The sequence below is a fragment of the Pedobacter sp. genome (genome assembly GCF_039594775.1).
In the GTDB taxonomy this organism is placed as follows: Bacteria; Bacteroidota; Bacteroidia; order Sphingobacteriales; family Sphingobacteriaceae; genus Pedobacter.
In genome coordinates this window covers 1-57,671 of the sequence record NZ_JBCNMT010000001.1, presented here as the reverse complement: position 1 = coordinate 57,671, position 57,671 = coordinate 1, and the positions used below count along the sequence as shown (strand labels likewise).

At 39.8% G+C, this 57,671-nt stretch carries 36 protein-coding genes and 1 pseudogene (1 of these 37 running past the window's edge); 22 read left to right on the top strand and 15 right to left on the bottom strand.

The genetic code is table 11. The features are described 5' to 3' along the window. The 18 genes from ABDV71_RS00185 to ABDV71_RS00100 all read left to right on the top strand — a co-directional run. Nucleotides 1-1,397 carry the 3' portion of a polysaccharide biosynthesis C-terminal domain-containing protein gene (locus ABDV71_RS00185; protein WP_343530369.1) on the top strand. It extends 115 nt beyond the left edge of the window, so only the last 1,397 of its 1,512 coding nucleotides appear in the window; its start codon lies off the left edge, out of view; the stop codon is at nucleotides 1,395-1,397. Nucleotides 1,398-1,462: 65 nt separating this feature from the next. After that, on the top strand, nucleotides 1,463-1,897 hold the full coding sequence (dut, locus tag ABDV71_RS00180; RefSeq protein ID WP_343530368.1) for a dUTP diphosphatase: 435 nt from the start codon (nucleotides 1,463-1,465) through the stop codon (nucleotides 1,895-1,897). Nucleotides 1,898-1,900: 3 nt separating this feature from the next. Beyond that, a complete protein-coding gene (locus ABDV71_RS00175; protein ID WP_343530367.1) occupies nucleotides 1,901-3,589 on the top strand; it encodes a tetratricopeptide repeat protein in 1,689 nt (562 codons plus the stop codon). Then, a complete protein-coding gene (locus ABDV71_RS00170; RefSeq protein WP_343530366.1) occupies nucleotides 3,567-4,358 on the top strand; it encodes a DUF4292 domain-containing protein in 792 nt (263 codons plus the stop codon). Before ABDV71_RS00175 ends, ABDV71_RS00170 begins: the two co-directional genes overlap by 23 nt. A 20-nt stretch (nucleotides 4,359-4,378) precedes the next feature. Next, nucleotides 4,379-5,653: a peptidoglycan DD-metalloendopeptidase family protein gene (locus tag ABDV71_RS00165; protein ID WP_343530365.1), complete on the top strand. Its 1,275-nt coding sequence runs from the start codon at nucleotides 4,379-4,381 to the stop codon at nucleotides 5,651-5,653. Nucleotides 5,654-5,703: 50 nt separating this feature from the next. After that, nucleotides 5,704-6,072, top strand: coding sequence for a twin-arginine translocase TatA/TatE family subunit (locus ABDV71_RS00160; protein WP_343530364.1), 369 nt, complete (start codon nucleotides 5,704-5,706; stop codon nucleotides 6,070-6,072). A gap of 26 nt (nucleotides 6,073-6,098) precedes the next feature. After that, nucleotides 6,099-6,296 carry a twin-arginine translocase TatA/TatE family subunit gene (locus ABDV71_RS00155; protein ID WP_343530363.1) on the top strand — a complete coding sequence of 66 codons (198 nt, stop codon included), beginning with the start codon at nucleotides 6,099-6,101 and terminating at the stop codon, nucleotides 6,294-6,296. 29 nt (nucleotides 6,297-6,325) lie between these two features. Beyond that, entirely contained in the window at nucleotides 6,326-7,750 is a 1,425-nt protein-coding gene (gene gatA / locus ABDV71_RS00150; RefSeq protein ID WP_343530362.1) for an Asp-tRNA(Asn)/Glu-tRNA(Gln) amidotransferase subunit GatA, read from the top strand. Between the two features lie 30 nt (nucleotides 7,751-7,780). Beyond that, nucleotides 7,781-9,184: a transglycosylase SLT domain-containing protein gene (locus ABDV71_RS00145; RefSeq protein WP_343530361.1), complete on the top strand. Its 1,404-nt coding sequence runs from the start codon at nucleotides 7,781-7,783 to the stop codon at nucleotides 9,182-9,184. A gap of 165 nt (nucleotides 9,185-9,349) precedes the next feature. Beyond that, a complete protein-coding gene (locus ABDV71_RS00140) occupies nucleotides 9,350-11,653 on the top strand; it encodes an NADP-dependent malic enzyme (protein ID WP_343530360.1) in 2,304 nt (767 codons plus the stop codon). Between the two features lie 95 nt (nucleotides 11,654-11,748). After that, nucleotides 11,749-12,333, top strand: a complete 585-nt coding sequence (gene ruvA, locus ABDV71_RS00135) for a Holliday junction branch migration protein RuvA (protein WP_343530359.1) — start codon at nucleotides 11,749-11,751, stop codon at nucleotides 12,331-12,333. Nucleotides 12,334-12,343: 10 nt separating this feature from the next. Beyond that, entirely contained in the window at nucleotides 12,344-19,513 is a 7,170-nt protein-coding gene (sprA, locus tag ABDV71_RS00130) for a cell surface protein SprA (protein ID WP_343530358.1), read from the top strand. Between the two features lie 79 nt (nucleotides 19,514-19,592). Continuing rightward, complete coding sequence (gene gcvH / locus ABDV71_RS00125; protein ID WP_343530357.1) at nucleotides 19,593-19,973, top strand: glycine cleavage system protein GcvH; 381 nt, start codon at nucleotides 19,593-19,595, stop codon at nucleotides 19,971-19,973. 1 nt (nucleotide 19,974) lies between these two features. Next, nucleotides 19,975-20,424, top strand: coding sequence for a VanZ family protein (locus ABDV71_RS00120; protein ID WP_343530356.1), 450 nt, complete (start codon nucleotides 19,975-19,977; stop codon nucleotides 20,422-20,424). Nucleotides 20,425-20,747: 323 nt separating this feature from the next. Then, on the top strand, nucleotides 20,748-23,540 hold the full coding sequence (locus ABDV71_RS00115; protein WP_343530355.1) for an outer membrane beta-barrel family protein: 2,793 nt from the start codon (nucleotides 20,748-20,750) through the stop codon (nucleotides 23,538-23,540). 198 nt (nucleotides 23,541-23,738) lie between these two features. Beyond that, nucleotides 23,739-23,954, top strand: coding sequence for a FeoA family protein (locus ABDV71_RS00110; protein WP_343530354.1), 216 nt, complete (start codon nucleotides 23,739-23,741; stop codon nucleotides 23,952-23,954). Nucleotide 23,955: 1 nt separating this feature from the next. Next, the gene (gene feoB / locus ABDV71_RS00105; protein WP_343531551.1) at nucleotides 23,956-26,082 is read left to right on the top strand and encodes a ferrous iron transport protein B; all 2,127 of its coding nucleotides are present in this window, start codon (nucleotides 23,956-23,958) and stop codon (nucleotides 26,080-26,082) included. A gap of 36 nt (nucleotides 26,083-26,118) precedes the next feature. Next, the gene (locus ABDV71_RS00100; protein ID WP_343530353.1) at nucleotides 26,119-26,721 is read left to right on the top strand and encodes a SprT-like domain-containing protein; all 603 of its coding nucleotides are present in this window, start codon (nucleotides 26,119-26,121) and stop codon (nucleotides 26,719-26,721) included. Here the strand turns inward: ABDV71_RS00100 and ABDV71_RS00095 are convergent. From ABDV71_RS00095 to ABDV71_RS00035, 13 genes are all read right to left on the bottom strand, one after another. Continuing rightward, nucleotides 26,709-27,005 carry a helix-turn-helix transcriptional regulator gene (locus ABDV71_RS00095; RefSeq protein ID WP_343530352.1) on the bottom strand — a complete coding sequence of 99 codons (297 nt, stop codon included), beginning with the start codon at nucleotides 27,003-27,005 and terminating at the stop codon, nucleotides 26,709-26,711. The genes ABDV71_RS00100 and ABDV71_RS00095 overlap by 13 nt on opposite strands. Before the next feature lie 257 nt (nucleotides 27,006-27,262). Continuing rightward, nucleotides 27,263-29,239 (bottom strand): dehydrogenase E1 component subunit alpha/beta, encoded by a 1,977-nt coding sequence (locus ABDV71_RS00090; protein WP_343530351.1) that lies wholly within the window; start codon nucleotides 29,237-29,239, stop codon nucleotides 27,263-27,265. 209 nt (nucleotides 29,240-29,448) lie between these two features. Continuing rightward, the gene (locus ABDV71_RS00085) at nucleotides 29,449-30,840 is read right to left on the bottom strand and encodes a LutB/LldF family L-lactate oxidation iron-sulfur protein (protein WP_343531550.1); all 1,392 of its coding nucleotides are present in this window, start codon (nucleotides 30,838-30,840) and stop codon (nucleotides 29,449-29,451) included. A gap of 273 nt (nucleotides 30,841-31,113) precedes the next feature. Then, entirely contained in the window at nucleotides 31,114-31,659 is a 546-nt protein-coding gene (locus ABDV71_RS00080; RefSeq protein ID WP_343530350.1) for a hypothetical protein, read from the bottom strand. A gap of 98 nt (nucleotides 31,660-31,757) precedes the next feature. Beyond that, a complete protein-coding gene (locus ABDV71_RS00075; protein ID WP_343530349.1) occupies nucleotides 31,758-33,377 on the bottom strand; it encodes a M28 family peptidase in 1,620 nt (539 codons plus the stop codon). Nucleotides 33,378-33,406: 29 nt separating this feature from the next. Beyond that, entirely contained in the window at nucleotides 33,407-33,847 is a 441-nt protein-coding gene (gene rpiB / locus ABDV71_RS00070) for a ribose 5-phosphate isomerase B (protein WP_343530348.1), read from the bottom strand. 104 nt (nucleotides 33,848-33,951) lie between these two features. After that, a complete protein-coding gene (gene tatC, locus ABDV71_RS00065; RefSeq protein ID WP_343530347.1) occupies nucleotides 33,952-34,836 on the bottom strand; it encodes a twin-arginine translocase subunit TatC in 885 nt (294 codons plus the stop codon). 79 nt (nucleotides 34,837-34,915) lie between these two features. Continuing rightward, nucleotides 34,916-37,204: a glycoside hydrolase family 3 N-terminal domain-containing protein gene (locus ABDV71_RS00060; protein WP_343530346.1), complete on the bottom strand. Its 2,289-nt coding sequence runs from the start codon at nucleotides 37,202-37,204 to the stop codon at nucleotides 34,916-34,918. 498 nt (nucleotides 37,205-37,702) lie between these two features. Further along, the gene (locus tag ABDV71_RS00055) at nucleotides 37,703-38,245 is read right to left on the bottom strand and encodes a dihydrofolate reductase family protein (RefSeq protein WP_343530345.1); all 543 of its coding nucleotides are present in this window, start codon (nucleotides 38,243-38,245) and stop codon (nucleotides 37,703-37,705) included. Between the two features lie 63 nt (nucleotides 38,246-38,308). Beyond that, nucleotides 38,309-39,091 carry a helix-turn-helix domain-containing protein gene (locus tag ABDV71_RS00050; protein ID WP_343530344.1) on the bottom strand — a complete coding sequence of 261 codons (783 nt, stop codon included), beginning with the start codon at nucleotides 39,089-39,091 and terminating at the stop codon, nucleotides 38,309-38,311. A 247-nt stretch (nucleotides 39,092-39,338) separates the two neighbouring features. Further along, on the bottom strand, nucleotides 39,339-39,530 hold the full coding sequence (locus ABDV71_RS00045; protein ID WP_343530343.1) for a cold shock domain-containing protein: 192 nt from the start codon (nucleotides 39,528-39,530) through the stop codon (nucleotides 39,339-39,341). Nucleotides 39,531-39,547: 17 nt separating this feature from the next. Then, entirely contained in the window at nucleotides 39,548-39,991 is a 444-nt protein-coding gene (locus ABDV71_RS00040; RefSeq protein ID WP_343530342.1) for a cold shock domain-containing protein, read from the bottom strand. Nucleotides 39,992-40,397: 406 nt separating this feature from the next. Continuing rightward, a complete protein-coding gene (locus ABDV71_RS00035) occupies nucleotides 40,398-41,024 on the bottom strand; it encodes a TetR/AcrR family transcriptional regulator (protein WP_343530341.1) in 627 nt (208 codons plus the stop codon). Between the two features lie 199 nt (nucleotides 41,025-41,223). Between ABDV71_RS00035 and ABDV71_RS00030 the strand changes: the two genes are divergently transcribed. From ABDV71_RS00030 to ABDV71_RS00020, 3 genes are all read left to right on the top strand, one after another. Next, complete coding sequence (locus ABDV71_RS00030; RefSeq protein ID WP_343530340.1) at nucleotides 41,224-41,952, top strand: YARHG domain-containing protein; 729 nt, start codon at nucleotides 41,224-41,226, stop codon at nucleotides 41,950-41,952. A 434-nt stretch (nucleotides 41,953-42,386) separates the two neighbouring features. Then, nucleotides 42,387-50,174: an FG-GAP-like repeat-containing protein gene (locus tag ABDV71_RS00025; protein WP_343530339.1), complete on the top strand. Its 7,788-nt coding sequence runs from the start codon at nucleotides 42,387-42,389 to the stop codon at nucleotides 50,172-50,174. A 46-nt stretch (nucleotides 50,175-50,220) separates the two neighbouring features. Next, a complete protein-coding gene (locus ABDV71_RS00020) occupies nucleotides 50,221-51,123 on the top strand; it encodes a PorP/SprF family type IX secretion system membrane protein (RefSeq protein WP_343530338.1) in 903 nt (300 codons plus the stop codon). Nucleotides 51,124-51,269: 146 nt separating this feature from the next. Here the strand turns inward: ABDV71_RS00020 and ABDV71_RS00015 are convergent, their stop codons facing one another. Both ABDV71_RS00015 and ABDV71_RS00010 read right to left on the bottom strand, forming a co-directional pair. Then, nucleotides 51,270-52,889, bottom strand: a complete 1,620-nt coding sequence (locus tag ABDV71_RS00015) for a beta-N-acetylhexosaminidase (RefSeq protein WP_343530337.1) — start codon at nucleotides 52,887-52,889, stop codon at nucleotides 51,270-51,272. A 31-nt stretch (nucleotides 52,890-52,920) separates the two neighbouring features. Next, the gene (locus tag ABDV71_RS00010; protein WP_343530336.1) at nucleotides 52,921-56,976 is read right to left on the bottom strand and encodes a two-component regulator propeller domain-containing protein; all 4,056 of its coding nucleotides are present in this window, start codon (nucleotides 56,974-56,976) and stop codon (nucleotides 52,921-52,923) included. A gap of 234 nt (nucleotides 56,977-57,210) precedes the next feature. Here ABDV71_RS00010 and ABDV71_RS00005 point away from each other — a divergent pair. After that, nucleotides 57,211-57,671: pseudogene (locus ABDV71_RS00005) on the top strand (hypothetical protein); the annotation flags it as partial.

The window sequence follows — 57,671 nt, the reverse complement described above, 5'->3', positions numbered from 1 at the left end:
GAGTGTACGGTATTTTTACCAATATGTATGCCAATGCCTCTATCATCAATGCAATATTGGCCTTTGGTATGGAGAGTACTTTTTTCCGGTACCTTAACAAACACGAAGACAGAAAGCAGGAAGTGTACAATAACACATTTTTTTGTGTTGCCTTTATCGGAATTCTATTTTTAGTAACTGGGCTTACATTTAATACTCAAATCGCACAATACTTTGCTGCTAACGCTAGTCAAGTAGCAGACTACAAATGGTATGTGAAATTCTTTGTGTGGATATTATTTATCGATGCCATTTGCGTAATCCCTTTTGCAAAAATAAGAGCCGACGAAAGGCCAATTAGATATAGTGTTGCCAAGTTCTTAAATATTGGTTTGTTTGTTGGCCTTAACCTAGTGTTTATCTTACTTATTCCTGCTATCATTAAGCATCAATGGATAGGTGCTGAGTGGTTAGCTTCATGGTACCGTAAACAATGGGTAGGTTATGTATTCATTTCAAATTTGGTGGCAAGTGCCGCTACTTTGTTATATCTTCTGCCCGAGTTTTTAAAGCTCCAGCTTAGGTATGATCGAGCTTTGCTTAGCAATATGTTGGGTTATAGCTGGCCAATTTTGGTAGCTAACCTATCATTTATTATTAATGAAAACTTGGATAAGATCGTGCTTAAAAAACTACTTCCTCCAGAAATAGCAGATGGTGAAGTAGGTGTTTATGGTGCAGTGTGTAAAATAGCTGTTTTCTTAAGTATCTTCAATACTGCATTTCGTTTAGGGGCCGAACCCTTTTTCTTCAGCTTTGCCAAAAATAAAAATGCGAAGCAGACCTATGCTATTATCTTACATTATTTTGTAATTGCGCTGGTGGTTATTTTTATCGGCTTAGTGGCCAATATCGAAATTTTGAAATATTTCATCAGTAGGGATAAAGCACATCTTGCTGATTATTGGGCTGGATTACCGGCCGTTCCTTACCTATTGCTAGGGTATGTTTGTTTAGGAATCTACATGAACCTTTCCATTTGGTACCGTCTTTCAGATCAAACCCGTTTTGGACTTTACATTTCTGTATTTGGAGCGGTCATTACCATTGTGCTCAACTTGGTGCTTATTCCAAAGTATAGCTACATGGGCTCTGCATGGGTAAGTATGATTGCTTATTTTGTAATGATGGTTATCTCTTACGTACTAGGCCAAAAGTATTATCCAATTCCTTATAACTTAAAGCGGATTGCACTATATTTCGTTTCCTCAACGATAATTGTATTTGTCTCGTTTTTTGTATTCAATAGAAATATATTTATCGGTAATGGTTTGTTGATCTTGTTTCTGGGAGTGGTATATTTCTTGGAAAAGGACGAGCTGAAAAGATTCTTCAAAAAAGGCGAAGCAAAAGCATAAAATTAAAAGGATTGCTATTAAACACCAAGTCTAAATACTAACTACTAATATCTGAATACTAGCTAATGGAAATCAAGATCATTAATAAATCAAACCATACCTTGCCTGCATATGAAACAGCGCATGCTGCGGGAATGGATTTAAGAGCTTCTTTAACAGAAGAAATCATAATTAAACCTTTACAGCGTTTTTTAATTCCAACGGGTTTGTTTATCGAGCTTCCCGTGGGCTATGAGGCACAGATTAGACCAAGAAGCGGATTAGCCTATAAACATGGGATTACGGTGCTTAACTCGCCAGGAACCATTGATGCCGATTACCGTGGCGAAATAAAAGTATTGTTGGTAAATTTGTCTGATACCGAGTTCAAGGTGAGTAACGGCGAGCGCATTGCCCAAATGGTGATCGCCAAGCACGAAACGGTAGATTGGCAATTAGTCAATGAACTAAGCGTAACCGATAGAGGTGAAGGTGGTTATGGACACACTGGAAAAAAATAAAGAATGAAGAGAATCCTTTTAATAGCATTGATAATAATTGCTTGCTTTAGTTTTGCATTGGCACAGCAAAATATGGTTGCAGTAAAGGATAGCAACGCAATAAAGGAACTTTTCTTTGCTGGTCTGAAAGATAAACTGAATGATAATTATGTTAGCGCCAGTAACAATTTTTCAAAGGTTTTAGTAATCGACCCGAATAACGATGCAGCCTATTTTGAACTCGCTAACATGCAGATTCGTCAAAACAAGTTGTTGGACGCAGAGGTATCCATAAAAAAAGCACTTGCCGTACAGCCTAATAATGTCTGGTATCTGAAACTACAAACAGAAGTCTATAAGCGTAACGGTAACATGGATGCGTTGGTACAAACTTTCGATAAGCTGATACAATTGGATTCGGAAACAGAAAGCTTCCATTTTGATAGGGCAAATGCGTTATATATTGCAGGAAAGATAGAGGAGTCGCAAAAGGCTTATGACTTGTTGGAGCAGAAATTTGGGGTGTCTAAAGCCTCAACAGCTGCCAAAAAGCGTTTTAAAACTCAAACTTCTACCAGTAGCGATTTAAATAAGCTCATTAGTGATAATCCTAATGATGTCAAAAATTATCTTGAGCTAAGCGGCGTGCTTTTGGAGAAAAACCAAAGCAATGAAGCTTTAACTACCTTACTGAAAGCAAAGGCCATCGCATCCGATAATTACGAAGTCAATTTAGCCTTAGCCGATGTTTATCACTCCCTAAAAAAAACAGACGAAGCCTTAGCCTCATTAAAGGAAGCATTTGAAAGCGCAGAAATGCCTCTACCCGTTAAGCTGAAAATTTTGAGCCAAATGCTACCTCGATTTAACAATCCGCAAGTGGCGAAAAGCGCAGTACAACTTGGAGCCATTACCTTGGAAGATCATAAGGATGACCCCAAAGTAAAGCTGCTTTATGGCGATATTCTTTACCAACAGGGAAATTTGCAAGGTGCAAAAGAGCAATACCAAGGCACCGTAAAAATCACGGAGCAACTTTATATTGCTTGGGAAAAATTACTTGGCGTGCAAACCTTGATGGGCAATTATGAAGAAGCCATTAAAACAGGAGAAGATGCCCTGTCGATTTATCCCAATCAGGCAATTTTATATTATTATCGTGCATTTGCTTTACACAGAAACGGACAAAACGCCGAAGCTGGTTTCGAACTTAAAAATGCGCTACAATTAGAACCAGAAGATGTTAATTTAAAGGCCATGATTTTGGCATTGCAAGCCGAAGTATTGATTGACCAGGGCAAGTTAAAAGAGGCAGATGCAGCTTTTGACAAAGCGGTAGGTTTAGCCCCAAACAATTATTTGACCTTAAGCAATTACGCCTATTATTTAGCTTTGCGTAATCACGATTTGCCAAAGGCAGAAAAACTGGCCTCGAAAGCAGCGCTGGCCATGCCTCAAAATTCATCTATTCTTGATACTTATGCCATTGTGTTGTTTAAACTTAATAAGTTAGATGATGCACTGAAATACATAGAAAAAGCGTTACAAAACAACGAAGGGGGAAATCCCGTTTATTTAGAGCATTACGGTGATATTTTGTTTTTAAAAGGTGATAAGGAAAATGCCCTTGTTCAATGGCAAAAAGCGAAAGTTGCAGGAAATCAGTCCGAGAAGTTAAACAGAAAGATAAATGAGAAAAAATATATTAAATAGCTTTTTTTTAATTACCTGCACAATATTGGCAGTAAGTTGTGCGCCCAAGAAAGAAATTATAAAAGCTCCGCCACCCGCAGAAACGACTACCGTTGCCGATAAAAAATCAGAAAACCTGGCGACGCTGTTAACAAAAGAACTTCAATACAATACCCTGTCATTAAAAGGTAAGGCCGAGCTAGATATTAATGGCGATGCCAATAATGTTACACTAAATATACGTATCAAAAAAAACGAGACCATCTGGTTTAACGTTACTGCCTTGGGCGGGGCTATTGAAGCTGCACGTGGTATCATTACACCCGACAGCTTGTTATTGATGAACAGGTTGCAGAAAACTATTCTGAGAAAGCCTTTATCTTACATTCACGATTACACTAACCAACAGGTAAATTTTGGTTGGTTGCAGTCTATTATTGTGGGCAATACCATCCCTGAGTTTATGGTAGAAAAATCGGACTTGAAACAAGACGGGGGCGTGTGGATCTTAAGTGGTACAGCACAAGGCTTGGCTTACCGAACGTTGTTCAATACCTTGTTAAAAGCGGCCGAGCTAAACTTGAATGATGCAGAAGCGGGACAAGCACTTAAGGTCGTATATGATAAATATACTCCGATAAACAAAGGGCTGTTCCCCTCAAATTTAAAAATAACCTCTGCTGTAGGCAATAAAAAAATAAGTGTAGCCGTTGAGTTTACAAAAATTGATGCCAATGTTCCTGTAGAGTTCCCTTTTTCAGTTCCAAAGAGTTTTCAACTAATCAATTAATTTTTTTATACTTTTGGTTAATGAAGTTAAACAAAGCCCTACTTTTAGTTGTATCCCTGTTTTTTTGTGTAAATGCTTTTGCACAATCCAGTAAAGAGCTAAAGCGTAAAAAAGAAGCTTTACAAAGAGAGATTGAGCTGGCCCAAAGAAATCTGAACAAAGCATCAAGCGGTAAGAAATTGACCCTCGGCCAAATCAACGCCATTAAAGCTCAAATTAGGCTAAGACAAGAAAAGATTTCTACAATCAATTCGGAGATGAAAAGCCTTGATCATCAAATTTCTGAAAACACCAATAAGGTGCATAATTTGAAAGGCCGTTTAGCCGATTTAAAGAAAGAATATGCCGGAATGATTCGCTTTGCGCAACGCAATAAGAACTCCTACGATAAAATGATGTTCATTTTTGCTGCGAAGGATTTTAACCAAGCCTATAAGCGAATTAAATATCTACAGCAATTTGGGCAATACCGTAAAAAACAAGCCGCATACATTCAGGGTACAGAAAGACAGTTGAGCAATCAAATTGTGGTGCTGGATAAGGACCTTAAGAATAAAGGTAGCTTGTTAAAAGAGCAAGAGAGCGAGAAAAATAAGCTTGATAAAAATAGAAGTGAGCAAACGGTTGTATTAAATAAGTTAAGCAAGCAAGAAAAACAGTTCCAGCAAGATATCAACAAAAAAAGACAGCAACAAGCTTCTATTGACAGACAAATTAGTGCTGCCATTGCTAGGGAAATTGCTGCGGCCAGAAAAAAGGCAGAAGAGGAAGCGAGAGAACGGGAGAGACTGGCAGAGGCTAAGGCTAAAGCAGAAAATAAACCTTCTCCAACTGCTAATGCTTCAAAACCGAAAACAGCTAGCGAAGCATTAAGGGCAACACCGGAGGCCGCTAAACTGTCTGATGCCTTTGAAGCCAATAGGGGGAGTTTGCCTTCGCCTGTGGCAAATGGCTATATTACAGGAAGGTTCGGCGCTTATAAAGTTGACCAAGCTACCGCGATGCGTAATGGCGTGGTGTTTCAAACCAGCGAGGGGGCTGCCGTTAGAGCTGTCTTCAATGGAACGGTAAGTTCAGTTTTTCAGCAATTTGGTAAGTTTTATATTGTAATTATTCACGGAGAGTATTTTACCGTTTATGAAGGATTGCAAAGTGTGAGTGTAAGTAAAGGACAGAAGGTTACTACTAAGCAAACCATAGGTACAGCAGGAACAAGCGATGGCGTGCCGGAGCTGGGATTCCAGATTCACAGAGGCGCTACCGCACAAAATCCAGAAAGCTGGCTGGCTAGATAATATGAAATTTTGCTTAAAATTACCCTATATTTGTATAAAATCGTTTTAAAATGTACAACACGCCGTTATTAGAGTTTTTGAATATGGGAGGGGGCGAGATGATTCTCATCGTAATTGCGATACTTTTGTTATTTGGAGGTAAAAAATTACCAGAATTAGCGAGAGGATTGGGCAAAGGGATTAGAGAATTTAAGGATGCCTCCGAAGGAGTAAAAAGAGAAATTCACCGTAATATTAATGCGGTTGATATAGATGAGGAGGACAGAAAAGCTGAGGAAAACCGTAGATATCGTGAACCGGAAGTAGACAACTCGCACTCTATCCACGAAGAAGAAACTACGGTAGCTACAGAAAACCAAAGCGAAGCCCAGCCCGTAAATAGTGTAGAAGAAAATAAGGAGCCAAAAAGTTCCGTTTAAAAAATTGAATATATAAAACAATAGTCATGTTACAAACACCAATGCTAGCAGCGCTAGGTACAACCGAAATCATCTTAATTATCGTGGCAATCCTATTGCTTTTTGGAGGTAAAAAAATTCCAGAACTAATGAGAGGTTTAGGTAGAGGCGTAAAAGAATTTAAAGATGGTAAAGATGGTGTAGACGCTCAAGGTGGCGATAACAGCACCAACAAACCTCAATAATTCAGTTACAACGCTTTTAAATTTAGATTTTGAAGAAATATACCTCTCTTACAGAGATACAAGGAAAACTCGCGCAAAAGCAACTAACTTTAAAAGAACTCCTTGCTTATTATTTTAAGCAAATAGAAAAGCATCAACACCTCAATGCGTTCAATGAGGTGTTTTTTGATTCTGCTAATAAACAGGCTGAAGTTATCCAACAGAAGTTAGAACAAGGCGCAGCAGGAAAGTTGGCGGGGATGGTCATCGGTATTAAGGATAATATCTGTTATCAAGATCATCAGGTTACTGCCTCATCTAAAATGCTCGATGGCTTTGTTGCTCCCTATTCTGCAACCGTGGTTGAACGCCTCTTGGCTGAAGATGCCATCATTATCGGACGTTTAAACTGTGATGAATTTGCCATGGGCGGCTCCAATGAGACTTCCTATTTTGGTACGGTTAAAAATGCCGCGGATGAAGAACGCGTGGCGGGCGGCTCGTCAGGAGGTTCCGCAGTAGCGGTACAGGCTGATATGTGCTTGGCTGCGTTAGGAACCGATACCGGAGGCTCTGTACGTCAACCAGCAGCATTTTGTGGTAACATTGGCTTCAAACCAACCTACGGGCGAATTTCCCGTTATGGTGTCATTGCTTATGCCTCTTCTTTTGATCAAGTGGGGACTTTAACCTCTTCTGTTTCAGATGCCGCTTTGTTGTTGGAAGTATTGGCTGGTGCTGATGAAAATGACAGCACGGTTTCTACTTTGCCAGTACCTAACTATTCGAAAAACCTATCTTCTGCAACAAAAAAGAAAATTGCTGTTTTAAGGGAGACACTGGACAGTAACGCATTAGATCCTGAAACAAAAGTGGCTATTCTAGATGCCATTGAAAAATTTAAGGCCGAAGGGCACGAGGTTACAGAAGTATCTTTTGATTTGTTGGAATATTTGGTGCCTACCTATTATATTTTAACAACTGCCGAAGCATCTTCCAACTTATCTCGATATGATGGCGTTCATTATGGCTATCGTAATATGCAGGCACAAAGTCTCAACCAACTTTATAAAACTTCTAGGGCCGAAGGCTTTGGAGAGGAAGTGAAACGACGTATCATGTTAGGTACATTTGTGCTTAGTGCGGGTTACTATGATGCTTATTATCAGAAAGCGCAAAAGGTTCGCCGACTGATTCGTGAAAAGATAGAAATACTACTGCAAACCTATGACATATTGGTAAGCCCCGTAGCTCCAACACCAGCATTTAAGATCGGCGAAAATGTGCAGGACCCTTTGGTAATGTATATGGCCGATATTTATACTGTACTGGCTTCTTTAGCGGGAATACCTGCAATAGCTTTGCCTTTGGGCAATAATAACCAAGGTTTGCCGTTAAGTATCCAGTTAATGACCAAACATTTTAATGAGCAACAACTGCTCAATTTATCACATAGTTTTTTAGAAAAGGCCTAAAATAGTATCGCTATTGGCCGCTTTTAGCCTATGAGGAAATTGTTACTTACTTTTTTGGGATTGGTATTTTCAATCGGTGTACAAGCGCAAATCCCAACAAAAGTTATCCAAGGAGATACTATTTTAAAAAGACTGACTACAGCACCAGCTACGGATACTGTTGCAGTGCCTTTAATTAATCAGCCTATGCTGTTTGGGCAAAACTTGTTATACAAGTTAAGGCTCGATTCCATTAAGCAAACCGTTCCTCTGGATTATAATGAATATGTACAAAGCTATATCGACATTTATGTAAAGCGGAAAAACATGTATGCCGATATGTTGGGGCTATCTTCCTACTATTTCCCAATCTTCGAAAAGGCACTAAAGTCATATAATATCCCTACTGAAATTAAATATCTTTCTATCGTCGAATCATCCTTAAATCCACACGCAGTTTCAAGGGTTGGCGCTACTGGGCTATGGCAGTTTATGTTTGGTACTGCAAAGGCTTATGGCCTAAATATGGACAACTTTGTTGACGAGCGTAAGGATCCTATACAAGCCAGCTACGCAGCAGCGGCATATTTTAAGGATGCTTACGAAGAATTGGGAGATTGGCTTTTGGCCATCGCTGCTTACAATTGTGGTAAAGGAAATGTAAATAGAGCCATAGACAAGGCCGGTTCACGTGATTTTTGGGAGATAAGAAGATTTTTGCCTGCCGAAACCCGTAATTACGTGCCCGCTTTTATTGCGGCGGTTTATGTGATGAAATATGCCAAAACGCATCAGATACAAGCTAAAGCAACTCCTTTTGTTTTTAAGACCGACACTATACAGGTAAGGAATTTTGTAGCACTATCAGATGTAGCTAATGCCATTAACCATACCGAGGAAACCCTCTTCGCGTTAAATCCAAGCTATAAAAAGAAGATTGTCAACGGAACCGAAGTTTCTCCGAAACGTGTGGTGATTCCTAGCCCAGAACATCAGTATTACGAGCGATTATTTGAAGTGTTAAACAATGATGTTGATACGAATAAAGAAATTATTCTGGCTTCTACTGACGATGCGAGGGAACTAAGGAAGAAAGCTCAGCCTAAAAAGACAGAAAAATCATCGGGCATTCTCGTTCATAAGGTATTGCCAGGTCAAAATCTTACCATCATTGCCAATAAATACGGCGTTGAAGTTCAGGATTTGAAGGTTTGGAATAAATTAAATGCCCTAACCATCGTTCCGGGGCAAAAGTTAAAAATTTATAAAGATGGTGCACCCCAAAAAATGGTGCCTAAAGCCAAGGCGGCCTTTGTAAGTTATAAGGTAAAACAGGGTGATACTCTTTCAAGTATTGCGGAGAAATTTGACGGTATTACCGTAGCAAGTTTAAAGCAGGCTAATGGCTTGAAATCTGCGAAAATTGCAGAAGGCATGACCTTAAAGATTATGTAAAAACTGAACATTTAAGATTTAAAAGGGACTTTTCGGTCCCTTTTTGCTTTTATATAGACTATTTCATGGCCTTGTACAAGTTATTGCCCTTCAACGACGAATGACAAAAAACAGGTTGTATCCTAAAAAAAGATTGTAACTTTGGCCGCTACAAATGATTAAAGAATGAGCAAGATTAATAGAAAACAAGACGCTTTAGATTATCACTCACAAGGGAGGCCTGGAAAAATTGAGGTAATACCAACTAAACCTTACTCTTCACAAAGAGACTTAACATTGGCCTATTCCCCAGGTGTAGCAGAACCTTGTTTAAAAATTGCAGAAAACAAAGAAGACGTATATAAATACACTGCGAAAGGAAACTTAGTGGCCGTAATTAGTAACGGTACTGCGGTGTTAGGTTTAGGCGATATTGGTGCGGAAGCTGGAAAACCTGTAATGGAAGGTAAAGGCCTTTTATTTAAAATTTTTGCAGACATTGATGTTTTTGACCTTGAATTGGATACCAAAAATGTAGATGAATTTGTAAATATCGTGAAAGCCCTAGAGCCAACTTTTGGTGGTGTTAACCTTGAAGATATTAAAGCTCCAGAGTGTTTCGAAATTGAGCGTAGACTTAAAGAAGAAATGAACATTCCGGTAATGCACGATGACCAACATGGTACAGCAATCATTTCGGCGGCGGCGTTGATCAATGCCTGTGAGTTGCAGAAAAAGAAGCTGGATAAAATTAAAATCGTGGTAAACGGTGCAGGAGCTGCAGCCATTTCATGTTCTAGACTTTATGAGGCGATTGGTGCCAAAAAAGAGAACATTGTAATGTGCGACAGAAGTGGGGTAATTCGTGCAGATAGGCAAAACCTTGATGCCATTAAGGCCGAGTTTGCAACTACCCGTAACCTTAATACCTTGGAAGAAGCAATGAAAGATTCAGATGTGTTCATCGGACTTTCATCTGCAGATTGCGTTTCGGTAGATATGCTAAAATCAATGGCTAAAAACCCTATCGTAATGGCAATGGCCAATCCAAATCCGGAAATTGCTTACGATTTGGCCATTAATTCACGTAAGGATATCATTATGGCAACAGGCCGTTCCGATTATCCTAACCAAGTGAACAACGTATTAGGATTCCCTTATATTTTTAGAGGTGCCTTAGACGTTAGAGCAACCGCTATTAATGAGGAAATGAAAATTGCAGCCGTTCGTGCCATTGCCGAACTAGCTAAAAAATCTGTTCCAGAGGCGGTTAACATGGCCTACAATGCCAAAAACCTAAAATTCGGAAAAGATTATATCATTCCTAAACCAATGGACTTCCGTTTAATGACCAACGTTTCTATGGCGGTGGCAAAAGCGGCTATTGAAAGCGGTGTTGCTCGTAAGGTCATTACCGATTGGGATGCTTATGCGGAGGAATTAAAACAACGTTTGGGCACCGATGATGCCATTATGCGTGCCATCACCAATAAAGCAAAATCAGACCCTAAACGCGTAGTTTTCGCAGAAGCCGATAACTATAAAATTTTGAAGGCTGCCCAAATCGTAAAAGACGATAACATTGCTATTCCAATTTTATTGGGTAATAAAGAGAAAATCCAAGCCATTATTGAAGAAAATGCTTTGGAATTGGAAGGTGTTCAAATTATTGACCCAGCTTTAGAGCCTGAAAGAACTAAGAAATATGCACAGTCATTATACGAGAAAAGACAAAGAAGAGGAGTAACCTTGACTGAGGCCGTAAAAATGATGCGTGACAGAAACTATTTTGGATCATCAATGGTAGAGTTTGGAGAAGCAGATGCGATGATTTCGGGTTTAACTAAAAACTACGCAACTACTATTAAGCCAGCTTTACAAATCATCGGTACCGAAGAAGGCGTGAAGCGCGTAGCGGGGATGTACATGATGATGACTGAAAAAGGCCCGGTTTTCTTTGGAGATACAACGGTGAACGTAGACCCAAGTGCAGAAGACCTAGTCGATCTAACCTTATTATTAGAAAAATCAGTAAGGAAATTCAACATCACGCCACGCATAGCAATGCTATCTTACTCAAATTTTGGTTCTAATGATGGTATCATTCCAGAAAAAACCAGAAAGGCAGTTAAAATCCTTCACGAGAAATATCCAGAAATTCAGGTAGATGGTGAAATGCAAGGAAACTTTGCAATTAACAACGCCATGTTGAAAGATAACTTTCCTTTTAGTAGATTAGCGGATGCACCAGCGAACACCTTGGTATTCCCTAATTTAGAATCAGGTAACATTGCTTATAAATTATTACAGGAACTTGGCGGGGCAGAAGCCGTTGGGCCAATTCTATTGGGACTTAAAAAGCCAGTTCATATTGTGCAATTAGGCAGTTCTGTTAGGGAAATTGTGAACATGGTTACCATTGCAGTGCTTGATGTACAAGCTAAAGAGGAAGCCGAACCTAAGAAAAAAGGTTTGTTCAAAAAGAAATAATTGCTTTGTTGTTTAACAGCAACAAAAAAAGTTTTAAAAAAATTAAAAAGCTAATTGTTTCTTCTACTTTTAGCTTTTTAATTTAACTTAGAACTATGTACGCTTATATTGATGGAAGACTGACTTTTAAATGTCCAACTTACATTGTTGTAGAAACAGGAGGAGTTGGTTATCACATCAATATATCGCTTAATACATATGCCGCATTAGGCAGCGCAGAACGATGCAAGATTTATACTTGGCTACACGTGAAGGAGGATGCGCACACCTTATACGGTTTTGCAGATGAAGGAGAACGTAGGTTGTTCCTTCATTTAATTTCAGTATCGGGTATAGGCCCAACCACTTGTCGTATGATGCTCTCTTCCATAACACCAAACGAAATACAACAGGCTATTGTAAGCGCCGATGTAGCTTTGATACAGAAAATCAAGGGTATAGGTGCTAAATCTGCCCAACGTATAATCCTCGAACTTCAGGATAAACTAAAAAAAGAAGGTATAGAATCATTAATTTCTATGCCAAGCCACAATACAATTAAAGATGAAGCGTTATCAGCTTTAGTCATGCTTGGCTTTAGCAAACAGGTTGCAGAAAAGGCGTTGGATAATGTAATGAAGAAGTCCGATGGTGAGCTAACAGTTGAGCAAATGATCAAACAAGCTTTGAAGAATTTATAAATAAACCAAATTGAAAAACAAACTAGCCTATTTTGTTTTACTGGTAGGCCTTTGCATTGGCAAAACAGCGTTCTCACAGGTAAATAATGTTGGGTCTAGGGTGGACTCTGCAAAAAACACATTTAACCCAAAAGAAAAGCAATGGATGGGATTGCGCAATTATTCCAATCCATTTTATAAGCTTCCGGAGAACGTTAAGCGAGAAGTAGCATACGATGCTGCCAGCAACAGGTATATCATTTCTGAGCGTATTGGCGATAAGCTATATACCCCTCCTCAATATTTAACGGTTGAGCAATACCTCCGTTTGGTCAATAGTGAGATTAAACGTGAGAATTGGCGTTTATTCTCCAACCAGGAAATAGATGATATTCGCAAAACTGGAATCATTCCGGAAGTGAAAATCAATAGTCGTGTATTCGAAAAGATTTTTGGCGGAACCACCATTGATATACAACCCAGCGGAGAAGCAGAACTTACCTTTTTAGGGCGTATCAATAAAAACGAAAACCCTCTTTTTAACGAACGACAAAGAGTACAGAGTAATTTTGATTTCACACAACGGATCCAAATGGACGTAGTGGGTAACATCGGTACCAAAATGAAAATCAAAATGAACTATAATACCGAAGCACAGTTTGATTTTGAGAACCAAATTAAATTGGATTATACCGGTGGTCCTGATGACATCATCAAAAAAATAGAAGCAGGTAACGTAAGCTTACCGTTGAACACCTCATTAATTACGGGAACACAGGCGCTGTTTGGTATCAAAACGCAGTTGCAATTTGGTAAGCTGGCTCTGACTACTGTTTTCACGCAACAGAAATCGCAATCAAAACAAATAGAAATTAGCAACGGTGCACAACAGAGCGACTTTAGGGTAAGCGGTAGCGACTACGAAGCCAATAAACACTACTTTTTGGCCCAATACTTTCGTGATCAATACAATAAAGCCTTAAAAACCGCCCCAGTAGTAAGAACGGGAATCAATATTACCAAAATCGAAGTATGGGTAACCAACAAAACAGGTAATACCACCGACTCTAGAGATGTGATTGGTTTTATGGACTTAGGCGAATATGCCCCTTATAATTCATCTTTTACCCGTACCCGACCAACTGACAGTCTTCCTTCCGCTTTCTCCAATACTACCTTCCCAACACATTCAAATAATTTATTAACTACCATACCAACCGACGCTAGATTCTCTAGTAGTCCAAGTTTAAGTACTTTTTTTGCAGGTACGGGAGCCACAGATAACTATGCTAAAATTACCTACGGTAGAAAACTTACCGATAGAGAGTTTACGTTGCATCCGCAACTGGGTTATATCTCCCTGAATACCCAGCTCAATACCGATGAACTATTAGCAGTTGCTTATCGATATACTTACAACGGAGTCGAATATCAGGTAGGGGAGTTTGCAACCGATGTTCCATTTGACCAAGCCACGCCAAATGTGCTTTTTGCCAAATTGTTGAAGAACGAAACCACCAAACCTAATCTGCCAATTTGGAATTTGATGATGAAAAACATCTATAACATAGGTGGCTATCAAATCAGCAATCAAAACTTTAAGCTTGATCTTTTTAGACTGGACGAAACATCGGGTGTAGAACGGGCGGTAATTACCGAAGGAGCAAATACCACCAACAAAATATGGTTACAGGCGGTAGGCTTAGACCGATTAAACCCTCAAAAAGAAGCTAAACCTGATGGTGTTTTCGATTTTGAATCACAAAGCAATCCTTTTGCTTCCTCACAAAATAATTTAGGAACTACCAACAATCCTAATTTTGGTACGGGAAGTTCGGCAACCTCATTGTTGAATACTATTAGCGGCTATGTAACCATTGATCCTCAAAATGGCCGGATTATTTTTCCAGTGATTGAACCTTTTGGAAAGGACTTAGCTAACCAATTCCTGACCACCGAACAGAACTTAAAAGATAAATATACATTCCCACAATTGTACAGTGCCACCAAAGTAGATGCGCAGCAATTATCTCCTGATAAAGATCGCTACATCATTAAAGGACACTACCAATCTGAAATTTCTTCAGAATTTAGTTTAAATGCCATTAACGTTCCCGAAGGATCGGTAAAAGTATTTATGGGAAGTATTCCCTTGATCGAGGGGAATGACTACACCGTAGATTATATGAGCGGTAGAGTAAAAATATTAAATACGGCACTATTGAGCTCCGGTCAATCCATCCGTATCTCTACAGAAAATAATGAACTATTTGGCTTACAACAGCGTTCGCTATTTGGGGTAAGGGGAGATTATCGTGTAAACAACAAACTTAACATCGGGGGTACTTTTATGAACCTCACAGAACGGCCTATCACACCAAAGGTGAATTTTGGAGAAGAACCTATTTCCAACTCTATCTGGGGAATGGACGTGAACTATACTTCTTCTTCACGGTTCTTAACTAAGATGATAGATAAGTTGCCATTGATTTCTACCAAGGAAAAATCTAATATTTCGTTCTATGGCGAGTTTGCCCAACTTATCCCGGGCCATCCATCGGCACTGAATATGGGTGGTAGTAAGGGTGGTACCAGTTTTATCGATGATTTTGAAGCTTCGCGTTCAGTAATTGATTTAAAGAGCGCCATTTCTTGGCAAATTTCAGGTACGCCGCAAATGTTTCCTGAAGGAGCCCCAGGATTGCCTCCAAGTTTAGAATATGGTTACAATCGTGCTAAACTTGCGTTCTACAATATTGATCCAGTTTTTTATAACAGAGGTGGGGCGGGTCAAATTCCTGACAACATTAAAAATAATAAAAACGAGCTTTCTAATCACTATGTGAGGGAAGTGTTGGAGACAGAGGTTTTCCCTTTCAAACAGATCAGTACCGGTCAGCCTATCACGCTTCAAACGCTAGACTTGGCATATTACCCGATGTTAAGAGGTCCATATAACTTTGCACCAAACGGCTTCAATCCTAATGGTACTTTGCAAAACCCTCGAAATAGATGGGGCGGAATCATGCGAAGGGTAGATGTGAATGATTTCGAAGCTCAAAACATTGAGTTTATCGAATTGTGGGTAATGGACCCATTTATGTATAAGCCAGGTTCGCAAGGTGGAGACCTATATTTTAACTTAGGTAATATTTCCGAAGATATTTTAAGAGATGGGCGTAAATCATTAGAAAATGGTTTGCCAGCTACGGATGATCCAAGCAAATACGACGAAACCATTTGGGGACGGGTAGCTAAATTGCAGCCAGTAGTGCAGGTGTTTGATAACGATCCAAACGTGAGAAGAGCACAGGATGTTGGTTTGGATGGTTTGTCCAATGCTAATGAGAGGGCTAAGTTTGCGGCTCAAATTCAGCAAATTAAAGCTCAGTTAAATCCCGATGCAGCATTAGCTTTCGAGAATGATCCTTCTTCTGATGACTATACTTACTTTAGAGGGGGGCTATTGGACCAAGAAAATGCAGGTATCTTAAGGCGCTACATGAATTTCAATGGTTTAGAAGGTAACTCTAAAACCTCTCAGCAATCACAGCAAGAGCTAGGTTTGGAAAATTCAGCCTCTACCTATTTACCAGATGGTGAAGATATCAATCGCGATAACAATATGACCCAGTCTGACGAATACTATCAATACAAGATATCTATGCGTCCTGGAGATTTGCAGGTAGGGCAAGGATTTGTAACCGATAAGGTAACCTCTTCGGTTAAACTAGCTAACGGACAAACCCAAAGTGCCACTTGGTATCAAATTCGTATTCCTTTAGCGCAGTACGATTGGAAATCGGCGAATATTCAAGATTTCAAATCTATCCGTTTTGTAAGGATGTTCATGACCAACTTTGCAGATACTGCGGTATTGAGGTTCGCAAAAATCCAATTCGTTCGTGGTGAGTGGAGACAGTATAATGCCAAAAACGAGAGCGGTAAGGTAATTGCAGATCCAGGATTGGGAACAAATCCTTCACCAGATAATTCTATTCTGGAGCTAGGAACGGTAAACATTGAAGAAAATGGACGTAGAACACCAATTCCTTACGTTGTTCCTCCAGGTATTGAAAGAGAAAGAGACTTTAGTAATTATAGAGGGGATACCCGTCAGAATGAGCAATCGCTTTCAATGATTGTTAAAGATTTACGGGACGGTTACGGACGAGCGGCATTCAAAACAGGGATTAATGACTTTAGGTCGTACAAAAAACTCGAAATGTACATTCACTTGGAAGGTGATGGAGTAAACAGCTTACAGGATAACGAGCTTAGTGCATTTTTGAGGATAGGAACGGATAATGCCGATAACTACTACGAATATAACAAACCACTGAAAGTAACCCAACCTGGAACAAGTGATGCTTATGCCATTTGGCCAGAAGAAAATAAAATGGTGATTGAATTGGAGCTTTTCCAAAAGGCAAAAATTGCCCGTAACAATGCCCGTTTGGGAAATGCGCCATGGCCAATCAACGTACCATTTAGATATACTGACGGGAAGAATACCATTATTGTAAAAGGTCAGCCAGATATGAGCAAGGTACGGGTGTACATGCTGGGGTTAAAAAATCCTTGGCGTAATGGACCAGATGCTTCTCCTAATGACGATGGTTTGGCCAAGTACGCGCAAGCTTGGTTTAATGAGCTAAGGTTAACCGAATTTGACGAACGAGGTGGCTGGGCTGCCACGGCAAGGATGAACCTTAAGTTGGCCGATTTTGCCGATGTGAATGTTTCTGGTACCAAATCAACCGTAGGTTTTGGCTCTATTGATAGTAAAGTGAGCCAACGTAGCCGATCAGACAATATGGCTTTCGACATATCGTCGAATATGGAACTGGGCAAATTCCTGCCGCAAAAAAGTGGCGTGAAAATTCCAATGTTTGTGAGCTACTCTAAACAAGTGGCCACTCCTCAGTTTGATCCACGTACCCCAGATATTGAACTGTCAAAAGCTTTGGACAACGCGAATAAAGCGCAAAGAGATTCGATTTTGAATTTTGCCCAAGATTATACCACCAGGAGTAGTTTAGCTTTTACCAACGTACGTAAAGAACGAGTAAAAGAAGATGCAAAGGTAAGGTTGTGGGATATTGAGAATTTCAATGTTTCTTATGCGCAAACTAAAATGTCGCACCGTGATTTTATCAATGAAACAACCATTCAGAATACTTATAAAGCATCGCTAGCCTATAACTATAGCTATAATTCGAAAAGCTATCAGCCTTTTGAAAAATTAATCAAATCCAATACCTTGAAGCTATTAAAGGATTTCAATTTTTCATTGTTGCCAAACGCTATCAATTTTAGGATAGATTTCGACCGCTTCTATTCGGAAAATACGCTGAGGAATAACGATCCTAATAATGCCATTCCGATCAATACCACCTTTAACAAAAACTTTTTGGTAACCAGGGTGTATGGCATTGCATGGGATTTGACAAAATCACTTAGCTTAGATTTTGACGCAACCAATTACTCTATTATTGATGAACCAGAGGGGCGCATTGAAGGTTATAAGAGGGAGCTTCTTTGGAACAACATCAAAGGCTTAGGCCGTACTACCGATTATAACCACAGTCTTAATGTACGATACAACTGGCCAATTGCAAAAATACCAGGCTTAGACTGGGTAAGCTTGGCTACCACCTATGGTACCACGTTTACATGGCAAACAGAGGCCCTATCTACCCTTAATGACCCAACCATCAATTTGGGTAATACCATTCAGAATTCACGAACCATACAGGTGAACCCTACTTTGAATATGATTTCTCTATATAATAAATTTGGCTTTATCAGAAGAAGCTTAAATAACAGAGATACCACTTTCAAGATGTCGAATGTGATGGTAGGCTTGCTAACCAGCATTAAGAATGTTAACGTGGCCTTTACCAAAACTCAAGGAATATTCCTGCCAGGTTATTTGCCAAAAACTAGATTTTTTGGGATTGATGATGTAACTGGGGCTCCTGGGCTAGGTTTTGTATTTGGTAGCCAAAGAGACCTCCGCTTAATGGCTGTTAATAGTGGCTGGATCACTACCGATGATAACCAAATGCAGTTGTATGTTAATACACTTCGTGAAGATTTCCAACTGACAAGTACCGTTGAACCTATTCGAGATTTGAAGATTACCTTAATGGCGAGTAAGAATAGGACCTTAAATTATTCTACCAATTTCAAATACGATGTCAATAGTGGAGCATTCGCTAACCAAAGTCCAAATACTACGGGCGACTATAGCATTTCTACCATCTCCATAGGAACGGCATTTAAGGATAAAAGTGGAGCTACGTTATCGAGCGTGTTCAATGATTTTATGAACAACAGGTCGGTGATTTCCCGTCGTTTGGGGGCATTAAACCCTAATTCTATCGGAACAATCGGTGGTTATGCAGATGGCTACGATAAACGCTCGCAAGATGTAGTGGTGTTGGCGTTCCTTGCCGCTTATACAGGCAAAGATGCCAATTCATCGAGCCTAAACAGCTTGCCTAAAATACCTTTGCCAAATTGGAGATTGACCTATTCTGGCTTAACGAAGTACCCTTTCATTGCGGAACGCTTCTCCGAACTGAGTTTAAGACATGGTTATCGTTCTACCTACAGCATCAATGGCTTTAACAGTTTGTTGAAATACGAAGAGTCGAACGGAGCGGTAAGTAGCAAGGATGTGAATGGGAATTTCCTGCCTTTCTATCAATTTGCACAAGTAACCATCTCTGAGCAGTTTGCACCATTGATAGGTTTTGATACCCGTTTGAAGAACAACATGACCCTTAACTTCGAGATCAACAAAACCCGATTGTTAGGTTTAAGTTTGGCAAATAGCCAGTTGGCACATCTTTCAGAAAATAACATTGTTTTCGGATTGGGTTATAGAACCACGAAGTTCAGGTTCCCTTTTGGGTTGTTTAAGCAAATGAAAATGGACAACAATATGGACTTTAAGCTAGATGTGTCAGTTAGGGATAATAAAACGGTAATTTACAGGGCAGATATTACCGAAGCAGAAGTTTCATCAGGTGCTAAAAACATTACTTTAAGACCAAGTGTTGATTATGTGCTTAACCAACGTTTCAATGTAAGGGTATTCTATGATTCAAATATCACCAAGCCATACACTTCGCAGTCGTTCAATACGTCGTTTAGCAACTTCGGATTTAGTCTAAGAGTAACCTTAAATTAGTAGATTGGCAATGGCATAATTTCATTACCTTTGCGAGGTACAGATATTAATCGAAAACAAACTTAATAAAAACATAAAAATGAACTTTCCATCAGAACTAAAGTACACAAAAGATCACGAGTGGGTATCAGTGTCGGGAAATGAGGCTACTATTGGCATTACAGATTTTGCTCAACGTGAGCTAGGAGACATCGTTTATATCGATATCAATACTATTGGCTCAGAAGTAGCTAAAGAAGAAGTATTTGGTACCGTAGAGGCTGTTAAAACCGTTTCTGATCTTTTCATGCCAGTTACAGGAACAGTAAGCGAATTTAATTCAGCATTAAATGACAACCCAGAATTGGTAAACTCTGATCCTTATGGTGAAGGTTGGATGGTTAAGGTTACTTTGACTGATGCAAGTGAAGTAGAGGGATTGTTAAGTGCTGATGATTACAAAGCATTAATTGGCGCATAAAATGGCCAAAATCAAAGCACTAAAGTATCAACGTTGGGCCATATTGTGGACCATTATTACTTTAGTGCTTTGTAACATTAATCTTTCTGGGACTGAGGGGACTGGCTTTTTCTTTACTGGTTTTGATAAAATAGCTCATTTGGGCTTTTTTTATGTGCTTACCATCCTGCTTTTTTACGGAAAGATAAAATACCAACATAACTATAGTTTTCGCTCGCTAACCATCTTTAAAATTATCCTGATCTCGGCAATCATAGGCGGAGGAATAGAACTGCTTCAATGGAAGGTGTTTACCTACCGTTCGGCGGAGTGGTGGGACTTTGCTTGCGATATGATCGGTTGCCTAATGGGCGTATTCAGTTACGTACTTTTGCACTTGTCGAATTACAATGAGACCATTATGCGCAGCAATGACGCATTAGCCAAGGCAGATGAGTTTGAAAGCGCATGATAGCTTCATCACAAAAATTGAAAAATTATAGACTGATGAAAACAAGGTTTAATCTGATTTTGATTTTTTTTATGTTTTTAGTGCTTCAGTCATGTAGTATCTTTAAACCTAGTTGCAAGTGCCCAAAAATACCTCATTCACGTCATAGGAGCGTATAAATAAAACTTGCCCTATTCTAGCCTAAGCTTCAATTTCCGTATTTGTAACGATAAAGTTAGTTGTATTTAAAATGTTACTGCGCTTTTAACATTTCTTAACAAACCTTTGTGGCTTAAAGAAGTCTGATTAGGTAATTTCAATAAAATAATTTTTTTATAATACAAATGAACAAACATTTACAAAGAGCTTTATTTATAACCCTACTTTGGTTGGGTAATATCGCTTTTGCACAGGCACAAGGTATAGTGAGTGGAAAAGTGTTAAATGAAAAAGATAAAAAACCAATAGATTATGCCTCTATTGCCATCAAAAGATTAACCAGCGATTCCGCTGTGGTTGGTTCTACCTCAACCAATGCCAATGGTACCTTCTCTATCAATAACATTGCAGTTGGTAAGTACAGATTATATGTAGTGTTTCTGGGCCTAAAAACGGTTAACAGAGATTTTGAACTTACTGCAGCAAAACCAAGTATCAATTTTGGCGAGCTATTGATGGAAGATACTGGGGTAACCTTAAAAGGTATCGAAATTAAGGGCGAAACACCTCCGGTGGTGGTGAAAAAAGATACTTTGGAAATCAGTGCTTCTACCTTAAAGGTTAAAGAAAACTCAGTAGTGGAAGACCTATTGAAAAAGGTACCAGGTGTTGATGTGGCTAAAGATGGCACGGTAACTACACAGGGCGAAACCATTAAAAGGGTACGTGTAGATGGCAAGGACTTTATGGGTAACGACCCTTTGTTGGCGACCAGAAACCTGCCAGCTGATATGGTGGATAAAATCCAGATCATCGACGATATGTCGGAGCAATCTAAATTCTCCGGCGTTGATGATGGTAACCGTGAGAAGATCTTAAACATTGTGACCAAAAATGGGATCAAGAACAAAGGCTACATGGGTAACAGCACCGCTGGATATGGTAGTGATGATCGATATGATGTAAACATTAACGTAAATCGTTTTGATAACGCACAGCGTATTTCCCTAATAGGTCAGTTTAACAATGTGAACAAACAAAACTTTGGTGGTGGTATTGGCGGTGGTGGCCGTGGAATGATGTTTGGCGGTGGCGGTGGTGGCCAACAGCAACAAGGTATTACCACAACTACTGCCGCAGGTATTGATTTTGCCGACACTTACGATGATGGCACTCAGTTTACCGGAAGTTACTTCTTTAACAAAACTTCATTGTTTAATCTCAATACCTCTAACACACAGAGATTTATTGGTGGTAACACCGTTAATAGCTTAGAAGATTTGGAAAGCACAACCAAACGACTTAACCATCGTTTAAACTTTATGGTTGATACCAAGTTGGATTCAGCTACCTCTATCAGAGTTCAACCTAATATTTCTTATACAGATAACTCTGCGAACAGTTTTTCTAATTATGACAGAACTAACCAAGCTACTGGTCATGCAGTAGGTACTCAAACCCTTACTACAGGTTCAAAGGCACCGTCAATTAGTAACAATTTATTGCTTCGTAGGAAATTTCTTCGTCGTGGCCGTACACTATCTCTAAATGTAAACACCAACATTAATGATAGTGACGCAGATAACTATAACAAAAATCCGGAGACAAGGACTGCACCAAATGGAGCGATATCATACCTAAACCTAGACCAGTTGAATGACAATAACGTGAACTCATTTAGCAATACGGCAAGGTTGGTATATACCGAACCTTTGTCTAAAACGTTAAGCATGGAGTTCAATTATCAGAATGTTTACATGCATGATAATAGAAAACGTTATGTGTACGACTTTAACAATACAACTCAGCTCTATGATATCGTAAATATTGATTATAGTAATGAATTTGAAAATACCACTTGGACCAATGCTTTAGGTTTTAGCTTGAACAAGAATGAGAAAAAGTATAACTGGAACGTGGGAGTTGCTGGTCAGCTTACTAACCGTAGCAACGATAATTTAACGACAGGAAAACTTTTCAAGCAAGACTTCTTTAACATTACGCCAACGGCACAGTTCAGATATAATTTCAGTAACAACAAACGATTGAACATTAGATATGATGGTAGAACCAATCAGCCAAGTATCGACCAAATTCAACCCGTAAGAGATAACACCAACACGCAAAGTGTACCATTGGGAAATCCGAACTTGAAACCTTCGTTTTCAAACAACTTGAGAATTTTCTATAACAACTTTGATTTTGCTAGCTATCGTACCCTATTTTTAGGAGCATTTATTACGCAAACGTTCAATGATTTTGGAAATACACAGCGAGTAATCGAAGATCCAGCATCAGAAGATTTTGGTAAAATTGAAAATGGCTACACTAACGTTAAAGGAAACTATAGCGCTAACCTTTTTGGTAACTTAGGATTGCCAATTATTAAAGGTAACAAGTTGAACCTTCAAATAGATGGAGGCGCGTCATTTAGCCAAGGAACAAACATTACCGATGGGCTCAAAAACGTAACTAAAAATATCGGTTTGAGAAATGGTTACAAATTGGTGTCTAACATGGATAAGTTCGACTTAATTGCAGGTGTTTCTGGAAGATGGGACCGTGGAACCTATACCGTTGGTAAAACAACCAATTTCTATACTTTATCACCTAATATCGATATCAGCTATGTGTTCCCCGGTAATATCCGTTTACAAACAGATGCGACCTATAATAAACTTACAGGAAGAGGGGCAGCTAACGCAGATTACACACAGGTAAATGCTTACATCAGCCGTCAATTCTTTAAAAATAAAGGAACGTTTAAATTGGCTGTAAACGATTTATTTAATGAAAATACCGGCGTTTTACGTACCGCAAATGCTAATGCTATCGTAGATCAAAACTTCAACGTATTGAAACGCTACTTTATGTTCTCATTTACTTACTCATTAAGCAGCATTGCTGGTATGCAAATGCCAGGACAGCAAGGAAGAGGCCAAGGCAACTTCAGAATGGGTGGGCCAGGAAGAATGTAAAACTTAATGTAAATAATGTTGAAAAAGGGGCTTCATTTTGGAGCTCCTTTTTTATTTGTATTCAATGAATTGGATACCCCTGCAAGCTTTTACCTTTTTGTTACACTCCCTTATTTGGATTTGATATAAATAAGGACTAACTTGCGGCAGTTTTTTGGGCATTCAATACGTTTTGTGCTCGTAAATAAAGATTTTTGTATGAAACTTTCGCAATTAAATCCAGGACAAAAAGGTGTCATCGTTTCTTTCACCGATGCAGAAATGGCGGTAAAATTAATGGAAATGGGATGTCTTCCAGGCGAAGAGGTTGAAGTGGAGCGATGTGCACCACTAGGCGACCCTATCGCTATCCGTGTAGCTGGATATCAACTTTGTTTACGTAAAACCGAAGCTGCCGTAATTATAATTCAATAGTATTTTGGCTGATTTAAAAGTTGCTTTAGTTGGAAATCCGAATACCGGAAAGTCTACCCTATTTAACCTTCTAACAGGATTAAATCAAAAAATTGGAAACTTCCCAGGGATTACAGTCGATAAAAAAATCGGTTTTTGCAAATTGCCATCGGGCAAAACAGCAGAAATCGTCGATTTGCCAGGAACTTACTCTCTATATCCAAAAAGTAAGGACGAAAGCATTGTTTTTCAGGTATTGGCCGATCAAAACAATAGCAGCCACCCAGATGTAATCGTATTGGTAGCCGATTCTACTAACTTACGCCGTAACCTATTGTTGTTTTCGCAGGTAGCTGATTTGGGCATACCAATGCTGTTGGTACTTAATATGGCCGATATGGCCAGAAAAGCAGGTATCAGCATTGATATTGATAAACTGGCTAAACGACTTGGCGTACAGGTAGTCAATATTTCGGCCAGAAAGGGGGAAGGCTTGGCTACCTTAAAACAAGCCATTGCCCAAATTACGCCATTGGCTACGCAAACCAATAGCATTGATGCTAAAAGCTTCGCGCCGGAGGCTGTAGAAGCCATCAAGCAAAAAATTAAAACAGACAACGACTATTATGCATTGCAGATTTTGCATCAGCATGAGCATTTGTCGTTTTTTACCGATAAAGAGCAAGAAGAGATTGAAGCTATTGAAATAGGTAATGGTTTCGACACAGTGAAGCTCCAAGGCGAGGAAACCGTAGCCAGGTACAGGCACTTGAGCAAGGTATTAGGTGATGTGGTGGTGGATACAGGTGCCACCAAAAAATTCACATTTACAGATAAAATAGATGCCGTATTAACACATAAGGTATTCGGTTTTGTAATCTTCTTCTTTATTCTGTTCTTCATCTTTAACGCTATTTTTTCATGGTCATCGGTACCAATGGATTTAATAGAAGGCGGTTTTGCATGGCTTACTGAAAAAGGACATGAACATTTACCGGCCGGAGTATTAACAGATTTATTGATGGATGGCGTGATAGCAGGTTTGGGCGGCATCGTTATCTTTATTCCTCAAATTGCTATTCTTTTTGCGTTAATCTCCATTTTAGAAGATACGGGCTATATGGCCAGGGTAACCTTTATGATGGATAAGGTGATGCGTAAATTTGGCCTGAGTGGTAAATCTGTGGTGCCTATGATTGGTGGTATTGCCTGTGCCGTGCCTTCTATTATGAGCGCCCGTAACATCGAAAGCTGGAAAGATAGGATCATCACCATTATGGTCACACCTTTGGTAAGTTGTTCTGCAAGGTTACCCGTTTATACCCTGCTGATTTCTCTGGTAGTGCCCGATGAAAAAATTTGGGGAGTATTTAATCTGCAAGGATTAACCTTAATGGCCATGTACTTCATCAGTATTATTGCTGCCATTTTAGTGGCTTGGGTTTTTAAGTTCATTATTAAGGCAAAAGAGCGTTCATATTTTATCATGGAACTACCTGTATATCGCATGCCACGTTGGAAAAACGTTGTGTTTACGATGTACGAAAAATCAAAGACATTTGTGTTGGAAGCGGGTAAGGTAATCATTGCCATTTCTATCATTCTATGGGTAATGTCTACTTATGGACCTTCGCAACGTTTTGAAGCTATAGACGCCAAATATGACCATATTGAGGCAACCTCCAAAGATACCGTGCAATTAGCTTCTTTAGAAAGAGATAGAGCTGCCGAGAAATTGGAAAACTCCTATGCAGGTTTACTTGGGCAAACCATTGAACCAATGATTAAACCATTAGGCTATGATTGGAAAATAGGGATTGCACTTATTACTTCTTTTGCAGCCCGCGAAGCTTTTGTAGGTACTATGGCTACCATTTACAGTGTAGAAGGGGCCGAAAATGATGGAGGAGAAATGAGATTACGTGATAAAATTGGTGCTGCCAAAGATCCACAAACAGGTTTGCCAATATTTACCTTTGCCACCGCATTTTCGTTAATGCTATTTTACGCCTTTGCCATGCAATGTATGAGTACCGTGGCTGTGGTTTATAGAGAAACAAAATCGTGGAAATGGCCAATCATACAATTGGTGTATATGACGGCAATGGCCTATATTGCAGCGTTTATTGCTTATCAGCTTTTAAAGTAAATTGTTATATTGCTGTAGTTTAAACAGTATCTTTCAATGGATAAAAAAGAAGTCCTAGCACAATATATGCCCCCAGCTGCGGCACCTATTATTGCTAAATGGATTGATTATTTTCAGTGTGAATTTAAGATTTCGAAGAACCGAAGCACTAAGCTAGGAGACTATCGACATCCATTTAAGGGGAATGGGCATAAAATATCCGTCAATAACGATTTAAATCCCTACGCTTTTTTGGTGACAACTGTTCATGAATTTGCCCATTTGCTTACTTGGAACGACCATAAGAATAAAGTAAGGCCTCATGGTACGGAATGGAAAAATAATTTCAAAAGAATGATGAAACCATTTTTTGATTTGGAGATTTTTCCTGCTGATGTGAACCAAGGCATTGTATCCTATCTAAACAATCCCGCAGCCTCTAGCTGTACCGATTTAAGATTGGCTCGTGCCCTTAAAAAATACGACGTACAAGAGGAAACCTTGCATGTAGAGCAATTGCCCGTCAATAGCGTTTTCACTTTAAAAGATGGGCGCAAATTTCAAAAAGGAGATCGGATTAGAAAACGTTATCGTTGTACTTGTTTGGATAATGGGAAGGTTTATCTTTTTAACCCTTTGGCAGAAGTTTATGCCGAATAGGCCACTTGCTTTGCAAAAAGAGCTTCTCTGTCTTTTTGTGCCTTAATTAACCGTTGCGTAGTAGGGTTATTCAAATAATGGTCGTATTCCATACACAAAATGAGATAGTGTAATTCAAAGCCATAAAACACGGCAATAAGTTTAGCAGTGTCAAGCCTTAACATGGTTTTATCTTGCTCTAATTTAGAATAGGCAGACCTTTCCAAATTCAAGAATGTGGCAATGTTTTCTTGCGTTACCCCTTTGTATTGTCTCAGCTTCCTTAAGATTTTACCAACATTCATAAAAGCGTCTTTGTAGTAAATCAACTAAATATACGACTTCATCAATATACAAAATGTGAAAAAAAGTCACATTTTCTCGTTAAGTGCTGTAAATGAATAATTTTATGCCAATAACACCATTATCTTTAAATAACGCTCATTATTGGCCCTCATCATTTAACTTAACGCTCTCTTTAAGTAAATGTTACAGGGCCTTTAGTGTTTTTAGCCTATAAAGTTGTGAAGATTAAATGTTTAGCTTCCTTTTCGCTGGGGTACTAATAAGATAACAACTTTTCTATCATTTTTTCCAATCTGGCCTTTGCCAAAAAATCATCTTCTAATATTTTGCTCATTGGAATGGCAGTGTCTAAACTTGCACAACGCATTACAGGAGCATCTAGATATTCGAAACAGTACTCACTGATCCATGCCGAAATTTCGGCGCCAAAACCACCAGTTAGTGTATCTTCATGTAAAATCAGTACCTTTCCGGTAGCCTTTACTGCTGCCTCCACGGCTGATTTGTCCCAAGGCTGTAAGCTCACCAAGTCAACCAACGTTGCTGATACTTGTGGGTTTGCTTTGAGGTAATCTAACGCCCAATGCACACCTAGGCCGTAGGTGATGATAGAAAGCTGTTCCCCTTCCTTCAGCACGTTTGCTTTTCCTATTTCTATGGTATAAAAACCGTCTGGAACCAGACCACTTAAGCTTCGATATAAATATTTATGCTCAAAATAAATTATAGGATTAGGGTCTTCTATGGCGGCCAATAATAATCCTTTGGCATCATAAGGAAATGCTGGATAAACAACTTTTAATCCTGGAGTTTTGGTAAACCACGCTTCGTTGCTTTGTGAATGGAAAGGCCCAGCACCAGTTCCGGCGCCAGTAGGCATACGTACAACTACGTCCGCTTTTTCTCCCCAACGGTAATGTGTTTTAGCAAGGTTGTTCACAATCTGATTAAAACCTACACTCACAAAATCAGCAAACTGCATTTCAACCATGGCTTTGTAGCCATTGATAGAAAGGCCCAAGCCAGCGCCCACAATTGCCGATTCGCAAATAGGCGTGTTACGAACCCTTGCTTTTCCAAATTCGGCAACAAAACCATCCGTAATCTTGAAAGCACCACCATACTCTGCAATATCTTGCCCCATCAAGACCAAATTAGCGTGACGTTGCATGGCCACCCTTAACCCGTCGGTAATCGCATCCAAGTATCTTTTTTCTGTACTTGATGAAGCAGGAGGGAATGATGCAGCCTCATAAGGATAATACATATCATCCAATTCATGTTGGGTATTCGCTTCCGGTTCTTGATCCGTAAAAGCAGCTTCAACTTCGGTATCAATCTGTTTCTTAAAAATACTTCTAATCTCACTGATCAAATTTTCAGTAAGAATATCCTGCTCCAAAAGATATTCCTCAAAATTTCTAACGGGGTCTTTTTTAGACCACTCGTCAAATAATTCCTGAGGTACATATTTAGTGCCCGAAGCTTCTTCGTGGCCACGCATCCTAAACGTTAAGCACTCTACCAACACAGGTCTAGGATTCTCTCGCATATCCTGAGCCAGCACAGAAAGCTTATCATAAACCTCTAAAATATTATTCCCATCTAGCTGAATTCCCTCAATGCCATAGCCCAATGCCCTGTCCACTAAATGTTTGCAGCGGTATTGCTCATTAATTGGAGTTGAAAGGCCGTACCCGTTGTTCTCGATCAAGAAAATAACAGGCAAGCTCCAAACAGAGGCCACGTTAATAGCCTCGTGAAAATCGCCCTCACTCGTAGCACCTTCGCCCGTAAAAACAAGCGTGGCTTTAGGCCGCTCAGCAATCAGATCAGCTAGTGCAATACCATCGGCCAATGCCATTTGGGGCCCTAAATGAGAAATCATCCCAATAATTTTATACTCTTGCGTACCAAAATGGAATGACCTATCTCTACCTTTGGTAAAGCCGCTCAGCTTGCCCTGCCATTGGGCCATCAGTCTTTTTAATGGAATGCCTCTCGTGGTAAAAACCCCAAGATTGCGATGCATAGGTAAAATATACTCATCGCTTTGCATCGCCAAAGTACTGCCAACAGCAATGGCTTCTTGCCCAATTCCCGAAAACCATTTGCCAATTCGACCCTGTCTTAGCAAGATCAACATTTTTTCTTCAATTAAACGAGGGAAAAGTAAATGCTTGTAGATGGATAATAGCTCCGAATCGGTTTTTTGCTTTCTGTCGAATTGCATAAGGTTGATATTGGTTTGCGGTAAATATAATAATTAAGTTGCCAGAGATTGAGCAGAAATATCCAATATCTTTGCATCGCTTTGCGAAAGCTTTAAAAACCTTTGCGGTAAAAAAAATAACATAAGCAAAGGAAGAAAGTTAATGTAGAGTTTATCGCGAAGAATAAAAAAGATACGCTACGAGCGCAAAGAGAAGCTGAAACAGTTCCTTATTCCTTTTCCTGCTTTTTCTGATGTTCTTCCCAACGTTTGGCAAAAGACTTGGGTGCTATTTCTGGCATTTCACGATACTTGCCCCAGCCTTTCTTGAAGAAAGTTTTCAGGAAAAAGTTCTTCATTTTACCGCTAAAAAAGTCCATTAATGAACGTTTTTTCATGCCCTTTTTCCAAATGTTCCAACCAATGTTTTCAACGGTGGTGTTCTCGTTGGACGCCGCCGCATCTCTACGGTTAAGCAACAACATTTTGTGGATGTCTATTTTTGCAGGGCAAACTTCAGAACACTTGCCGCATAAACTCGAAGCATAACTTAAATGCTTAAATTCCTTCATGCCTTTAAAATGCGGTGTAATAATGGATCCAATTGGTCCGCTATAGGTGGTATTATATGTATGCCCGCCAATATTTTTGTAAACTGGACAAGCATTTAAACAAGCGCCACAACGAATGCAATATAAAGCCTGACGTTGTTCCTTTTGAGCAAGTAAATTAGTGCGTCCATTGTCTAACAAAATTACATACATCTCCTCAGGTCCATCAGTTTCATTGGCCTGTCTGGGGCCACTTAAGATGGTGTTGTAAACGGTAAGGTTTTGTCCCGTGCCATGGCTAGACAGCAAAGGCCAAAATAGATCCAGGTCCGTAATAGAAGGCACCAGCTTTTCGATGCCCACAATGGCAATATGTATTTTAGGAAAGGTGGTTGTTAACCTCGCATTACCTTCGTTTTCGGTAAGGGCAATGCTTCCCGTATCCGCAATTAGGAAGTTCCCCCCGGTAATACCAATATCGGCGGTTAGGTACTTTTCTCTAAGCAGTTCACGGGCCTTTTGCGTAAGCTGTTCCGGTGTGGCATCAATTGGGGTCCCAAATTTTTCATGGAATAACTTGGCAATATCTTCTTTGCTCAAGTGCATGGCAGGCGTTACAATATGGTAGGGAGCCTGTCCCAGTAATTGCACAATGTATTCGCCTAGGTCACTTTCTAAAGATTCGATGTCGTGCTTTTCCAAAAACTCGTTCAAATGAATTTCTTCGGTAGTCATCGATTTGGATTTGATGACACTTTTGCCCCCAACACGTTGAATGATTTGTAAAATTTCCTTTTGGGCTTCGGCGGCATCATTGGCCCAAATCACCTTGCCGCCACGTTTTTGGAAGTTCGATTCAAACTCAGGTAAAAGTTTGTCCAAATTTTCCATTACACGCCATTTAATCACGTGAGCCTTGCGTTTTGATACCTCTAAATTTTCAAACTTCGATAAGCCACGAGCCACCGCCACATTATACTTACCAATATTGTAATTAATGGTATTACGGTGCGGGACATCGAAGGCCTTTTCATCGGCTTTAACTAAAAATTCTTCGGCAACATTCATCAGTGTTCAAATATAGGCAAATAGGCTAGGGCTTTAAAATTTAACGAGTAGATGTTGATATAATTATGCCATTAAGTACACCTTTTTATATTTCGAAAAGCAATTGCAGTGCAAATCTGGAACAACAGCCCTGCACTTCGCTACAAGTCCTCTTCCGAGGTAAACTCGGAATGCGGGCTTTCCGCTACGTTCAGGTTTAGTTTGGCCAACCTCGTAGGTTGTAAACCTACAAGGTTTCTGTCTCTGTTCCTTACTCTTTGCTCTTTTTTCCTTGTTCTATTTCAAGTTGTCAATTTCCTTCATATAAGCCAAATAAGCTTGCTTATAATTCAGTTCCTTGTTCTCCGCTTTAGAAATAAACAAAAGAAAGTCTTCGAGGTCAGCTTCCGTAAAGCCTAATTTCCTAAAAAGTGTTTGGTCATTGGCCCAATTTTGAGGATTCACTTTGATCGAGGCCATTTGCTTATAAAGTATAATTCCCCTTCTAAACTCTGCATATCCAATGCCGCTCTTAAAAGTTTGGATAGCATTTACCAGTGTTCTATAAGTTACCGCTGAATCAACCTTGCTTTCAATAAGCATTGCATACAAAATGCGGGGTTTTAAAATTTCTACATCGATACTGTCTAGCTCTATATATTTTTGGATGACATTGATATCATCCAAAAATAGCGGATCGGTAGGTGTTAATCGCTTTTTAAGGAAATTAGGAGTAGAGACGAGAAGTTTTTCTTCAGTAGTAAGCCATTGAGCAAAAGATAAATGACTCGCCAAGGTCATTATGATTACCAATAGGTAACTCAAAATATTGTTGTTTTTCATTGGTGTAAAATTAGGGTTTTGTTTACTTCCAAGACTCAACCGTTTAAAAAAAAATCCCGTCAGTTACCTAACGGGATTTAATATACTTTAAGATGGATTTAGTTTGCTTTTAACGTGCCATCTTCGTTTTTGTTCACTACTGGACGTTTCTCGCCATTGGCAAGTTCCCAAGCGGTATAGTAAACCAATTGAGCTCTTTTTGCCAACATTGGGAAATCTATTTTGCTTACCTCATCACCTGGCTGGTGGTAATCTTTGTGTACCCCATTGAAATAGAAGATTACTGGAATACCATGCTTAGCAAAGTTGTAGTGGTCTGAACGGTAATAGAAACGGTTGGGGTCTGTACGGTTGTTATATTTCTCATCTAAAACGATGTTCACATAATCAGTGTTGGCTTTTTTCCCAATTTTGTCTAAATCATCACTTAGCATGTTTGAACCGATAATATAAACAAAGTTATTATCGCCTGGGCGGTTATCGTCGCCACGTCCAATCATATCAATGTTTAGGTTGGTAATGGTGTTTTCTAAAGGAAATACCGGATGCTCAGAATACCATTCAGAACCCCAAAGACCTTTTTCTTCACCACAAACAGTCATAAATAGAATGCTGCGTTTTGGACCATGGCCTTCTTTTTTCGCTTTTGCAAAAGCCTCAGCAAGCATTAAAACACCAGTAGTTCCAGAGCCGTCATCGTCAGCACCGTTGTTTACTTTATCTGGAGCGTTAGGGTCTGCTTCTAAACCAATGTGGTCATAGTGACCTGTAACCACTACCACTTCATTTTTCAATTTAGGGTCTGAGCCTTCCAAAAATCCTAATACGTTATCGGCCTTAATATCCTCTTCTACCAGTTTAGCGGTAAAGGCAACAGGAATATTAATTACGGTAGTTGCAGGTTTTTGGGTTTCGGCAATTTTTTTCTTTACCTCTTCAACGTTGGTGTTAGCAGCTGCTAAAATTTGGTTGGCTACAGTTGTGCCTATGGTTACTACAGGTAAAGTATTCTTGTTTTGGTTTCCTTCTCTTTTTAGATCAGCAGTACCTTCGGCTAAACTAGCTTTTTGACCGGCCGAAAGAGATTCCACCCTTTCATTGATCACTAAAACGCCAGCCGCTTTATTTTCTTGAAGATATTTGATCTTTGCTTGTTGACTGCCTATGCTGCTTTGTCCCCTGCGGCCTTGCGCTGGTTGTGCGGCTGCTTTAGCGGTAGGGTCGCCAGTCGCGAATATAACCACTACTTTGCCTGCTACGTTTTGGCCAGCATACTCATTAAAGTCTTCTTTGTTCAAGCCATATCCAGCAAAAATAATAGAAGATGCTTTTACGTTAAAGCCTCCAGCCGGAGCACTTGGCGCAAAAATATAGTAGTCTTTAAGATTTTCCTTGGTTTGCGAACCTACTTTTAAAGAAACACCAGTAAGCTTTTTAGAAGAAATGCCTACCGCTTGCAAGTAAGGGTCTTTGCCACCTTTTACAGGACCTACTAAACCAAAACTTTGGAATTGTTTCTTGATATACTCCGCAGCCATCCATCCACCTTTTTTGCCGGTTTCACGTCCTTCGTACTCATCTGAAGCTAAAACAGACAGGTGCTGATAAGCTCTATCCTTGTTTACTGGCGCACTAAATTTAATGGCGTTTTGATCTTGTGCCATTGCCCCAAAGCTGAGCGCCAGCGCCAGTGAGGTGTATACAAACTTTTTATTCATTATTGTTAGTTAAGATTGTTCGTTTATTGTTAGCAGGATATTTTATTTACCCTATTAGCGTGTCTGCCTCCCTCAAAAGGCGTTTCCAAAAATACGGTAACCATTTCCTTGGCCAGTTCAGGAGATACAAAACGAGCAGGGATGCAAATCACATTTGCATTGTTGTGCTGCCTTGAAAGTTTGGCAATATCTGTTAGCCAAGCAACAGCGGCTCTAATGCCTTGGTGTTTGTTTGCCGTAATGGCCACGCCTTGTCCACTTCCACATACTAAAATTCCAAAATCGGCTTCGCCTTTTTCAACACTACTTGCTACAGGATGCGCAAAGTCAGGATAATCTACCGAATCTAGTGAATGGGTACCAAAATCTGTTACTTCGTAACCAGTTAAAAAGGCCTTTAAGATTTCCTTGTACTCAAAGCCAGCGTGATCCGCCCCGATGGCTAATTTGATTGAATTGGTTGTAGGCATATTCAAATGTATATAGAATTAATAAATATGATAGGTAAATATTTTGTTGTAGAACTTAACTAAGGAATTACTTCCCGTCTTGTTCCCGCTTTTTTTACTCTAAATTACTTGTTATTATAAAACGCTAGTTCTGCCTTTTTCTTTTTCTTCTCAATATTGGCCGATATTAAAATACTTAGCTCGTACAATAAGAATAGTGGGAAGGCTACGATAAGCATGGTATAAGGATCGGCAGTTGGTGTAACTACAGCGGCAACAATCAAGATCAGTACGGCTGCGTATCTTCTGGTAGAGCGCATAAACTTAGGAGTCATTACACCAAGTTTCGATAGGATGTAAATAACAACAGGCAGCTGGAAAATAATGCCCGAACCTAGGGTAAGTGTTAAAACTGTAGATAAATACGATGAAATGGTAAAAGTGTTTTCAATGCTGCTATCTACCGTATAGTTAATCAAAAAGTTAATTGATAAAGGGCAGATAAGGTAATAACCAAACAACAAACCAATGGCAAATAAAACCGATGCAAAAGCCACAAAGCCACTTGCCGATTTACGTTCAGCTTCTAAAAGGGCAGGTTTAATAAACAACCAAATTTCAAATAACAAATAAGGAACTCCTAAAATTACCCCGGCCATTACGCAGGAGTTCATTTGTAGAGTAAACTGGCCCGACATTTCAGTGTTGATGATTTTGGCATGGATTTCTTTGATACAGAACTCTTGGCCGATGGAAGGAAATGCCTCCACCAATTTACACATCATGCGGTAGGTCCAAAAATCAGCATTTTTTGGAGCCATGATCACGTCGTGCCAAATAAAATCAGTAAAGTAAAATGCCAAACATACAAAAACGGTAACGACCGCTAAGGCCCTTAACAGATGTTTGCGTAATACATCTAAATGGTCAAAAAAAGACATTTCTGCCTCTAGGTTTTTCCCCTTGTTCTTTATCGAATCGATTAAATCTTTGGCCTTATTACTACTCATTTCAACTATTTGAAAACAAAAATACCATTCTATTTGATTAGAATGGTATTGATGTTGTAATTAACTTTTGAATTAACAATTATTCTACAAAGAAGCTTTTGCTGAGCGGGCCAATTTTTACCTTAAACTCTCCCGGTTCTACCACCAAACGATTGTTTAAATGGGTAAAAGAAAAATCTTTTTGGTCTAGCTTAAAAGTTACGATTTGCTTTTCGCCAGGCTTTAGGTTAATTTTCTCAAAACCTCTTAATCTCTTCGAATCGGGAGTTAGCGTAGCGTACAGGTCGCTTAAATATAGCTCAACCACTTCTTTCCCCTCTCTGGTGCCGGTATTGCTCACTTCTACAGATATGGTTAATACTTGGTTAGCTTTAATTTTTTCGGCGCTCAATCTCAGGTTTTCGAACTTGAAGGTAGTATAGCTCAATCCAAACCCAAATTCGTACTGAGGGTTGTATTCTGCATCGTAGTTATAAACACCCTCCATTACTGTTCTATTCTCCGCTGGTTTGTGATTATAGCCAACCAAAGAGTTTGGATATTTTGGATAGTTATAGGGCAGCTTTCCAGAGGGATTTACCTCACCGAAAAGAATATCGGCCAAGGCATCGCCGCCAAAATTTCCCGGCAGATAGGTCTGTAAAATGCCGGCCATTTTAGGTTCAAACTTGCTGATCAATCTAGGTCGGCCTTCGTTAAGTACCAAAATAATCGGTTTACCAGTTGAGCCAAGCTTTAATGCCAGTTCAGTTTGCAAATCAGAAATGTATAGATCGCTCAAATTACCAGGACTTTCTGTATATGAGTTTTCTCCCAAACAAAGTACAATGGCTTCAGCATCCTGAGCAGCTTTTACAGCTTTTTCTATGCCATTTTCAAACTCTTCGTAATACTTGCCATCCATTTTGTAGCTCACGCCTTCTACAAAGGTAATATTGTCTTTGCCCGCTTTTTGGGTGAGGGCCTCTAAAATGGTATGATATTTACCCGCAAACTCTTCCACTTTTTCGCCCTGCCATGAGTAGGTCCAACCGCCATTTAGCGTGCGCATAGAATTAGCGTTAGGTCCTGTAACCAATAATTTAACCCCCTTTTTTAAAGGCAATAGGTTATTGGTGTTTTTTAACAAGGTGATGGATTCGGCAGCAGTCTGATAGGCAGCCTGTTCAAACTCTTTGCTCCCAAACTTTGGATATTCCTTAAGGTCGTAAACCGCTTTATCAAATAAACCCAGTTGGTATTTTAAAGTAAGGATATGCGTAACCGCATCATTAATTCGGGTTTCCTTTACCTTCCCTTCTTTGACAAGGGCAATAAGATTGTCGCAAAATCTTTCATAATCATAGGCAATCATCGACATATCGATGCCGGCATTAATGGCTAGCATAATGGCTTCTTTATGATCTTTCGCTACACGGTCTCTGGTATATAGATTCTCAATATCGCCCCAATCGGTAACAATTAGCCCTTTAAAGCCAAGCTCTTCTCTCAAAAGTTTGGTTAAAAGTTGGTAGTTGGCATGTACCGGAACCCCGTTGATGATGCCCGAATTGATCATGATGCTATGCGCTCCAGCTTCAATTGCCGCCTTAAATGGCGGAAGATGATAATCTCTCAGCACATGGTCGGGAATGTAGGCTGGCGTTCTATCTTTTCCCGAAACGGATACCTGATAACCTACAAAATGTTTCAAGCAGGAAGCCACTCGATACGGATCGGCAATGTTATTTCCTTCAAAACCCTTAACCATTTGCAAGCCAAGTTCGGTAATCAAGTAAGGGTCTTCTCCAAAGGTTTCCCACTGGCGCGGAAAGCGAGGGTCGGGTGCTAAATCTAATACTGGTGAAAAGTTCCAAGGAATGGCGCTCGCTCTGGTTTCGTATGCGGTAATTTCTGCTCCTTTGTAAACCAATGTACGGTTACGGGTAGCAGCTTGGCCAATTTGTTGGGGGAACATGGTGGCATCGGCCGTGTAAGTTGTGCCATGTACAGCATCGATACCGTATAATACCGGGATATTAAGACGTCCTTTGCCCGTTTCCTGTATCTTGTTGATGATTTGGTGCCAAACTTCACGAGTTCGGGCTCTATTGTTGGCCGTGTTCAATACCGAACCTACTTTGTATTTTACCAAAGCATGTTCTAATTGTTGTGGGTTAAGTGCTACGGGCTCGTAACTGCTATATCTATCCTTGCCATAAGTAATAACATCCATGGTAATTTGTGCCATTTGACCTACTTTTTCTTCCAAGGTCATTTTGGATAATAAGGTTTTTACTTTTTGGTCAATAGCGGTATTGGTTTGTTTTTGTGCAACAGAAAATAGCGAAAACGCAAGCAACGGCACAGTGAGGAGTGTTTTTTTCATTTGTAATTCCTACGTTGATTAGTGGTTTTTATTGATGTGTTAAAAATGGGCAACCGCCAAAAGCGCATGAATAGGCATTAGATGGGTTCATGGTTATACTTGGTTGCTTTGGCCAAATATCCATCAAATTACTCCAAAATCTTTAAAAAGGACTTTCTCAAAACCACTACAGGTACTAAAAAAGATCAATAGGCGCAGGTGGTATATGCGTAGCTCCATATTAAACAGAAAAAGAAGCCATACAGACTTCCTTTTAAAGAGAGATTAACTTATAAACACCTCGTTTGCGCAGGCCTTCCATCAAATGATAAAAAAGACCACCCATTGCCCCGGCAAATGGTACTACAATTAAGGGTCTTAAAAACCATAGCTTACTCCAATCGGGATTAATTCGCAAAGCGTAAAATGAAAAAATAAAAAGATACGAGGGTAGGGTTAGTGTTTTTAGCCTTCCATGTATTCTAGTTACATAGAAGGCTATGAAAAAGTGAATGGTTGTTAAAGCCTGCTATTGTTGATCGCATAGCGAAGAGATACCAATCCAGTTTCATAGGTTCTATTTTCTAGCAAGGTTAGTTGGGTGCGGTAATTTTGTTCCTGAAAAAGGAGCTTGCCACTTCCTAACAAAATAGGATGTACCGATAACCATAATTCATCTACCAGTTCTTCATTCATTAAAGATTGGGTAAGTGCAGCACCTCCGTAAAGCCAAATATCTTTGCCCGGCATTTTTTTGATACGGTGTGCCTGTTCGATGGCATTTTCTGAGATAAGTACTGCATTTTCTTTTACTGTTTTTAAAGTGGAAGAGAATACATATTCCGTAAGCTTGGGCATGCCAGGTATGGTTTCCCCGTTGTTTTGTTCCGCATATTGCTGCGCCGTTTCGTAGCTTTTACGTCCAATGAACATGGCGTCAATACGGCCAAAAAACTCATTTAAACCATAATCCTGGTCGGTAAAGCACCAGTCATATTCGCCGTTAGGCCCTTCAATGTAACCGTCTAAGGTAATAGCCAGTCCTAAAATTAGTTTTCGCATGTCTTTAAATTTAAATAGCAAAAATCAATACCTTTTAAAAGAATCGATTGTACAGAACGGACATCAGTATAAAATATGCTGAGAACGGGTAATTTCTCGAGGTGTATAACCAGCATATGTTTTATAGTCCCGTATAAAATGAGCTTGATCAAAATAACCACTTTGGTAGGCAATATGTGTTAAAGAAAGTTGTGGATAGTTTTTTAAATGTTCTAACGAGGCGATGAATCTATTAACTTTCAAATATTCTTTTGGGGACAGGCCAAGGTACTGGTCAAATTTTCTTGCCAAATGACGCTGACTGTAACCTGTCATTTGATGTAGCGCAGTTAAGTTTATTTCGGGTTTTTGTTGTATAAGTTTTAGGCAACTTGTTAATGCATAATCCTGCTTGGTATGCTGTTGTAATCGTTGTAGTAGGTATTTCTGAATGATAGCTATTCGGGTTTCGTTGTCATCTGCACTTGCCAATTTTTCCTCTATTTCTGTAATTGCTTTGCCCCAAATATTGTTTAATGCTATGCTATGGTTGGTTAGTACACCCATTGACATTGAGAAAAAAGGAAAAGCCATACCTGGATGAAAGCAAATGGCAATGCAGCCAGCTCCTTTGCGCATTTGTACTGCTGTAGGTGCGTTCATTCGCGAATTCACAATGCTGTTCTTGTATAGCTCTTGGTTAATAATGGCCACAGGAACTTCGGTATAACTGATGAATAGCTCTACACAAGCATCAGGTAGTACATGAACATGCTTCATGCCCTCCCCTTCGCTACATTCCATGGTACAAATGAGCTTAACATAGGGTTGAAGATTGGGGCATATGGGGTGCAACTGTAGAAGCATGTCTGGATAGCAGGTGATACAAAGTTATATTTTTATAGGCTGGTATGGTTCTTTGAAAATTATTTAAAAGCAAAAAACCAGCAAGAAATTTCTTGCTGGCTCGGTTGGTAATGATTAACTTTTACTGAAGGAACAGAGTTATTTGTTAACTTAAACCAACTATTGTAAAGTATTAATCTATTATCGTAGAGTAATGCGTTAAAAATGCTCCTTGCGGAGTTTTTTTGGATTTTGCTTTTGGATAGAATTATAAAATTCTAACATTTACGGCATTTAATCCTTTTTTGCCTTTTTCAACCTCGTAGGTTACTTGGTCATTCTCTCTAATTTGATTCTGTAGGCCTGAGCTATGTACGAAAACATCTTCTCCTCCTGCCGTAGGTGTAATGAAGCCAAAACCTTTTGTTTCATTGAAAAATTTTACTGTTCCTTGTTGCATTATTGTATTTTATTAAGTTATTTAATGTCGTTAATTTTTTTGACCATTATTGCATTGTATCCTCTCGAGCCTTTTTCTCTCTCGAAGCTTACCCTGTCATTGTTTTTTATGGGCTGTGTAAGTCCACTGCTGTGTACAAAGATTTTGCCCTTATTGGCATCATCTATAATAAATCCATAGCCCTTTAAAGGATCATAAGAAGACACCAGACCGGTACGTTCCTTGGATTCGGGTATAATGGGAGCTGCCCCTAGCTGAATATCTTCCAACTTTATCTCACTTCTTACCGCAGTAACGGGCTTGTCGGTGATATTGCCATACTCATCTACATAAGCAATCATGTCTTCAAAAGAAGTAGCTTTTGAGCCATCCTGCTTACGGTCCATCATTTTTCTTGATTTTTCCTGTTTTTTCTTTGCTTTACTTTTGTTTCTTTCTTTTTTGGCGAACGATTCACCCATACATTTTCCTTTCTAAAGATTAATTGATTCTCATTGCCCATATTGGTGTTTAGGGTGGACAATCTTTCTTGGGTATTTCTTATTCCCTTTTACAGGACATTGGTGAGCATGGATAAGAAGACTTGTAATCTATAAGATATACCAATCATTTTTGCGATGCAAAAAAACAATGTTGTAAAATACGGGAGCTGGAAAGCGAAAACTGAGATAAAGAGATTATTCCAACTATATCAGAAAAGGCCAAGACAGAACCTTGTTGTTGTGACAAAGATACCTTTAAATTATGGCATTAGCTAATTTTAACAGGTAATAAATTCTTGTTCTCTTTAGAAAGCTAATATAAAACAGTGGTTAGGGTGCTGTAATGGTATAAAACGATTAGGAAATTTTTTTCGTTGTTTATCTCCTACATCGAGTAAGTTTGTTCGACAAGAAAGGAGATTGCCTGATGAATTTTTGATCTACCTTCTTCTGTTTTCAAATCTATACCGCAAAATTTACTGCCATTTACTTCGGTAAATAAATTGAGGTAATAAAGCCCGGCGACTAAAATGGCTAGCACTGCACGACAATTTGTAATTTTATCGCCAAAATGTGGGGCCATGATATTTTCAAATAGTACTTCTCCATTGGCTTCTTGGTCATCTATTAATTTTTGTAGAGATTTTCTTTGCTCCGTAAGACTCCATAACAACACTTTCTGAAATGCTTTATTTTGAGCTACATAATTGAATTGCTCCGATAACATTTGTGTCAAAAACTCTTGCCCGCCATCCTTGATTTCGGTTGGGATGGAATCTTTACCCACATTACTCCAAAAATCCTGTTGATGAAGGTATTCATCCAAAAGTTGCTCAGTACTTCCAAAATACCGATAAATCAATTTTTTGTTTAGCCCAGCAGTTAAGGCAATATCATTGACCTTTAGTGCTGTATGCCCCTTGGTTTTCAGGATTTTTCCTACCGTACTCAAAAACTGTTGTTTACTCTGCTCCTTATTTCTCCCCTTGGCGGTTCCTGTTTTCTTTGCCACTGTGTTGGTTTTAAGTTGTTGTTTTGTTCATCTCTCTTTCAAAAATAATCATATTAAAAGTCACCAATCGGTGACTTTTAATATATTTGCAATAAACGAATAGTTCAACTATCGTTTTACGCCCTACACTTACCTCGCTGATAAAGAGAATAGTCTATAAATAACGTGATTTTTTGTTCACGAAGGAAATGAAAATGTAATGAGATTGATTTACGCTTTATTCTTGTCTTTTTTTTGGACTACTGTCAGTGCGCAAACACTCAAAGATTGTTCAATTTGTGCTACCAAGCCCATTGCTCAAGCACAAATTGCCAACTTGAGCTTGGATGAAATACGGCTGCTCAGCAATGAAATCTACGCCCGAAAAGGTTATCGATTCGAAAGCCAGAGATTCCAAGATTACTTTGAGCGTCAAAACTGGTATCGGCCTGTTAAGGACAATAAGGGCATTGTGTATAACGAGGTGGAAAAGCGGAATATTAACTTTTTGCAGGAAAGGATGAAGCAACTTAAAGCGGAGCGCCTTGCATTAGTGGTACAGCTTAAAACTTTTAAAAGTTTAATAAATGCTCATAAAATAGCAGAACTGAAGACACAGTTTGGTTTTGTGTTTGAACCTGATAACAAGGAAGAGCAAAGGCTCCTCAAAGAGGTTTTTGCTAAAATTAATTTGGATGACATCAATTATTACAGAGATAAGGGACTAAATAGAGTGACGGTAGACAATGGATTTGTCAATCAGCTTTTTGGTGTTTCGGTAGAAGCTGATCAAGTGCATCTTTTCTATAACTATATGAGCCATTCAGAAATCATTAAAGATTTTGATGAATTTACCGATTATCGTTCTGAGGATGAATTTATGTACAACTGGCAATTCAAATATCAAAATGGGAAACTAAAGTTTGTAAGGTTGGTTGCTGCCGGATAATTGCCCAATAATAAAAAAGATTTATACCATGACGGTGATTTGCAATATTGCCGGTAATGGGTATCCCCATTTGCCTAAAGAAACAGCTCTCAAAACAAAAAACCAACGTGCTTTAACGTTGGTTTCTTTTTTAAATAGGTAAATAATTGATATAAAAAGGTTGCCCTGATTTAGGGAGTTGAATAAGAAATTTTCACAAAAGTAACAGGATAATTATTTAGGGTTTATTAATCACATTTTTTATCAAATAGGACTGTGATGTCTATTTAAATGATTTTAGGTTGATAAAGTGTATCGTGTTCAAGAAAAGTGCAAGACTAACCAACAACTTTTAGCTTGCATTGAAGGTAAAACTTATAGTTTTATTTCACCAAGTATCTTGTGTGTTATTAGAAGAGTTTTAATTTTGTATTACCAACACAAACTCTTTGTATATGAATACGATAATGCTCTTTGGCTTATCTTCTTTGGCTTTTAATTCGCTAAGGAGAATATTCCTTATTGGAATAATATTGCTTTTTTCTTTAAAGGTAACCGCACAGGTTCCTACCATTACCAATATATCGGCGCAGAATGCAATAAATGGCAGTTCGTTCACCATAACGGGAACCAATTTCAATACTACTTCAGCAAATAATATCGTTTATATCGGCAAGCAGCGAGCTACCGTAACGGCGGCTACTTCAACATCTCTTACCGCCACAGCTCCATCAGGCGGTACCTATGGAAAAGTATCGGTATTGAATACTGCTACACGGCTTCAGGGTGAATCACAGGCATTTTTCAGTACAAGATTTCCACCCGCAAAGAATAGTTTATCGGCAGCTGATTTTACATTGATTGGTAATCTGCCAGATGTCGGAGGCGGTTTACAGCTGGTTGCATCAGGTTCGCTGGATCTGAATGGTGACGGTAAACCGGAAATGATTTCCCTTAACCCTGCTGCGAGTGAAATTTCTGTATTTCCCAATACCAGCAGCGGTGGAACGGTTAGCTTTGGCGCTCCCGTAGCTGTAGCCATGAGTAATTTCTGTAACAGATTTGCTATTGCGGATATGGATGCTGATGGGAGAAAGGATTTAGTGCTGATGGCACCCAATGCAGGTTATATCCTGATTTTTCTGAACACCGGCGATATTTCCACATTCGGAGAAACCAGCAATATAAATGTAGGCACATTTCTCTCTAATATAACGCTGTCTGATATCAATAAGGACGGACGGATTGATATCCTTGTGTCTACTTCTTCTACAGGGTTTCTTTATATATATCCCAATTTCAGTACACCGGGTTTCTTAACTATAGGAAGCTTTACAAGTTTCTCATTAGGAGCCAATGCAGCTGCGATCGGTGCTACAGATCTCAACGGGGATAATATGCCGGATATCGTAGCCACATTTTCCGGCGGCATTTCCATTTACAAGAACCTGGGAACACCTGGAGGCGCAATCAATTCAAGTTCTTTCAGCACTGCGGGCACGGCCGCACCGAATACCAGTCTGTCGCTGACATCGGCAACAACCATCTCATTCGCTGATTTTGATAACGATGGCAAGACAGATCTTGCAACATCAAACGGACAGTCGGCTGTTTATACCTTTATCAATAATTATACAACTGCCGGCGGCAATTTATCTTTTACCGCAGGCACCACCATTACTACCGGTAGAAATGTAGCCACCATTGCAACCGGAGATGTTACCGGAGATGGAAAACCCGATATACTTGCCGGTATGAATGTGGCTTTCGCTACTAATGATTACAGGCTGGCGATAATACCGAACCAGACAACAACGGCAGGTACGCTGGTATTCGGTACGGCCGCTGAACTTGCTGTGGGCAATGCACCTACTTCTTCTGATATTGTAGATTTAGATAATGATGGTAGGGCGGATTTCTTTACCGGAAACCTTGCCTCACGCACTGTATCTGTTTATCAGAATACAACATTGCCTCCGCCTGTGATCAATTCGTTTTCACCGGCAAATGCTGCACCTGGAGCAAACATCACCATCACAGGTACAGGATTCAACAGTACACCGGCAAACAATAAAGTGCTCATCGGCGGTTCAAAAGCAACAGTAACGGCTGCATCTGCCACCAGCTTAACTGTTACCGTTCCGAAAGGCGCTTTATATGGTTATGTAACAGTGACCAATACCGCAAATGCACTGACCGCCTACAGCAAAAATTATTTCCTGCCCACTATACAAACACCAAAAGGAGTGCTCACCGCAGCGGATATTCCATATCAGGGGTCTGCAACTTCAAGTGCTGCACAACGAATCTATGGAATGGTTACCGGCGATCTGAACGGAGATGGCAAGCCGGACCTGGTAACAGCTGCCAACGGACCGGCGACTCTGCTTGAAAATGCCTTGCAGGTATACTTCAATACAACAGCTACTACAGGAGGGAACATAACCCTTGCCACGCCCAACACCTATACTTTCACAGGCAATAACGGTCAGGGTATGCCGGCGCTTGCAGATCTGGACGGGGATGGTAATCTCGATATTATCGCAATCGCATCTACCAGAGATCTTTCAACCAACATCGCCAGCAGTGGTAACATGTATGTACTGAGAAACCAGGGTACCGGTGCTTTTACGGCATCTTCTGCCTTTACAACTGGTCTGGGTCCGAATGCCTGTTTTGCAATAGATATGGACGGCGATGGTCTGCCTGATGTGGCTACGCTGAATACGACCGGTGCATCAGTTTCAATCTTCAGAAATCTGAGTTCCGGAGCGGGCAATATCAGCTTTGCTGCTAAAAATGATTATTCAATTACGGCCAATCCTATCATGATCTTTTTCGCGGACCTCGATGGCGATGGCAAACCGGACCTCATCATTCCAAGAAGTGGAGCGTCAGGGTTCGATGTAAAGCTGAATACCAGTTCGCCGGGTAATATCAGTTTTGCCAATTCGCAGACAATCAGCGGTTCTAATTCCCCCATTTCCGTAACGGGCGGAGATATAGATGGCGATGGCAAAACAGATCTTATTCTCACATTCGCAGGGTCTTCCACCAATGTGTTAATTTATAGGAACACAAGCAGCGGTGCAGGGAATATCTCTTTTGCAACAAGCACGGTTGCGGTAGGCACCAGCCAGCAGGTTGCTACGCTTGGGGATCTGAATGGTGATGGGAAGCCGGACCTAGTTGTAGCACCAGATGGGTCATCGCCCGGAAAATTAATTGTTTACCGGAATACGAGTGTGGTGAATACGGTGAGTTTTGATGAGCTCAGCCGGATTGAGCTGACAGACCCGCTTAATTTCAGTCGTGGTCTTGCCGTGGCAGATTTCAACAACGATGGAGTCAATGACCTTGTTGCCGGAGTTACCAATCTGGCACGATTCTATATTTACCGAGGAATTATGCAGTTTCCGCCAACGATCGCATCGATTACGCCAGCTAAAGCAGCGCCGGGAACAAGTATTGTGATTACGGGTACAAATTTCAATGTACTCACTACCGGTAATGTTGTTTACTTCGGCGCGGTACGGGCAACCGTTACTTCTGCATCAGCAACCAGTCTTACCGTAACGGTTCCTGCAGGAGCTTCTTATGGGCCAGTAACTGTAACGCACACAACAAACAGGCTTACAGGACAAAGCTCACAATATTTCCATCCTGTTTTTGCTCCTAATAAGTCAACGCTGGCAGCAACGGACTTTAGATTGCAATCTACCATTACTGGCTCGAACCTTGGACGAGGCTTTACACTTGCCGATCTCGACGCAGATGGCAAACCGGATATTGTAGATGCAGAGAATATACTCAGCAACAGCGTTCATTTCAGAAAAAACAACAGCACTACTGCGGCGATCGGTTTTGCAACTGCAGTTGATATGAATAATGGCCTGTACTCAACACCGGAATATATCAGAACAAAAGATATTGACGGAGATGGCAAACCCGATGTATTGATGACCAACTCGAGCACAGACCAATTGCTAGTGGCTTTAAACACTGGCGACCTCTCTACGATTACACACACAGCTGCATTTGCCACTGGTGCTTCTCCACGCGGACTCGATGCCGGAGATCTGGATGGCGACGGAAGAATAGATGTGGTGGTGGCCAACGCAGCGGGCAGCTCCGTATCAGTATTCCGTAATGTGGGCAATACCGCAGGCCAAGCAACGTTCGGTGCTAAAATAGATCTTTCAACAACTACATCCGCATATCATGTATATCTCGCCGATATGGATGGCGATGGCAAGCTGGATATTGTAACGAACGGCGGTCCGGGCGGCGGCATCTATCATGTAATCATCTGGCGTAATACAACTACCGCAATGGGCTCTATTAGTTTTGATGCACCATATACGCTGGCAGCAAGCGCGGTGCAAAATATCCTGAAACTGGGCGATTTTGATAATGATGGCAAAATCGATATTATAGCGGCAAATGGCTCAGGCAGTGTATTCACGCTTTTCAATAACAACAGCAGTTCAGGTTCGCTGAGTTTCGGAGCGGCACAGAATATAACAATACCGTATCCAGGTTTTATAAATGATGTGTCAGTTGGAGATTTAAACGGAGATGGGAAGGCAGACCTATCGTTCAGCTATGCAAGTTCTCCCAGGAGTTTGGTGCTTTATACAAATACAACCGCCACTGCTGGATCAATTACGTTTGATAGCCCAATCACATTTGCAGTCACAGCTGCCGTAGGCAAAAACTACATCCAGGATGCGAACGGTGATGGCCGGCCGGATATATTTTCTGTGGACTACAATACGCACACCATACAGATATTTCAGAATTCACTCATTGTGCCGCCGGTAACACAAGCAACAAATATCACTGTAACGCCGACAGGTACTACGGCCGACATCGGCTGGACCAGTGGCAGCGGTGATAAACGCGCCGTATTTATGCTAGAAGGGAGCAACGGTACCCCGGCGCTTGTAACAGGAACAGATTACACGGCAAACGCTACATTTACATCCGGAGCCCAAATTGGTACGAGCGGCTGGTATTGCGTTTACAGCGGAACTGGCAACAGCTTAACCGTCACAGGATTGCAGCCTTCCAAAACCTACAGGTTGATGGTTGTGGAATTTAACGACGGCGGTCAGTTAGGGGCGGCGCAATACAATGCGACTGCAGCTACCAATAATCCCATAAATTTTACTACATCTACTGTATTGAATAGCATTGAAAGGTCAGGAAGTAATGCAAATGTGAATACGGCCACAGTTGATTACACGATAACTTTTGGTTCGGCGATAACTGGGTTAACAACCTCTAATTTCTCAGTAACTACAAGTGCTGGTATTACCGGCGCCAGCGTACAGTCCATTACTGGTAGTGGAGCGATTTATACCGTAACGATAAATACCGGAAGTGGTAATGGTACACTTGTGCTAAACCTGAGCAATGCAACAGGACTTAACACGTCACTTACCAATACCTTCCCATTTGTTGGCGAAACCTACACTATAGATAAAACATCACCTACACTTACTACGGTATCTATTGTATCATCCAATATCGATGCAACATTGGCAAAAATTGGAGACATAGCTACTTTGACTTTTGTTGCTGACGAGGTAATTACGCCAACCGTAACTATAAATGGACATAGTGTAACTCCTGTAAATGTTTCGGGAAATTCATGGTCAGCAGCTTATACTTTCTTATCCTCAGATACGGAAGGAGTGGTCACTTATAATATTACTTACGATGACCTTGCCGGAAACTCAGGAACTCCAGTGGCTACGGGAGCAGGTAGCGTTACCTTTGACCGTACTGTACCAGCCATACCAGCAGGGCTAACAGGTACTGCTGGAGATCAGCAGGTTGTGTTAAACTGGACAGCAAATATGGAAAGCGATTTGTCTGCTTATCGTATCCTCTATGGTACAAGTCCTTCACCAACGATGGTACTTACTGATATTGCAGGGGGAACAACAACCTATACGCATTCGTCTCTAACCAACGGAACTACCTATTACTACATTATACAGGCTTTGGATAAAGCAGGAAATATTAGTGTGGCAAGTACAGTAACTTCGGCAATACCTAAAGCCAACCAGGCTATTACCTTTAACACAATTGCACCCAAAACTTACGGAGATGCCAGTTTTACACTTGGTAATGCTAACTCATCAGCTGGGCTTGTGGTAACCTATACTGCCTTAGATCCTACAGTAGTAAGTATTAGCGGTAATCAAGCAACAATACTGAAGGCCGGAACCACTAAAATCACGGCTAGCCAGGTAGGAAATAATGCATATAATGCTGCAAATATTGTTGAACAGAGTTTAACAGTATTACCTAAGGGAATCATCGTAACGCCAGATGCAAACCAAAGTAAGATCTATGGAGCTACTGATCCTGCTATGGCTTATACGTTCAGTCCATCCTTACAACCTGGTGATAATTTCAGCGGGAGCTTGGGGCGTGCAACGGGTGAAAATGTAGGGACTTATGCCATTACCCAAGGCACCTTGACTGCCGGAGGTAACTACACCATTAGTTTTACTACGGGCGTCAATTTTGGTATTATGCCTAAGTCGATTACCGTAACAGCGAATGCTGGTCAAAGCAAAACCTACGGAGTTGTTGATCCGGTTTTAAGTTATACATTCAGTCCATCCTTACAACCTGGTGATAATTTCAGTGGTAGCTTGGGGCGTGCAACGGGCGAAAATGTAGGGACTTATGCCATTACCCAAGGCACCTTGACTGCCGGAGGTAACTACAGCATTAGCTTCACTACGGGTGCCAACTTTGGTATTATGCCTAAGTCGATTACCGTAACTGCAAGTGCAAACCAAAGCAAGATTTACGGTGCTGGCGACCCCGCTTTGACTTATACTTTCAGCCCATCCTTACAAACTGGGGATAACTTTAGCGGAAGTTTAGGCAGGGCATCGGGTGAAAATGTAGGAACTTATGCCATTACTCAAGGTAGTTTAAGTGCAGGTAGTAATTACAATATCAGTTTCACCACAGGAACGAATTTCAATATCCAACCTAAGTCCATCACCGTAACAGCAGGAGTAGGCCAAAGCAAAATCTATGGCAATAGTGATCCAGTTTTAAGTTATACGTTCAGTCCTTCTCTACAATCGGGTGATAGCTTTATTGGCAGCTTAGGCCGGGCATCGGGCGAAAATGTAGGAACTTATGCGATTACCCAAGGTACTTTAAGTGCGGGTAGCAACTATAGCATCAGTTTCACCACAGGCTCTAGCTTTGGCATTGTACCTAAGGCGATAACCGTAACGGTGAGTACCGGTCAAACTAAAATCTACGGGAATAGTGATCCAGTTTTAAGTTATACGTTCAGTCCTTCTCTACAATCGGGTGATAGTTTTAATGGTAGCTTAAGTCGAGCATCGGGTGAAAACGTGGGAACTTATGCGATTACACAGGGGAGCCTGACCGCAGGTACTAATTACACGGTTAGCTATATTGGTGCTAATTTAACCATCACTAAATCCAATTTAACCGTTACGGCAAATAATAGCATTCGTTGTTTTAACCAGAACAATCCTGTGTTTACATTGAGTTACAGTGGATTTAAGTTTACGGATACCGAAGCAAGTTTGTCTACAAAGCCACAGGCCACTACGGCAGCCACAGCTTCGAGTTTGCCCAATAACTATCCAGTCACGGTATCTGGAGGGCTCTCTGCAAACTACAACTTTGTTTATGTAAATGGAACTTTAAGGGTTGATGCTTTGCCAAATGCCACGGTCATCCCTAACATACAAGGTACTATTGCTAAAGGGCAATCACTACAGCTTACCGCTTCTGGTGGTAATAACTACAGTTGGTCTAATGCTCAAGGAATCATCTCTGGACAAAACACAGCAGTGTTAACTATTCGTCCTGTAACAACCACTACCTATACCGTAACAGTAAGTAATAACGGCGGCTGTAGCGTTGTTGCCAGCTATACGGTCGTGGTTCAGGAAAATATTGCAATACTAACCTCAAACAATTTGCTTTCACCAAATAACGATGGCCAAAATGATTTCTGGAAGGTAGATAATATCGATATGTATCCACAAGCCACAGTGAAAGTTTTTGACAGAGGAGGTAGGATGCTCTATGCCAAAAAAGGTTATGATAATTCTTGGGACGGCACCTACAACGGTCAACCCTTAGCCGAAGGAACTTATTACTATGTGATTGATCTTAATGATAAACGTTTGCTGAGAGGATATATCACTTTGGTAAGAGATAGGTAGCCTAAAAGTTTAAGGAGGAAAATATCAAATCGCATTTGAATAATCAATGGAAAAAGAAATTATGAATAGCATCAAGCATATTTTAATTACTGCCCTTGCTGTGTTTGTGGGAACAGTTCAAAACGTAAATGCCCAGTTAGGTCCATTATCGGCACAGTATTACCAAACGCCCTACCTGGCCAATCCAGCAATGGCCGGAATGAAACAGGGTTTAGCTATTGCAATGGGGTACAGGGCACAATGGTCTAGTGTTCCGGGTGCTCCAAGGCAACAGGTATTGGCCGTTTCCTATGGGCAAAACCGTACCGGTTGGGGAGCAAACCTCTATCTAGATAAAGCTGGACTAATGCGCCAATTACGAGCGCTGGCCAGTTATGCTTATCACTTGCCTTTGTCAGAGAAACAAGCTCTTCATTTTGGACTTTCAATAGGTGTTTCTCAACAGCGTTTAGCTTTAGAAGATGTTAATGGGAGTATTAACGACAATTCTGCATTACGCTTTAATGAGCGTGGAGCATACCTTGATGGTGATTTTGGAATTGCTTATACTCTTAAGGGACTTAAGGTGGAAACGGCCCTGCCCAATCTGAATCAATTATTAAAAAAGGAAGAAAGAAATAATATGGTTGATTTACCCACCTTTTATTCGGCAATTACCTATAAATTTAATATAGGTAGCCAAGATTGGCAATTGGAACCAAAAATAGCTTATAGAGGGGTAAAAGGTTTTGACGGAATTGTGGATGCAGGAACAGCCCTATGGATGGAAGATGAGCAAATTATGTTGATGGGAATGTACCACAGCAGTAAAAGTGCCACTTTTGGTTTGGGCATGAATTTAAAGAAGCGATACCAGATTACGGGAATGTATACTACGCAAACTTCGTCGTTAACCAGCTATTCCAATGGTAGTTTTGAATTGGGTTTGGGCATTAGGTTTGGTAGGTAGCTCGTGTTATCAGGTGAAAGAACGGTGTTGATGGTGGCCATTGTCAAGAAAATGGCTATGAAACAAAAGAGACCAATGTGCTTTAAACATTGGTCTCTTTTTGTTTAGCTTTTAGAGACTTATTATACGAAACATTAAATGGCTTCCTAGTTTTCTGTATTGAACCTTAATTTCTTTTTCTTGGTTTTCACCGGCTCGGGATGATGATTAGGCTTGAAGTGATTGTAGTAATACAAGCCAGCTTCATCATATAATGGTAGCTGATATTTTAGTCGCTGCATAAAACCATCAAAATCTGTTCGCGCTGATGGGCTGCTCCAAGCTACTTCTGCCAAGGCTGAAATTCTAGGAAAAACTAAATAATCCAACCTGCTTGTATTTTCTACAGTTTCAGTCCAAAGATTGGCTTGTACACCTAAAATTTGATTGCCCTTTTTGCTGTCTATTGTTGGAAAGTTATAGTTATATATAGAACTTAATGAGTTAAATTTCCCTTCCCATTTTCTGCCATAATTATGGGTGCTGTCTTGTACAAAATCGTAATAAAAAGGTAGACGCGGACAGATAATAACCTGATAGCCATTATTTATTGCTCCGTTTAGCTGTTCGGGTTTATCATGGCGCCACCAAAATATAATCGTACTATCTTTCCGTAATTTAAAATCCACAACTTCGTCCCACGCCAAGGTCTTACTGTTAATACTTGTAAGGGTGTCTGACATCCTTTTGATAAAATAACGTTCCAAATCCTTAAGATCATTGAGTTTTTCCTTCTGCATTAGTTGTTTAATCTCCGGGAGACTGTTCCAAAGTTGGTTGCCGAAACTCACTTCATCTCCGCCAATATGTATCAATCCGGAAGGGAATAGGGTATTTACCTCTCTCAATATGTTGCTTAGATATTGATAAGTACTTTCCTTTCCTGGGTGAAAGGTGAACTCAGGATGTTTTTCAGAACCTCCACCAGAATGTTGCGGATAAGCTCTGTTGGCAGCCGTAGCATGCCCTGGCATGTCAATTTCCGGAATGATGGTAATGAAACGTTCAGCAGCGTAGGCAACAATTTCTTTGATTTGTTCCTGTGTATAATACTTTGCCGGTGCATTTTCTTCTACGAAATTACCTATGCCGCCTACAAGCGTTAAAAGTGGATATTTTTTTATCTCTATGCGCCAACCCGGCTCATCGGTTAAATGCCAATGGAACCGATTTAACTTATAAAAGGCCATCCAATCTAGTAATTGTTTTACCTTTTCTGTTCCAAAAAAGTGCCTTGATTCATCTAGCATAAATCCTCTCCATACAAATTGTGGTTTATCGGCAATATTCCAGTTTGGTAGGTTAATATGGTTAGCAACTATCGGAGCTTGTCTGATCAATTGTAATAGAGAAATTGCGCCCATAAAAAGCCCTTCATCATTTGCAGCTTCTATGTTTATCTTATTGTCGAGCATAACAAGCTTGTAGGCATAATTGGTCATTTTCTTTTCAGGTACAATACTGAAGGTGATGGTAGAGGTGCTCTGAGTATTAGAAGATAGTGCTATGCCTGTATGTCGCAATATCTCATTTTTAAGATACCAAGCAATTTTTGCGTTTGTTGGAGCATTAATTACAGATGTGGTTTTAGATAATTTAAAGCTACCCGATTGTTTTTGATAAGTATGGGGTTTGGGAATAATGGGAATAAATTCTTGAGCTTTAGTCGAAAATGCTAGAGAAAGAAGTAATAAAAAGACGAAAGTAAGGCGTATATTATCTTGCATTTGGTTAAGGTTTGAGTAGAAATCTATACTTCTATTGTGGATTTTGATTGATGGTTTTTAAATAGGATTTTGGTGTATGACCGAATTGCTTTTTAAACTCCCTACTGAAGTATTTAGCATCGTTAAAGCCTACTAGATATGAAACTTCAGAGATGTTATACTGATTGGTTTCTAATAGGGAAGCAGCTCTCTTTAGCCGTATGGACTTGATGAAATCATTTACAGAAAGATCTGTTATGGCTCTTATTTTCTTGTAAAGTACTGGTTGGCTCATTCCTACTTCATTGGCGAGATCTTGTACTACAAAATGCTGGTCGGCCATTCTATCATCAATAAATTGAATAACCTTTAGCATAAAGTCATGATCAGTTTTGTTGATAGTAATGTCTTGTGGCTTAAGGTTAACCTCTTCGGTAAATTTTTTCCGCATTACCTTTCGGGCTTGCAAGAGATTCTTTACGTTAAGTAAAAGTAGTTCGGTACTAAATGGTTTGGTGATGTAAGTGTCTGCCCCGGTTTCCAGTCCATCCACTTGTTGCAAGTGCGAGTCCATCGCTGTGAGCAAGATAACTGGAATATGAGATGTTCTATCGTCCGTTTTCAAATCGCTGCATAATTCCAAGCCATTCCTTATAGGCATCATAATATCACAAATGACCAGGTCTGGTAAAAGTTCGGTTGCGGTTTCCCATCCCTTTTGTCCATTATCGGCTTCTATGATGTTATAATATGGTTGTAGTAAACTGTGCAACATCTGTCTAATTTCAGGATTGTCCTCTACAACCAACACGGTTTCGTCAAAAGAGATAGGTTCTTCATTTACTGGTTGTTGGGTGTCATGCTGAGCATCAACCTTATAAATGCGATTAGTCGTTGTGCTGTTGGTTCCCTCATATTCCTCGTTTGTAGCCAACTGACCTTTTTTTAAGGTTACGGTAAACTTGGTATCTCCAGATTGTTCTGATGTTTGCTCTATGCTTTCGATAGAAATTTGGCCACCATGCGCTACTATTATGCTTTTAGTTAATGCCAGGCCAATACCAGATCCAATGTGGTCAGATCCAGGAATATCTATTTGAAAAAAGTCACTGAAAAGCTTATTCTTGCTACTTTCCGGTATTCCTATGCCATTGTCCCTAATTTGTATGGCAACCTCTTGGTTGGTCTCTGTTACCACGACGCTTATTGTTCCATTGTTATTCGTAAACTTAAACGCATTAGATAGCAAGTTGAAAAAAACTTTTTCCATCTGCACACTGTCCATCCATATCTTTACGGGAGTTGTTGGCACTTCAATATGGTAGCTGATATTTTTACTTAAGGCCAGGTCTTTAAAGATATCGAACATCTGCTGTACAAATTGTGCGATATCATGTTGTGCTAGATGGAGTTTTAAATTTCCTGTTTCCATTTTTCTAAAATCCATCAGCTCGGTAACTAATTTAAGTAACCTATCTGCATTGTTTTTAATAGGTATAATTTGCCGATGAATTTCGGGTTGGTTGGCCGTATTTTTCAAAAGAGATTCCAATGGACCTAAAATGAGCGTTAAAGGCGTTCTAATTTCGTGGGATACGTGCGTAAAGAACTTCAGTTTCATCTGTTGAACATTTTCTGTTCTTTGTAACAAGGCACGAATAAAGAAATATCTCAGCGTTAAAAATAAAATGCTAAACAATACAATGGCATAGCACAAGTACGCCCACCAAGATAACCATGGGGCAGGATTAATATGAATCTTTAAAGTACGTACAGCGCTGCCTGGAATTCCATCGTTGTTTGTCCCTTTTACCACAAAACGATAATTACCAGATGGAAGATTGGTGTAAGATGCTATTGGTGTCGAATCATATTTCCAGTCCTGATCATATCCCTCTAATTTGTAAGCATACTTGTTTTTATCGGATTTAACATAGTTAAGCAATGAAAATTCTAGGGTAAAATTATTTTGATCGTAATTAAAATCTAGTTTTTCAGCAAGGTTTAAATTATTTTTTAAAATGCCATTTTCATCATCAACACTTACGGGTTTATTAAAAAGCCTTAAATTGGTCAATACTAATGGCGATACATAATTATTCGATTGTATTTCTGTTGGATAAAAAGAGGTGAGCCCATTAATTCCTCCGAAGAAAATTTCTCCCTGACTGTCTTTGAAATAGGAACGATTGTTAAATTCATTACCTGCTAAACCATCGCTTTTTGTGTAGCTTCTAAATCGTTTGGTCTTTGGGTTAAATTCTGATAGCCCGTTAGTTGTACTGATCCATAGATTGCCACTATTGTCCTCTACTACACCTAACACATTGTTGTTAATTAAGCCGTTTGCTTCTGAATAGGTCTTGAAAGTGTTGAGTTTGATGTTGTAAATGCTCAATCCGCCCGCATTGGAGCCAATGAGTAAATCTCCATTTGCGGCTTCTGTTACGCAATTAATATAATCTGATTGGAGACTATCCGGATGGTCAACTTCATTAAAGCTACTTAGTTTCTTGTTGTTTAAGTTGTACCGATAAAGTCCTGTAGAAGTTCCTATCCATAAGTTGTTTTTAGAGTCTACAAAAAGGTTAAGTATTCCCTTGTTTTTAAGGATATTATTTAAAGGGCTCCTAGTCGTTATACTTGGATAAACTCCATTTTTGCTTTGTAAGGTAGTTAGCCCATTTAAGGAACCGATCCATAGCGTTCCACTGCCATCGTAGGCCAAGGCAATAATTTCTGCCGAACCGATTGTGCCTTTAACATCTTTTACATTTTCAATTCTCTGAAATTTTCCAGTTGATGTATTTAGGATATTGATGATACCTCTATGTGTGCCTATGGCTATGTTATTGTCGTGATACTTATCTCTCACGAGTATTTTTACAAGATTTGAGCTTATGCTACTGTTGTTACCTGGGTCGTGTTTATAACTGCTAAAGGAATTAGAAGTCTTATTGAAAAGGTTTATACCTGCGCCTTCGGTTCCAATCCATAATCGGTTTTGTTTGTCCTCGGTAATGGCACTAACCACATTGCCGCTAATGCTGCTCGACGATTTTCCATTGCGGTAAACCTTAAATTTTGTTAATACAGGATAAATTACGTTTACACCGCCGAAATAAGTACCAATCCAGATATTTTTATTTCGATCTTTGAATAGATGGTGAATAGAGTTGTGACTAATGCTGCCTGTTGTTTCTGGGTTGTGTTGATAATTAGTAAATAAACTAGTGCGAGGGTTAAAAATGCTCAAGCCGTTTTGTGTACCAATCCACATGGTGCCGTCTTCATCGAGCATAATTTCCCGAATATCATTATGAACAAGCGAATTTTTATTGCCCTCCGTATGAAAAAAAGTTTTAGAAAGCTGCCCATTGTTATCTAGTACGTAAAGACCATTTGCGGTACCTACCCAAGTGTTTTGATCTTTATCTTTCGCTACGGCTGTGATGTAGCCGTTTATTGATTGCTTGAGAAAGTTTATTCTCTTGAAGTTGAAAACTCCTTTTTGATAGGTTGCTTGTATTAGCCCATCAGCGGTACCCACCCAAATATGGCCTTTTTTATCTCTGTATATGGCATAAATATTATTTACGGGGTCTTCAATCTTTTTACTAAAAAGGAAGGTGCTGAAAGTTTCCCGATTGCTGGAGGTTAATAATTTTAAGCCTCTGTGTGTGCCTACCCATAAGTTTTTTTCATCATCTTGATACAGTAGTTCTATCGGTTCATTTAGCTGCTCTACCTTTTCGAATTTATCTTTCTTGAGGTCGTATTTCTGTAAACCGGTAGTGGTGCCCGCCCATAATGTTCCCGTATAATCAGTAACTAAAGAAGTAATTTCTTCTTGCTCATTACGTCTTTTTTCTGTGTTGCTTTTACTATAGTTTTTAAAGTGATAACCATCGTATCTATTAATGCCTTGCCTAGTGCCCAGCCATATTAATCCAGTGCTATCTTGGGCAATTGCCATGACCGAATTTTGAGATAAACCGTCTTCTACCGTTCGGCTAAAAAAGTGTAAATCACGTTGTGCCTTGGCATAGAAAAAACTGCTTGAAAAGAATAAAAGAAAGAATATTCCAACAAAAGTTTTAAATCTCATGAGAATTAGAAAGTGAAGGTTGTTTGGTTTAAGTAAAAATAGATAATAATAACTGGAATTGTAATGCGTCGAATTGAAAAGTAGGCTAATTGCTGATGTTTTTTGGGTTTTTCTACCATTTTGTTTAGGATTTTAGCCCTTTTTAAAATAGTGATTTATCAACTTTGATTTGAAAAATTAAGAGCCAAAAGCTATACGCTTTTATATAACCTATTACTTCCTTAAGACATACAAATGATTTATAATATGAATAGTGATAACTTTCTAACTTCCAATTCAATTAAGAAAATGATCTGTTATCTATTGCTATTTTTCTATTGTGGCAGCGTAACAGCGCAAAGCTCTAAAGAAAATATGCGACAGTTAATTGACAGGCAGTATAAACTAGCGGAAAAGCAATATCGCATATTAGCCAGTAATACACCAATTGGGCGCATGCCAAAAACTTTTTATGCAAAAAGCAACAAGTTCGAAACTAGCGACACTAAATGGTGGTGCAGTGGATTTTATCCAGGTTCATTACTTTACATATATGAATATACCAAAGATGAAACGGTGCTAAAGGAAGCTGAGCTGAGATTAGCTTCGCTTGAGAAAGAAAAACATTACACGGGAAACCATGATTTAGGCTTTATGATGTATTGTAGTTTCGGGAACGCCTATCGCCTCAATAAAAAATCGGAATATAAAAAAAA

Excerpts from the sequence above, each read along its gene's own strand:
- ABDV71_RS00080 (WP_343530350.1), bottom strand. The coding sequence starts at position 31,659 with ATGAAAAACAACAATATTTTGAGTTACCTATTGGTAATCATAATGACC.
- dut (WP_343530368.1), top strand. The coding sequence starts at position 1,463 with ATGGAAATCAAGATCATTAATAAATCAAACCATACCTTGCCTGCATAT.
- ABDV71_RS00075 (WP_343530349.1), bottom strand. The coding sequence starts at position 33,377 with ATGAATAAAAAGTTTGTATACACCTCACTGGCGCTGGCGCTCAGCTTT.
- ABDV71_RS00100 (WP_343530353.1), top strand. The coding sequence starts at position 26,119 with ATGGATAAAAAAGAAGTCCTAGCACAATATATGCCCCCAGCTGCGGCA.
- ABDV71_RS00145 (WP_343530361.1), top strand. The coding sequence starts at position 7,781 with ATGAGGAAATTGTTACTTACTTTTTTGGGATTGGTATTTTCAATCGGT.
- ABDV71_RS00030 (WP_343530340.1), top strand. The coding sequence starts at position 41,224 with ATGAGATTGATTTACGCTTTATTCTTGTCTTTTTTTTGGACTACTGTC.
- tatC (WP_343530347.1), bottom strand. The coding sequence starts at position 34,836 with ATGAGTAGTAATAAGGCCAAAGATTTAATCGATTCGATAAAGAACAAG.
- ABDV71_RS00120 (WP_343530356.1), top strand. The coding sequence starts at position 19,975 with ATGGCCAAAATCAAAGCACTAAAGTATCAACGTTGGGCCATATTGTGG.
- ABDV71_RS00110 (WP_343530354.1), top strand. The coding sequence starts at position 23,739 with ATGAAACTTTCGCAATTAAATCCAGGACAAAAAGGTGTCATCGTTTCT.
- gcvH (WP_343530357.1), top strand. The coding sequence starts at position 19,593 with ATGAACTTTCCATCAGAACTAAAGTACACAAAAGATCACGAGTGGGTA.
- rpiB (WP_343530348.1), bottom strand. The coding sequence starts at position 33,847 with ATGCCTACAACCAATTCAATCAAATTAGCCATCGGGGCGGATCACGCT.
- ABDV71_RS00155 (WP_343530363.1), top strand. The coding sequence starts at position 6,099 with ATGTTACAAACACCAATGCTAGCAGCGCTAGGTACAACCGAAATCATC.
- ABDV71_RS00055 (WP_343530345.1), bottom strand. The coding sequence starts at position 38,245 with ATGCGAAAACTAATTTTAGGACTGGCTATTACCTTAGACGGTTACATT.
- ABDV71_RS00175 (WP_343530367.1), top strand. The coding sequence starts at position 1,901 with ATGAAGAGAATCCTTTTAATAGCATTGATAATAATTGCTTGCTTTAGT.
- ABDV71_RS00090 (WP_343530351.1), bottom strand. The coding sequence starts at position 29,239 with ATGCAATTCGACAGAAAGCAAAAAACCGATTCGGAGCTATTATCCATC.
- ABDV71_RS00025 (WP_343530339.1), top strand. The coding sequence starts at position 42,387 with ATGAATACGATAATGCTCTTTGGCTTATCTTCTTTGGCTTTTAATTCG.
- ABDV71_RS00165 (WP_343530365.1), top strand. The coding sequence starts at position 4,379 with ATGAAGTTAAACAAAGCCCTACTTTTAGTTGTATCCCTGTTTTTTTGT.
- ABDV71_RS00045 (WP_343530343.1), bottom strand. The coding sequence starts at position 39,530 with ATGCAACAAGGAACAGTAAAATTTTTCAATGAAACAAAAGGTTTTGGC.
- ABDV71_RS00020 (WP_343530338.1), top strand. The coding sequence starts at position 50,221 with ATGGAAAAAGAAATTATGAATAGCATCAAGCATATTTTAATTACTGCC.
- ABDV71_RS00060 (WP_343530346.1), bottom strand. The coding sequence starts at position 37,204 with ATGAAAAAAACACTCCTCACTGTGCCGTTGCTTGCGTTTTCGCTATTT.
- ABDV71_RS00015 (WP_343530337.1), bottom strand. The coding sequence starts at position 52,889 with ATGCAAGATAATATACGCCTTACTTTCGTCTTTTTATTACTTCTTTCT.
- ABDV71_RS00095 (WP_343530352.1), bottom strand. The coding sequence starts at position 27,005 with ATGAATGTTGGTAAAATCTTAAGGAAGCTGAGACAATACAAAGGGGTA.
- ABDV71_RS00160 (WP_343530364.1), top strand. The coding sequence starts at position 5,704 with ATGTACAACACGCCGTTATTAGAGTTTTTGAATATGGGAGGGGGCGAG.
- ABDV71_RS00010 (WP_343530336.1), bottom strand. The coding sequence starts at position 56,976 with ATGAGATTTAAAACTTTTGTTGGAATATTCTTTCTTTTATTCTTTTCA.
- ABDV71_RS00115 (WP_343530355.1), top strand. The coding sequence starts at position 20,748 with ATGAACAAACATTTACAAAGAGCTTTATTTATAACCCTACTTTGGTTG.
- ABDV71_RS00040 (WP_343530342.1), bottom strand. The coding sequence starts at position 39,991 with ATGGGTGAATCGTTCGCCAAAAAAGAAAGAAACAAAAGTAAAGCAAAG.
- ABDV71_RS00050 (WP_343530344.1), bottom strand. The coding sequence starts at position 39,091 with ATGCTTCTACAGTTGCACCCCATATGCCCCAATCTTCAACCCTATGTT.
- ruvA (WP_343530359.1), top strand. The coding sequence starts at position 11,749 with ATGTACGCTTATATTGATGGAAGACTGACTTTTAAATGTCCAACTTAC.
- ABDV71_RS00140 (WP_343530360.1), top strand. The coding sequence starts at position 9,350 with ATGAGCAAGATTAATAGAAAACAAGACGCTTTAGATTATCACTCACAA.
- ABDV71_RS00170 (WP_343530366.1), top strand. The coding sequence starts at position 3,567 with ATGAGAAAAAATATATTAAATAGCTTTTTTTTAATTACCTGCACAATA.